57 protein-coding genes and 1 tRNA gene (1 of these 58 running past the window's edge) are annotated in these 57,671 nt (G+C 31.5%); 6 read left to right on the top strand and 52 right to left on the bottom strand.

Translation table 11 applies throughout. From position 1 onward, the window contains the following. Positions 1-388 precede the first annotated feature (388 nt). The 42 genes from NZ841_04680 to rapZ form a co-directional block, all read right to left on the bottom strand. A complete protein-coding gene (locus tag NZ841_04680; GenBank protein MCS7202051.1) occupies positions 389-856 on the bottom strand; it encodes a hypothetical protein in 468 nt (155 codons plus the stop codon). 54 nt (positions 857-910) lie between these two features. Continuing rightward, positions 911-1,294 carry a prepilin-type N-terminal cleavage/methylation domain-containing protein gene (locus tag NZ841_04685; GenBank protein ID MCS7202052.1) on the bottom strand — a complete coding sequence of 128 codons (384 nt, stop codon included), beginning with the start codon at positions 1,292-1,294 and terminating at the stop codon, positions 911-913. 228 nt (positions 1,295-1,522) lie between these two features. Beyond that, positions 1,523-2,728, bottom strand: a complete 1,206-nt coding sequence (locus NZ841_04690) for a type II secretion system F family protein (protein MCS7202053.1) — start codon at positions 2,726-2,728, stop codon at positions 1,523-1,525. Between the two features lie 2 nt (positions 2,729-2,730). After that, a complete protein-coding gene (locus NZ841_04695; protein MCS7202054.1) occupies positions 2,731-4,419 on the bottom strand; it encodes an ATPase, T2SS/T4P/T4SS family in 1,689 nt (562 codons plus the stop codon). Next, a complete protein-coding gene (gatB, locus tag NZ841_04700) occupies positions 4,416-5,867 on the bottom strand; it encodes an Asp-tRNA(Asn)/Glu-tRNA(Gln) amidotransferase subunit GatB (protein ID MCS7202055.1) in 1,452 nt (483 codons plus the stop codon). Before gatB ends, NZ841_04695 begins: the two co-directional genes overlap by 4 nt. Then, positions 5,867-7,315, bottom strand: coding sequence for an Asp-tRNA(Asn)/Glu-tRNA(Gln) amidotransferase subunit GatA (gatA, locus tag NZ841_04705; protein ID MCS7202056.1), 1,449 nt, complete (start codon positions 7,313-7,315; stop codon positions 5,867-5,869). Before gatA ends, gatB begins: the two co-directional genes overlap by 1 nt. Positions 7,316-7,324: 9 nt before the next feature. Continuing rightward, the gene (gatC, locus tag NZ841_04710) at positions 7,325-7,621 is read right to left on the bottom strand and encodes an Asp-tRNA(Asn)/Glu-tRNA(Gln) amidotransferase subunit GatC (protein MCS7202057.1); all 297 of its coding nucleotides are present in this window, start codon (positions 7,619-7,621) and stop codon (positions 7,325-7,327) included. Position 7,622: 1 nt separating this feature from the next. After that, positions 7,623-8,606 (bottom strand): ABC transporter ATP-binding protein, encoded by a 984-nt coding sequence (locus NZ841_04715; GenBank protein ID MCS7202058.1) that lies wholly within the window; start codon positions 8,604-8,606, stop codon positions 7,623-7,625. A 2-nt stretch (positions 8,607-8,608) separates the two neighbouring features. Continuing rightward, complete coding sequence (locus tag NZ841_04720; GenBank protein MCS7202059.1) at positions 8,609-9,592, bottom strand: ABC transporter ATP-binding protein; 984 nt, start codon at positions 9,590-9,592, stop codon at positions 8,609-8,611. A 71-nt stretch (positions 9,593-9,663) separates the two neighbouring features. After that, positions 9,664-9,751: transfer RNA gene (locus NZ841_04725), tRNA-Leu, on the bottom strand. A gap of 39 nt (positions 9,752-9,790) precedes the next feature. Next, entirely contained in the window at positions 9,791-10,831 is a 1,041-nt protein-coding gene (recA, locus tag NZ841_04730; GenBank protein ID MCS7202060.1) for a recombinase RecA, read from the bottom strand. Between the two features lie 61 nt (positions 10,832-10,892). After that, positions 10,893-11,501, bottom strand: a complete 609-nt coding sequence (plsY, locus tag NZ841_04735; protein ID MCS7202061.1) for a glycerol-3-phosphate 1-O-acyltransferase PlsY — start codon at positions 11,499-11,501, stop codon at positions 10,893-10,895. Beyond that, positions 11,501-12,838 carry a ribosome biogenesis GTPase Der gene (gene der, locus NZ841_04740; protein MCS7202062.1) on the bottom strand — a complete coding sequence of 446 codons (1,338 nt, stop codon included), beginning with the start codon at positions 12,836-12,838 and terminating at the stop codon, positions 11,501-11,503. Before der ends, plsY begins: the two co-directional genes overlap by 1 nt. Further along, on the bottom strand, positions 12,808-13,659 hold the full coding sequence (ispH, locus tag NZ841_04745) for a 4-hydroxy-3-methylbut-2-enyl diphosphate reductase (protein ID MCS7202063.1): 852 nt from the start codon (positions 13,657-13,659) through the stop codon (positions 12,808-12,810). Before ispH ends, der begins: the two co-directional genes overlap by 31 nt. Then, positions 13,656-14,279: a 1-acyl-sn-glycerol-3-phosphate acyltransferase gene (locus NZ841_04750; protein ID MCS7202064.1), complete on the bottom strand. Its 624-nt coding sequence runs from the start codon at positions 14,277-14,279 to the stop codon at positions 13,656-13,658. Before NZ841_04750 ends, ispH begins: the two co-directional genes overlap by 4 nt. Further along, positions 14,263-14,913, bottom strand: coding sequence for a 1-acyl-sn-glycerol-3-phosphate acyltransferase (locus tag NZ841_04755; GenBank protein ID MCS7202065.1), 651 nt, complete (start codon positions 14,911-14,913; stop codon positions 14,263-14,265). The genes NZ841_04750 and NZ841_04755 overlap by 17 nt, the downstream gene beginning before the upstream one ends. Beyond that, on the bottom strand, positions 14,894-15,820 hold the full coding sequence (locus tag NZ841_04760) for an ABC transporter permease (GenBank protein ID MCS7202066.1): 927 nt from the start codon (positions 15,818-15,820) through the stop codon (positions 14,894-14,896). Before NZ841_04760 ends, NZ841_04755 begins: the two co-directional genes overlap by 20 nt. Then, entirely contained in the window at positions 15,821-16,912 is a 1,092-nt protein-coding gene (locus NZ841_04765) for an ABC transporter permease (protein MCS7202067.1), read from the bottom strand. It lies immediately after the preceding gene. Next, positions 16,909-18,441 (bottom strand): ABC transporter ATP-binding protein, encoded by a 1,533-nt coding sequence (locus NZ841_04770; protein ID MCS7202068.1) that lies wholly within the window; start codon positions 18,439-18,441, stop codon positions 16,909-16,911. Before NZ841_04770 ends, NZ841_04765 begins: the two co-directional genes overlap by 4 nt. Before the next feature lie 67 nt (positions 18,442-18,508). Then, positions 18,509-19,537, bottom strand: coding sequence for a BMP family ABC transporter substrate-binding protein (locus NZ841_04775; GenBank protein ID MCS7202069.1), 1,029 nt, complete (start codon positions 19,535-19,537; stop codon positions 18,509-18,511). A gap of 50 nt (positions 19,538-19,587) precedes the next feature. Next, on the bottom strand, positions 19,588-21,537 hold the full coding sequence (locus NZ841_04780) for a DNA translocase FtsK (GenBank protein MCS7202070.1): 1,950 nt from the start codon (positions 21,535-21,537) through the stop codon (positions 19,588-19,590). Between the two features lies 1 nt (position 21,538). Further along, on the bottom strand, positions 21,539-23,197 hold the full coding sequence (locus NZ841_04785) for a ribonuclease J (GenBank protein MCS7202071.1): 1,659 nt from the start codon (positions 23,195-23,197) through the stop codon (positions 21,539-21,541). Beyond that, complete coding sequence (gene dapA, locus NZ841_04790) at positions 23,190-24,083, bottom strand: 4-hydroxy-tetrahydrodipicolinate synthase (protein MCS7202072.1); 894 nt, start codon at positions 24,081-24,083, stop codon at positions 23,190-23,192. Before dapA ends, NZ841_04785 begins: the two co-directional genes overlap by 8 nt. Position 24,084: 1 nt before the next feature. Continuing rightward, positions 24,085-24,897, bottom strand: a complete 813-nt coding sequence (gene dapB, locus NZ841_04795) for a 4-hydroxy-tetrahydrodipicolinate reductase (protein ID MCS7202073.1) — start codon at positions 24,895-24,897, stop codon at positions 24,085-24,087. Then, complete coding sequence (locus NZ841_04800) at positions 24,894-26,153, bottom strand: insulinase family protein (GenBank protein MCS7202074.1); 1,260 nt, start codon at positions 26,151-26,153, stop codon at positions 24,894-24,896. The genes dapB and NZ841_04800 overlap by 4 nt, the downstream gene beginning before the upstream one ends. Then, the gene (locus tag NZ841_04805) at positions 26,153-28,234 is read right to left on the bottom strand and encodes a polyribonucleotide nucleotidyltransferase (GenBank protein ID MCS7202075.1); all 2,082 of its coding nucleotides are present in this window, start codon (positions 28,232-28,234) and stop codon (positions 26,153-26,155) included. The genes NZ841_04800 and NZ841_04805 overlap by 1 nt, the downstream gene beginning before the upstream one ends. Positions 28,235-28,236: 2 nt before the next feature. Further along, on the bottom strand, positions 28,237-28,506 hold the full coding sequence (gene rpsO, locus NZ841_04810) for a 30S ribosomal protein S15 (GenBank protein ID MCS7202076.1): 270 nt from the start codon (positions 28,504-28,506) through the stop codon (positions 28,237-28,239). 131 nt (positions 28,507-28,637) lie between these two features. Then, the gene (locus tag NZ841_04815; protein MCS7202077.1) at positions 28,638-29,084 is read right to left on the bottom strand and encodes an ATPase; all 447 of its coding nucleotides are present in this window, start codon (positions 29,082-29,084) and stop codon (positions 28,638-28,640) included. Further along, entirely contained in the window at positions 29,074-29,568 is a 495-nt protein-coding gene (gene coaD / locus NZ841_04820; GenBank protein MCS7202078.1) for a pantetheine-phosphate adenylyltransferase, read from the bottom strand. Before coaD ends, NZ841_04815 begins: the two co-directional genes overlap by 11 nt. Continuing rightward, positions 29,561-30,133: a 16S rRNA (guanine(966)-N(2))-methyltransferase RsmD gene (rsmD, locus tag NZ841_04825; GenBank protein MCS7202079.1), complete on the bottom strand. Its 573-nt coding sequence runs from the start codon at positions 30,131-30,133 to the stop codon at positions 29,561-29,563. Before rsmD ends, coaD begins: the two co-directional genes overlap by 8 nt. Further along, positions 30,123-32,459 (bottom strand): ATP-dependent DNA helicase RecG, encoded by a 2,337-nt coding sequence (gene recG / locus NZ841_04830; GenBank protein MCS7202080.1) that lies wholly within the window; start codon positions 32,457-32,459, stop codon positions 30,123-30,125. The genes rsmD and recG overlap by 11 nt, the downstream gene beginning before the upstream one ends. Further along, positions 32,456-34,087, bottom strand: a complete 1,632-nt coding sequence (locus tag NZ841_04835) for a DAK2 domain-containing protein (protein ID MCS7202081.1) — start codon at positions 34,085-34,087, stop codon at positions 32,456-32,458. The genes recG and NZ841_04835 overlap by 4 nt, the downstream gene beginning before the upstream one ends. A gap of 2 nt (positions 34,088-34,089) precedes the next feature. After that, a complete protein-coding gene (locus tag NZ841_04840; GenBank protein MCS7202082.1) occupies positions 34,090-34,518 on the bottom strand; it encodes an Asp23/Gls24 family envelope stress response protein in 429 nt (142 codons plus the stop codon). Further along, entirely contained in the window at positions 34,490-35,371 is an 882-nt protein-coding gene (locus NZ841_04845; GenBank protein ID MCS7202083.1) for an ABC transporter permease, read from the bottom strand. Before NZ841_04845 ends, NZ841_04840 begins: the two co-directional genes overlap by 29 nt. Positions 35,372-35,383: 12 nt before the next feature. Beyond that, complete coding sequence (locus tag NZ841_04850) at positions 35,384-36,313, bottom strand: ABC transporter permease (protein ID MCS7202084.1); 930 nt, start codon at positions 36,311-36,313, stop codon at positions 35,384-35,386. Between the two features lie 70 nt (positions 36,314-36,383). Further along, the gene (locus NZ841_04855) at positions 36,384-37,949 is read right to left on the bottom strand and encodes an ABC transporter substrate-binding protein (GenBank protein MCS7202085.1); all 1,566 of its coding nucleotides are present in this window, start codon (positions 37,947-37,949) and stop codon (positions 36,384-36,386) included. 58 nt (positions 37,950-38,007) lie between these two features. Then, the gene (gene secG / locus NZ841_04860) at positions 38,008-38,226 is read right to left on the bottom strand and encodes a preprotein translocase subunit SecG (protein ID MCS7202086.1); all 219 of its coding nucleotides are present in this window, start codon (positions 38,224-38,226) and stop codon (positions 38,008-38,010) included. 25 nt (positions 38,227-38,251) lie between these two features. Beyond that, positions 38,252-39,001, bottom strand: coding sequence for a triose-phosphate isomerase (gene tpiA / locus NZ841_04865; protein MCS7202087.1), 750 nt, complete (start codon positions 38,999-39,001; stop codon positions 38,252-38,254). Between the two features lie 15 nt (positions 39,002-39,016). Continuing rightward, positions 39,017-39,373: a roadblock/LC7 domain-containing protein gene (locus tag NZ841_04870; GenBank protein ID MCS7202088.1), complete on the bottom strand. Its 357-nt coding sequence runs from the start codon at positions 39,371-39,373 to the stop codon at positions 39,017-39,019. 24 nt (positions 39,374-39,397) lie between these two features. Then, positions 39,398-40,591: a phosphoglycerate kinase gene (locus NZ841_04875; protein MCS7202089.1), complete on the bottom strand. Its 1,194-nt coding sequence runs from the start codon at positions 40,589-40,591 to the stop codon at positions 39,398-39,400. 59 nt (positions 40,592-40,650) lie between these two features. Beyond that, entirely contained in the window at positions 40,651-41,607 is a 957-nt protein-coding gene (locus tag NZ841_04880) for a YvcK family protein (GenBank protein ID MCS7202090.1), read from the bottom strand. Position 41,608: 1 nt separating this feature from the next. Further along, positions 41,609-42,493: an RNase adapter RapZ gene (gene rapZ, locus NZ841_04885; protein MCS7202091.1), complete on the bottom strand. Its 885-nt coding sequence runs from the start codon at positions 42,491-42,493 to the stop codon at positions 41,609-41,611. 58 nt (positions 42,494-42,551) lie between these two features. Between rapZ and NZ841_04890 the strand changes: the two genes are divergently transcribed. Further along, positions 42,552-44,483 carry a penicillin-binding protein 1A gene (locus tag NZ841_04890; protein MCS7202092.1) on the top strand — a complete coding sequence of 644 codons (1,932 nt, stop codon included), beginning with the start codon at positions 42,552-42,554 and terminating at the stop codon, positions 44,481-44,483. On the opposite strand, the gene hisIE is transcribed toward NZ841_04890, so the two are convergent. Genes hisIE through NZ841_04935 form a run of 9 tightly spaced genes read right to left on the bottom strand, consistent with a single transcriptional unit; the run spans position 44,461 to position 51,654 of the window. Then, a complete protein-coding gene (gene hisIE / locus NZ841_04895; GenBank protein MCS7202093.1) occupies positions 44,461-45,105 on the bottom strand; it encodes a bifunctional phosphoribosyl-AMP cyclohydrolase/phosphoribosyl-ATP diphosphatase HisIE in 645 nt (214 codons plus the stop codon). The two genes, NZ841_04890 and hisIE, sit on opposite strands and share 23 nt — an antisense overlap. Continuing rightward, entirely contained in the window at positions 45,098-45,856 is a 759-nt protein-coding gene (gene hisF / locus NZ841_04900) for an imidazole glycerol phosphate synthase subunit HisF (protein MCS7202094.1), read from the bottom strand. Before hisF ends, hisIE begins: the two co-directional genes overlap by 8 nt. After that, positions 45,850-46,578: a HisA/HisF-related TIM barrel protein gene (locus NZ841_04905; protein MCS7202095.1), complete on the bottom strand. Its 729-nt coding sequence runs from the start codon at positions 46,576-46,578 to the stop codon at positions 45,850-45,852. The genes hisF and NZ841_04905 overlap by 7 nt, the downstream gene beginning before the upstream one ends. Then, complete coding sequence (gene hisH / locus NZ841_04910; GenBank protein MCS7202096.1) at positions 46,556-47,173, bottom strand: imidazole glycerol phosphate synthase subunit HisH; 618 nt, start codon at positions 47,171-47,173, stop codon at positions 46,556-46,558. Before hisH ends, NZ841_04905 begins: the two co-directional genes overlap by 23 nt. Then, positions 47,170-47,730, bottom strand: a complete 561-nt coding sequence (hisB, locus tag NZ841_04915) for an imidazoleglycerol-phosphate dehydratase HisB (protein ID MCS7202097.1) — start codon at positions 47,728-47,730, stop codon at positions 47,170-47,172. Before hisB ends, hisH begins: the two co-directional genes overlap by 4 nt. After that, entirely contained in the window at positions 47,711-48,775 is a 1,065-nt protein-coding gene (hisC, locus tag NZ841_04920; GenBank protein ID MCS7202098.1) for a histidinol-phosphate transaminase, read from the bottom strand. The genes hisB and hisC overlap by 20 nt, the downstream gene beginning before the upstream one ends. A gap of 2 nt (positions 48,776-48,777) precedes the next feature. After that, positions 48,778-50,043, bottom strand: a complete 1,266-nt coding sequence (gene hisD, locus NZ841_04925; GenBank protein ID MCS7202099.1) for a histidinol dehydrogenase — start codon at positions 50,041-50,043, stop codon at positions 48,778-48,780. Further along, positions 50,021-50,668: an ATP phosphoribosyltransferase gene (gene hisG, locus NZ841_04930; protein ID MCS7202100.1), complete on the bottom strand. Its 648-nt coding sequence runs from the start codon at positions 50,666-50,668 to the stop codon at positions 50,021-50,023. The genes hisD and hisG overlap by 23 nt, the downstream gene beginning before the upstream one ends. Then, positions 50,665-51,654 (bottom strand): ATP phosphoribosyltransferase regulatory subunit, encoded by a 990-nt coding sequence (locus NZ841_04935; protein MCS7202101.1) that lies wholly within the window; start codon positions 51,652-51,654, stop codon positions 50,665-50,667. Before NZ841_04935 ends, hisG begins: the two co-directional genes overlap by 4 nt. A gap of 142 nt (positions 51,655-51,796) precedes the next feature. Here NZ841_04935 and rsmG point away from each other — a divergent pair, with 142 nt between their 5' ends. From rsmG to NZ841_04950, 3 genes are all read left to right on the top strand, one after another. Next, positions 51,797-52,507, top strand: coding sequence for a 16S rRNA (guanine(527)-N(7))-methyltransferase RsmG (gene rsmG / locus NZ841_04940; GenBank protein MCS7202102.1), 711 nt, complete (start codon positions 51,797-51,799; stop codon positions 52,505-52,507). Positions 52,508-52,543: 36 nt separating this feature from the next. Beyond that, a complete protein-coding gene (locus NZ841_04945; protein MCS7202103.1) occupies positions 52,544-53,662 on the top strand; it encodes a GNAT family N-acetyltransferase in 1,119 nt (372 codons plus the stop codon). Between the two features lie 73 nt (positions 53,663-53,735). Then, a complete protein-coding gene (locus tag NZ841_04950; protein ID MCS7202104.1) occupies positions 53,736-54,050 on the top strand; it encodes a metalloregulator ArsR/SmtB family transcription factor in 315 nt (104 codons plus the stop codon). 57 nt (positions 54,051-54,107) lie between these two features. Here NZ841_04950 and NZ841_04955 read toward each other — a convergent pair whose 3' ends face one another. Continuing rightward, the gene (locus tag NZ841_04955; GenBank protein MCS7202105.1) at positions 54,108-55,412 is read right to left on the bottom strand and encodes a hypothetical protein; all 1,305 of its coding nucleotides are present in this window, start codon (positions 55,410-55,412) and stop codon (positions 54,108-54,110) included. Positions 55,413-55,600: 188 nt separating this feature from the next. Here NZ841_04955 and NZ841_04960 point away from each other — a divergent pair, with 188 nt between their 5' ends. Beyond that, positions 55,601-56,002 (top strand): Hsp20/alpha crystallin family protein, encoded by a 402-nt coding sequence (locus NZ841_04960; protein MCS7202106.1) that lies wholly within the window; start codon positions 55,601-55,603, stop codon positions 56,000-56,002. 20 nt (positions 56,003-56,022) lie between these two features. Next, on the top strand, positions 56,023-57,671 hold the 5' portion of the coding sequence (gene lon / locus NZ841_04965; protein MCS7202107.1) for an endopeptidase La. The gene runs 736 nt beyond the window's last position; the window shows 1,649 of its 2,385 coding nt (coding positions 1-1,649); it begins with the start codon at positions 56,023-56,025; its stop codon lies off the right edge, out of view.

The following is a 57,671-nucleotide window of genomic DNA, read 5'->3' on the forward strand; positions in this document are numbered from 1 at the left end:
TATTGCTACAAGAAGTTCAATATATGAAAAACCATTCCTCATGATAATATTTTAGCAAACTTTTAAATATAAAGCAAAAACTTTTTGTTGATTTTTACATAACATTATGTCAATAAATTCTTAGAATTTAATAGATATAGAAGATTCTAAAAATCTTTCTGTTTAAATTCCACTTTCTCATTTTTTTTAATTTTACTGTTCTTTAGGACAAAATTCTTGATATATCTTATTTTCTTTAAATAGTTTCTCTATAAGCTTTTTCTTAGTTGTTCAAATTAAAAACTAAACTTTTCAAGAAAATCACATAAATCTTCAACTGATAGATTTCTTGGAATTTTAGATATTATATTTCTTTCAATTCTTTTAAATTTAATCCTGCTAAATATATTTAATCAAACTTAACTTTCCCATTTTTATAGAATTTCACTGTTCTTTTTGAAAGATAGGTAGAGATAATAATTTCTCCTTCAGGATAGATTTTTCCATTTTCAAAATAAAAAGTATAAGTTTTTGTAGGGCTTTCAGCTTTTATTCCTGAAGGAAGAAGTTGGGGAAGAAGATAAGCTTTCTTTGTATTCTCCCCATAAATCCAGTAGTAAAGGATGGATTTTGTTTTTGGAGAGTAAAAAAAATTATAGACTATTTTTTCATTTTTAATTATGGAAAGTTCAAGAGCATATTTACTGTTTATTATGATGTCCTGGGAAATTATAAAGGCTTGTATTCTAAGCCAAATAAGAATATCAAAAAATAGATATAGGGAAACAATAAGAACTATCAATAAAATTGAATAAATTACTAATCTATCTTTTGAAAAACCTTTAATAAAATTTTTTAAGTTTTTTATATTATGCATTAATATACTTAAATAAGCAAAGCCCCGAGAGTTATTCTCGGGGCTTATAGAATCTTATGGTGCTGTATAAGTTAAAGTATAGGCTCTTGCTGAGCCAACATATACTAGAATGTGAGCATTACCCTCTGTCCAAGTAGATGGTGCAGAGCCTTGCGAGGTGTAGGTTTGATTGTTATATGGACATACTGGTGTTTCTGAAAAATATGTTTGATCACCTAAGAAACCAACAAAAGATGCAGTGGTAGTTGGATATGTATTATTTTTATTTCTGTAAAATTCTAAGCTTGTTCTTATTATAGCAATATTTGTTTTTTGAGCATTTCTCTTGGCATCTGCAACAGCATCAAAATACCTTGGAAGAGCTATTGCTACAAGAATCCCTAAAATTGCTATAACTACTAATAGTTCCAATAGCGAAAATCCTTTGCTATTCTTCACTTAATTCACCTCCTTTCTTAATTAAAATAATTCTATTTTTCTTTTGAATTATATCATAAAAATTATATTTTACAAAGGATTTTAATTTCATTTAAAAATTTTTTTCATAATTTTATTTTTCCTTTTCTTCTATCACAAGAATATCCGTAGAAATAATTAAATCTAAACCACTTAAGCCATGAACTTCATTCTTTTTTACAAACTGCTGAACTGTAAAGCATGCCTAATTTATCTCCTAAACAATCTTACCATATTAAACATAGGAAGATACATGGAAAGAGCTATAAAAAAAACAATTCCTGCAAGTCCCAAGGTAATCATAGGCTCAATTATGGATGTTAATCTTTTTGTCTGATTATCAAGTTCCCTTTGATAAAATTTTGAGAACTCATCTAACATTTCATCAACCCTTCCACTTCTTTCTCCAACTCCAATCATTCTCACAAGCATAGGGGGAAATATTTTTTCCTCTCTCATAAGTTCTGAAAGAGATCTTCCTTCCATAATCCCCCTATATATCCTTTGAATACCTTCTCTAAAATATAAATTTCCTACAACATCCTGAAGAACTTCCAAAGAATTAGTAACTAAAATCCCACTAGAAAGAAGAGTACTAAAGGTACTAGCAAATCTTATTAAGATAATTTGTCTCCAAATTCTTCCAATTTGAGGGATATTTAGTTTTATTTCATCCCACCATCTTCTTATTTTTGGATTTTTAAGAAGAATTCTTATTAAAATAAAAGAAAAAACGAAAAAAAGGAATATTAATAGAATATAATCTTTTATAAAATTACTAATAGCAATTAAGACTCTTGTAGGAAGGGGAAGAGGAACGTTAGTTCTTCCATAAATTCTTTGGAAGACAGGTACCACAAAGGCCAAAAGGAAAATTACTACAGCAATTGCAGCAATTATTACTATTGTAGGATAAGCCATAGCGGATTTTATTTTTTCTCTTAGTTCATGTTGGGAATCAAAGTATTTTGCAAGTCTGTCAAGCATAATATCTAAACTTCCTGTTATTTCTCCTGTCTTTACAAGATTTATATAAATATTAGGAAAGACATGAGGAAATCTACTTAATGCGTTAGATAGACTTTCTCCTTCATCTATACTTCTCCTTACTTCTCTTAAAACTTCTTTAAAGTATTGATTATTAGTTTGCTGAGCTAAAGTATTCAGAGCATCGGTTAATAAAATTCCTGATCTTAAAAGGGTTGCAAATTGAGATGTAAATATTACCAACTCTGGTAATGGGACTTTCTTCTTTAATGTTAATTGTTTTAAAAAAGTAGATTCCTTTCTTAATGAGACTACATATAATCTTTGTCTTCTTATTAATCTTCTTGCATCCCTTTCTGTTTCTGCCTCTATTATTCCTTTTAATACTCTTCCTTGAGAATCCTTTGCAATATATTCAAAACGAGGCAAAATTAATCACCTTCCCAGTGAATCACTCTTCTTGCCTCTTCAAAAGTGGTTATTCCAGATAAAACTTTTTCTCTCGCATTATAGAATAAAGTTCTCATCCCCTCTTCTTCTGCCTTTTCTTTTATTTCATCAAGGGATGCCTTATTTATTATCAAATCTCTTATACTTCTAGTAACCCTTAAAATTTCAAAAACTCCCGTTCTTCCTAAAAATCCAGTATAATTACAGAGAATACATCCCCTTCCTCTATAAAGTTTTAGAGGATCGTTTAGAATTGTTGTTAATCTTAATTCTTGAATTTCTTCTTTTTCCGCAATGTATTCTTCTTTACAGGATAAACAAATGGTCCTTACTAATCTTTGAGCAACAACTCCAAGAAGAGAAGATGCAATTAAAAAGGGTTCTACTCCCATCTGTAATAAACGGGCAATAGCAGATACAGCATCATTAGCATGAAAAGTAGAAAGAACTAGATGTCCCGTTAATGCTGCTTCTATGGATGTATTTAAAGTTTCCGTATCTCTAATTTCTCCAACCATTATAATATTTGGATCCAATCTTAAGATACTTCTTAATCCCATTGCAAAATCTATATTTATTCTTGGCTGAACCTGTATCTGATTTATCCCAGGAATTTCATATTCCACAGGATCTTCTAAAGTAATTATATTCACTTGAGGCTGATTTAAAACATTTAATGCAGCATATAAAGTTGTAGTTTTTCCACTTCCTGTAGGACCTGTAACTAAAATAAGGCCAAAAGGTTTTCTTATAAGACTTTCAAAAATAGATAAATCTTGAGAAGACATTCCCAATCGATCCAATTCTATTAAAACTTTTGTTTTATCTAAAAGCCTAATTACAACCATTTCTCCATGAGATGCACCAATACTTGCTACTCTTAAATCAAAAATTCTGTTTTCATATCTATAAGATGTTCTTCCATCTTGAGGTCTTCTTTTCTCAGCAATATCCATTCCTGCCATAACTTTTATTCTACTCACTACTGCATCCTGAAGCTCCTTAGGAATACTCATTATATCAAATAGTATCCCATCTATTCGATATCTCACTCTCATATCTTTCTCTTGGGGATCTAAATGAATATCACTAGCATTTCTTAATATTGCTTCATTTATAATAGAAGAAACCAGTCTTACTACTGGTGCTTCTTCTACTTCTATCACAGGAGGTGCTTCTACAACTATCTCTACTGGCCTTCTTGACTGATAATTTTGGATTACTTCCTTTGTGGTTTTATCTAAGGAAAATACTTGAGATAAAGCCTGATTAAATTCTTTTTCTGTTATCAAAAATAACTTTAAAGGTGATCTTACTATTCTTCTTATTTCATTAACCACTGCAGAATCCAAGGGAGGAACAATAGCAACATGAACTATTCCCCCTTCTCTTCTTAGCGGTAAAAATCTAAATCTTCTTAGTATTCCTTCTGGAAAATTTGAAATAAATCTTTCATCAATCTTCATTTCTGAAAGAGGAATATAGGGAACTTCACTCTGTAATTCTAAAACCCTTCCAATATCCTCAGGCTTTACGTATCCCCTTTCAATTAAAATTTGTCCCAAACGAGCTCCTGTTTTTTTCTGCTCTTCAAGAGCTTTTTCTAACTGCTCTCTTGTTATCAATCCCAATTCTAAAAGATATTCCCCAATGGGTTTTTTATCTTTCATAATTTTTTACTCAATTCTTCCTCTAAAAGATTCTTAACCAAATCTAAACTTGCCCTTCCCTTTGTCTCCTTCATCACCTGTCCTACTAAAAAGTTTATCACATTTTTCTTTCCCTTTACATAATCAAAGACTGCCTTTTCATTTTCATCTATAACCTTTTTTACTACCTCTTTTAGAAAATCTAAATCGCTTACCGTTTTTAGTCCCTCTTTCTCAACTATTTCTTCAGGAGATTCTTTTGTATCTAAGTATTTTCTTAAGATTTCTTTTCCTACGGGTCTTGTGATTTCATTTCTATCTACCATCTCTATGATTTTAACAAACTCTTTTGGCTCAATCTTTAAATCTCTAAAACTCAATTTTTGCTCATTTAGGTAACTCATAAGTTCCACAGTTATCCAATTACTCAAATTTTTGGCATTATTGTATAATCTATAACATTCATCAAAAAATTCACAAAGTTCCCTCTCTGAAGTAATAATCTCTGCTTCTATAGATGATAAAGCAAAGGTATTTTGTAGATATAATTTTCTTTGAAGAGGTAAAAGAGGTATAGTTTTTCTAATTTCCTCTAAAGTTTCTTTGGGAATTATTAGTGGAGGAATGTCTGGTTCTGGAAAGTATCTATAGTCTTCTGCTTCTTCTTTACCTCTTAAGGTTACCGTTATTTGCTTTTTCTCATCCCAATGTCTTGTTTCTTGAATTACTTCTTTTCCTTCCTTTAAAAGGTTAATTTGTCTTTCAATTTCGTACTCCAAAGCTTTTTCTAAAGAGTAAAAAGAGTTTACATTCTTAATTTCTGTTCTTGTTCCTAAGATTCCATTTTCAGTCATTATAGATATATTAGCATCACATCTTAAGGAACCTTTCTCCATGTCTCCACTACTTACTTCTAAATATCTTAATATTTTCCTTAATTCTTGGAGAAATAACCTTGCTTCTTTTGCAGAGTGAATATCGGGTTCCGTCACTATCTCCATTAATGGAATACCACATCTATTTAAATCTACAAGGCTATATTCTGCCTCTGCTAATCTATCTCCTTCTCCCACATGAAGCAATTTCCCTGTATCTTCCTCTAAATGAATTCTCTTTAATCTAACCCTTTTTATTTCTGAATCTACCTCAAATTCTACATATCCACCTCTTGCTAAAGGAAGATCATACTGAGAAATTTGATATCCCTTTGGAAGATCGGGATAAAAATAATTTTTTCTATCGAATTTAGAAAAAGGAGATATTTCACAATTTAAAGCAAGAGCAGTTTTAATAAGAAGTTCTATAGCTTTTTTATTAGGTACAGGAAGAACCCCAGGCATTCCCATACAAATAGGACAAACAAGAGTATTTGGAGGAGCATTCTCATGATCAGTACTACAGGAACAAAACATTTTTGACTTCGTCAAAAGCTGAGCATGAACTTCTAAACCAATAACAGGAATATACATCATATTCTCTCCATACTGGGATATTTTTCTGAAAAATCCATTAATTTTTGAAAGGCATAAGATATCTGTAAAAGTTTATCTTCAGAAAAGAAAGGTCCAATAAATTGAAGTCCAATAGGTAAATTATCTTTAAATCCCGCAGGAATAGAAATAGCAGGAATCCCTGCAAGATTCACAGGTATAGTTAAAATATCTGTAAGATACATCTGTAAAGGATCAGTTATTTTTTCTCCTAATTTAAATGGAGGGATAGGACTTGTAGGCGAAACTATTAAATCTACTTTTTTAAAAGCGGATTCAAAATCCTGACGAATAAGAGTTCTCACTTTTGCAGCTTTTAGATAATAGGCATCATAGTATCCTGCAGATAGAGCATAAGTTCCCAAGATTATCCTTCTCTTTACCTCATTCCCAAAACCTTCCCCCCTTGAAACTTTATAAAGAGAAATTAAGTCTTTTTGATCTCTGTTTCTATATCCGTAATGAATTCCGTCATATCTTGCCAAATTTGAACTTGCTTCTGATGTAGCAATCAGATAATATGTAGGTAATGCATATTCTACGGTGGGGAGAGAAATCTCAATTAATTCTACACCTAAATCCTTTAATACTTCTAATGCTGAATCTAAAACTTCTAAAACACTCTTTTCTACTCCTTTGCCCCACATTTCCTTGGGAATACCAATTTTCCATCCTTTAACCTTTTTTCCCAGAGAATCCAAATAATTGGGAGGAGAATAGGGAGAAGATGTGGAATCCTTGGGATCATATCCTGCTATTGCCTGAAGAATTATTGCCAGATCTTCAACCTTTCTTGCGAAAGGCCCAATTTGATCTAAAGATGATGCAAAGGCAACCAGTCCATATCTTGAAACTAATCCATAGGTGGGCTTTAACCCTAAAACACCAGTAAAACTTGCTGGCTGTCTTATAGAACCTCCTGTATCAGAACCAAGAGACAAAGGAGATTCACCTGTTGCCACAACAACAGCGGAACCACCAGAAGATCCTCCAGGAACTCTTTCTAAATCCCACGGATTTTTTGTGGGTCCAAAGGCAGAATTCTCAGTAGAAGATCCCATAGCAAATTCATCAAGATTTGTTTTTCCAATTATTATCGCTCCCTTTTCTTTTAGCTTTTTTACTACTTCAGCATCATATGGAGGAATAAAATTAGCTAATATTTTTGACGCACAAGTAGTAAGAAGATCTTTAGTTAATATGTTATCCTTTATTGCTACTGGAATACCATATAAAATTAAATCTTCACTAAATTTTAAACTTTCAACCCTTTTTATTTCTCTCTCGATATAGTCTAAATTAATAGTAATAAAGGCATGAACATGAGGTTCCCATTTTTCAATAACTTTCAAATATTTTTCTACAACTTCTCTAACAGTTATTTCTTTCCTCAAGTATAAATTATGAATCTCCTTTATAATTCCCATTTCTTAACCTCAAATATTTTTTACAATTTTGGGAACCTTAAAACAGTTATTTTCAACTTCTGGAGCGTTTTTAAGAATTAACTCTTGTTCCATACTTTCCTTTACTACATCATCTCTCCATACATTATTAAGAGGAAGAACATGAGCCATGGGTTCCACATTTGAAGTGTCCAATTCCTGCAATTTTTGGAAATAATTTAATATCTCCTCAAGCTGTTTTGAATAAAGCTCTTCTTCCTCTTCTGTTAAATTTAATCTTGCAAGATGGGCTGTTTTTTTAAGTTGTTGAATAAAATCTCTAATCATTTTAGTATAGGTGACAAGCAGTAAAATGTTTCATTTTTACTTCCTTTAACTGAGGCTCAACCTTTGAACATATATCCATGACATAAGGGCATCGAGGATGAAACCTACATCCTGATGGAGGATTCACAGGACTTGGTACATCCCCAAGAAGAATTACTTTTTTTCTTTTTTCTGCTATTTCAGGATCTGGAATGGGAACGGCAGAAAGTAAAGCTTGAGTATATGGATGAAGAGGAGAATTATAAAGTTCTTCATTTTGTGCAATTTCCACAAGTTTTCCAAGATACATGACTAAAACTCTATCACATATGTGTCTAATAACGCTTAAGTCATGAGAGATAAAAAGATATGTTAATCCAAGTTCCTTTTGAAGATCTTGCATAAGATTAATTATCTGAGCTCTTACAGAGACATCTAATGCAGAAGTAGGTTCATCAGCAACAATAAATTTTGGATTTAATGCAAGAGCTCTTGCAATTCCAATTCTTTGTCTTTGTCCGCCGCTAAATTCATGGGGATAACGATTAGCATGGTAAGATGCAAGTCCTACTAATTCTAATAATTCCTGAATTCTTTTTTGTTTTTCTTTATTATTATTTACAGCTTTATGAACTTCTAATGGTTCACTAATAATTTCACTTACAGTCATTCTGGGATTTAAGGCGGAATAGGGATCTTGAAAAATAATCTGCATATCTCTTCTTACCTTCCTTAACTCATTTTGAGAAAGCTTTGTTATATCCTTTCCCTCAAAAATAATTTCACCCTCTGTAGGTTCAATAAGTCTTATAATAACTCGTGCTACTGTAGATTTTCCACATCCAGATTCCCCAACTAAACCTACAGTTTCCCCTCTTTTTATATTAAAAGATATATCATCTACTGCTTTTACATCTCCCACATGTCTTGAAAAAACTACTCCTCTTTTTATAGGAAAATATTTTTTTAGATTTCTAACTTCCAATAAATTTCCATTATTGTTCATTTCTACCTCCTGACCTTTTCTGCATGAATGCATCTTACAAGATGTCCTTCTTCGATTTCAATCAATTCTGGAATTTGCTCTAAGCATTCCTTCGTCCTGTAACTACATCTTTCAGCATAATAACAATAATTTGGTAAAGTAATCAAATCAGGAAGCTGTCCCTCAATAGCATTTAATCTTTCTTTTCTAACATCTAACCGAGGAACAGATTCTAGTAATCCAATAGTATAAGGATGGGCAGGATGTTTAAAGATTGTTCTAAGGTCAGCATATTCTACAACCTTTCCTGCATACATAACTAATACATCATCACAATATTCTGCAACAATTCCCATATCATGAGTAATTAATATTGTAGACATCTGAAATTCTTTTCTCAATTGCTTTATTAATTCTAAAATCTGAGCTTGAATAGTAACATCTAACGCTGTTGTAGGTTCATCTGCAATTAAAATCGAAGGATTACAAGATAAAGCCATAGCAATCATTACTCTTTGCCTCATTCCTCCACTAAACTGGTGAGGATAGTCATTTATCCTTTTGTCTGCCTCAGGAATTCTAACCAATTCTAACATTTCTATAGCTTTCTTTTTTGCACTCTTTTTATCTAATCCCTGATGGAGAGTAATCGCTTCTATAATTTGATCCCCAATAGTAAAAACAGGATTTAAAGAAGTCATAGGATCTTGAAAAATCATAGATATTTTATTTCCTCGAATCTGACGCATTTCTTCTTCAGATTTTTTTAAGAGGTCTTCTCCATTAAATAATACTTCTCCACTGATGATTTTTCCCGGGGATTGAACTAATCTCATAATTGAAAGAGCAGTAACACTCTTTCCACACCCTGATTCTCCTAAAATTCCTAAAGACTTTCCAGGAAATAATTTAAAACTTACTCCATCTACTGCTTTTACTATACCCTCATCAGTGAAAAAATAGGTTGATAAATTTTTAACTTCCAATAAAACTTCTTCCCTTATCAATTATTATAAGACCTCCTTAATGAATAAAATAAAGGTTGAGGTTATCTCCTCAACCTAATTTTAATTTTTACTGGTGCCGAGGCCGGGATTTGAACCCGGACGGGTTTGCACCCATAGCACCCTCAATGCTACGTGTCTGCCTAATTCCACCACCTCGGCTCCTTTTTATCTTTGATTATAAATTCTATCTCATAATTGTCAAGATTTTGTTGTGGTCTTTTTAGAAGATTTTTCTTCTACTATTGAAGGTTCCTCTATTCCCCAGACTTTTCTAATTTCCTTTTCTATCTCATCTGCAATTTCCGGATGATCCCTTAAGTAAGTTTTTGCATTTTCACGTCCCTGTAATCTTATATCTTTATATATATACCAAGTTCCACTCTTCTCAATAATCTTTGTTTCTATACCTGCATCTAAAATACAACCTTCCCTTGAAATTCCCTCTCCATAGATCAAATCGAATTCTCCTTCTTTAAAGGGAGGAGCAACTTTATTTTTAACAACTTTTACCTTTACTCGAGTTCCTGTAACTTCACTTCCTTCCTTCATTGACTCTGCCTTTCTCACTTCAATTCTAACTGATGCATAAAACTTTAATGCTCTTCCTCCAGGGGTTGTCTCAGGGTTTCCAAAGAATGTCCCTACTTTTTCTCTAAGCTGATTAATAAATATCGCTACTGTTTTTGATTTACTAATAACTCCTGTAAGTTTTCTTAATGCCTGAGACATTAAACGAGCTTGCAATCCAATAAAGGCGTCTCCCATTTCTCCTTCTAGCTCTGCACGAGGCACCAATGCAGCAACAGAGTCTATAACAATTACATCTACTGCCCCACTTCTTACAAGAATCTCTGCAATTTCTAAAGCTTGCTCCCCTGTATCAGGTTGAGAGATAAGAAGATTTTCCAGGTTTACTCCCAGTTTTTTCGCATAATTAGGATCCAATGCATGCTCTGCATCTATAAAGGCAGCAACTCCACCCCTTTTTTGTGCAGATGCAATAATTTGCAAGGCAACTGTTGTTTTTCCCGAACCTTCGGGCCCATAAAGTTCAATAATTCTTCCTCTAGGAACTCCTCCAACTCCTAAAGCATAATCCAAAGTAAGAATTCCTGTAGGAATTACCTCTACCTGGAAGCGTTCTGTGCTTCCCAAACGCATTATGGAACCTTTCCCAAACTCTTTTTCTATTTGAGATATGGCAGCCTCTAAACTCTTTTCCTTATCAATTTCCTTCATTTTTTTTACTCCTTTTATAAACAGTTTCTGAAATAAGTTTAACAACAAAAGAACAATTCTGTCAATTTTTACTCTTATTAAACCATTCTATCTTGTTTTCTTTTCCTTTTATTAATCTTTTTATATTAGGTATATGGCGAAAGATAATGAATAAGCCTACAAGAATTGAACCTATCAGATATTCTTTAGGTGGTCTTTCCAAATAATATAGAATAAAAGGAAAAATTATTGAGCAAGTTATAGAAGCTACAGATTTATATTTTGTCAAAAAAGCAATCAATATTCCAAGAGGAAGAATAAGAGAGGTTGCCTTTGGAAAAAGATAAAGAAGAATTCCAAAACTCACCCCTACACTTCTTCCTCCTTTAAAATTAGCAAATAAGGGATAGGAATGACCGATTATGGCAAATCCTGCAGAAAGAAGAGTAAATAAATAATCCTTGGGAACAATTCTTTGAGTAAGAAAAATTGTTAAAACTCCTTTTCCTACATCCATTACTCCAGTAATAATTGCAGGACCCCATCCTAAAGTTCTTAATACGTTCGTTGCGCCAAGATTTCCACTCCCATAATTTCGGACGTCAATCCCTTTCCATAATTTTCCCACAATTAAAGCACTGGGAATGGAACCTAGAAGATAGCCTAAAAAAAGAATAATTACCTTTTCCATTATGTTCTACCTCTTACTTCAAATATTAAAGGTGTCCCTATAAAAGAGAAATAATCTCGAAATTCATTCTCAAGAAAGTTTATAACATTTGATTTAACAAGTTCAGGATAATTTACAAAGAGAATAAATCTAGGGGGAGCTATATCTACCTGAGTTATATAGAAAAACTTAAGAAGTTTACCCTTTTTGCTAAAATTGACTTTTTCTACAATTTCTCTTAAAGCTTGGTTTAACTGCGATGTGGGAATTCTAATATTTCTTATGGAATATAGTTTCTCAACCCATGGAATGATTTTTTTTACATTATAATTTTTTATAGCGGATGTAAAAATATATGGAAAATAATCAAAAGGTTCCAATTGAATTTTTAAAGTTTTTTCTAATTCTCTTCTTGCATTTAAAGAAGGAATAAGATCAGTTTTGTTGAAAATAATAAGACATGACTTACCTTTCTCTTCAATATAATGTAAAATCCTTTTTTCTTGTTCCCTTATTCCAATAGAAAGATCTATTACCATTAAAACTACATCAACTTTTTTTACTGTTTGTAGTGCCTTTCTTACTGATAATTCTTCTAATCCCTCTTCAACCCTCGACGGTCTCCTTAATCCAGGAGTATCTACAATTATATATTTTCTACCATTATATTCCCAAAGAATATCTATAGCATCTCTTGTAGTTCCCGGAATTTCACTAACAATATTTCTATATTTACCAATAAGAGCATTAAGAAGAGATGATTTTCCACTATTTGGTCTTCCCACAAAAGCAAATTTTATAACCTTTTCTTGCTCCTCTTTAATTTTAGAATAGGGAAGATATTCTAAAATTTTTGAAATTAATTCATCTAAATTATCTTTATGAAGAGCGGATATAGGAAGAATATTCTCAAATCCAAGAGATGTATATACTGCTAGATACTCTTCTCTATCAATTCTTCCTTCCATTTTATTTACCACTAAAATCACTGTCTTACTTGCTTTTCTCAAAATATCTGCAAATTCTAAATCTAAGCTTGTTAATTCTTCTCTTCCATCTACAACAAAAATTAGAAGATCACTAGTATTAATCACTTCTAAAATTCTCTCTTGAAGTATATTACTTAAGGAATCTGATAGCCCCCATCCAGCAGTATCTATTATATAAAAAAATTTTCCCTCATATTCACAAAGATGAACTAAAGGATCTCTTGTAACTCCTGGAATATCTGCAGTAATGGCCTTATTTTCTCCTGAAATTCTATTAAAAAGAGTCGACTTTCCAACGTTTGGTCTTCCCAAGATGCTTACTACAGGAATGTCTTCTCTTAAATATAATAAATCTCTAAAGGAAACCATTCTCTCAACCTTTCTACAACATCATTTATAAAAGAATCAGGAGTTGAAGTTCCACTTATTATACCTATTTTATCTTCCTCTTTAAACCAATTTTTCTCCAATTCTTCAATATTTTCTATATGATAAGCTCTTTTATATTTTTTAGCTATTTGAAATAATCGCTTTGTATTTGCGCTATTTTTCCCTCCCAAAACTAAAATAGTATCTAAATCCTTTGAAAGATAATCTAATTTTCTCTGTCTTTCTTCTACTTCAGGACATATAGTATTAAATATTCTTATTTCTTTTCCTTTATCTAAAATTTTATCTATTATTTTTTTCACGTCTTCCCAATTTTGAGTAGTTTGGGAAACAACTCCAATTCTGGGAAATTTTTCTATCTTATCTAAATCTTCAATTTTTTGGATTACAACTCCTTTTCCATTAGTATAACTTAGAATACCTTTAACCTCTGGATGATTTTCTTCTCCTATAATAATTACCTTATATCCATTTTTTGTTAAAAATTCTGAAAGAATTTGAACTCTTTTTACTAAAGAACATGTGGCATCAAAAATTTCATTCCCTAAATTTTTATATTCTTCAAGTTCTTCCTTTGGCAATCCATGAGCTCTAATTATCAAAACTTTATTTCTCGGCTTTTCTCTTGAATCCCACATCTTTATATTTTTAAAAGCCAGCTCTTCTATTACTCTTGGATTATGAACTAAAGTTCCTAGGGTAAAAACTTCTTCCTTTTCACCCCTTATTTTCATAGCTAAATTTATAGATTTTCTGACACCAGAACAAAAACCTATAGGAGTTATTAAAAATATTTTCATTTTATTAATGTTGATATTGACTCTTTCATTTTTTGATTTATTTTTACAATATCTTCCTTTGTTGGCTTTAAAATCTTAGGAACTTCTATAGGCTTTCCTATTTTAACTATAACCTTGTAATTGAATTTTGGAAATTTTCTCCCTCTACCCCATATTTTATCAGTTCCAATAATTCCTATAGGCACAATTTTAAGACCATACTGAAGAGCTAAAGTTGCTGCACCAGCCTTAAAAGATAGTAAACCCTTATCAGGATTTATATTTCTTGTTCCCTCTGGAAAAATTACTAATATATTTTTTTTCTCAATTAACTCCTTTATCTTTTTCCAAGATTCCTTTTTGAATTCCTTTCTATTAACATTAACTGCTCCCAGCCATTCTAAGAAGGGTCTTGCAATGGAGAATTTAAAGATTTCTTCTTTAGCCAGATAATAAAGTCTAAAATCATAAATAGCTCCAATTAAAATAGGATCTAGAAGACTTAAATGATTTGCAGTAATAAGATAAGGAGGATTAGGAAGATTCTCTATTCCATATACTTTATATCCCCAAATAATTTTTAATAGGATCCGGACAATATATGCAAGGAATTTATAAAAAAACTTAGATATTTTTTTCATCATATTCTCGTAGATTTTTTATATGTTCCATAATTAAACTAGTAAATTTTTCTTCATTCTCTTTTGTTTTTTCAAACTCATAATATACAGGATTTCCAAAAATAACTTTTAACTTCCCTTTTAAACGGGGAACTTTTTTCTCAGGAGGCCATATTTTATATGCCCCAATAATAGCAGTAGGTATAACAGGAACATTTCTACGGGAAGCAAAATATCCAACTCCTCTTCTTGGACCTTTTGTTTTATTTGAAAATTTTCTTGTTCCTTCAGGAAATATCACTAGAACATTTCCTTCATCTAAAGCTTTAAATACTTTTAATATTGCAGACTTCTCTGGATGTTCTCTTGTCACAGGAATTCCTCCTAAAAATTTTGCTATTCTTCCCCATATAGGATAATCAAATCTTTCAATCTTCCCAAGAGCTTTAACTAAGCGTGGAACTACTGATGCTACTGCTAAAATATCTAAGCTACTCTCATGATTCGGAGCAATAATGACAGGCCCCTTTTTGGGAATATTTTCTAATCCCTTTACTTCAAGTTTATAAAGACTCCTTAGAAGAATTCTAAAAAGTAAAGCTAATTCTTTATATATTATAGCTTGAAAAATATTGTTATAGTTCCTCCTTTTCATAAGGAATACCGTCAGCTGCTGGAGCAGTTGCTTTTCCAACAACACCCGCAAGAATTAACATAGTAAGAATGTAAGGAATCATTTGAATAAACTGAGTAGGAATTCCTACTCCTTCCAATCGCATTCTTATTGCCTCTGCTAAACCAAAGAGAAGGCATGCCCCTAAAGATCCAAATGGAGTCCATTTACCAAAAATCATTGCGGCTAAAGCAATAAATCCTCTTCCTACTGTCATGGTTTCCACAAAAACTCTTGCATGTTCCAAAGATAAAAATGCTCCTCCTACTCCTCCAAGAAATCCACTTATAAGGACTGCAATATATCTATATAGATACACATTTATTCCCAAAGTATCTGCAGCATGAGGATTTTCCCCTACCGATCTTAACCTTAAACCAAATACTGTTTTAAACAATATAAAATGAGAAAAAATGACAGTAAAGAACATTATAATAATTAGAGGAGAAAGATTTAAAAAAAGTTTACCAATACCAGGAATTGAAGATAAACCTGGAATAGACCAGGGAGCTAATCCTTCTAAGTGGGGGGAGGATCCCGCTGCTTTAAAAATTAAACGAGATAAGAAAGTAGTACCTCCTGTTGCTAGCATATTTAAAGCAACACCGCTTACAATTTGATTAACTTTAAAGTTAATAGAGACGATTGCATGAATCAAAGAAAGAAAGGTTCCAAATATTCCTGCCATAAAAATGGCAAACCAAGGATTTTTAAAAAAGTAGACAAATACTGCTGCAAAAAAAGCACCTACAAGCATTATTCCTTCTAAAGCAATATTCACAACTCCACTTCTTTCTGAATATACTCCCCCCAGAGAAGCAAAAGCTAAAGGTGTTGCCATTCTTATTGCAGAAGCTATAGTCTCCCAAGAAAAGAGAGCAGAAATCATTTAAAATTTCCTCCTTCTCATAATCATCCTTGTAAATATTTCATTTCCTACTGCAACAGTAATAATAATTAACGCTTGTAATATTGATATAATTTCCCTTGGTATATGAGTAAATACATCCATACCAATTGCCATTCTATATAAAGCTCCAAAGAGTAAAGAAGCAAAAAGAATCCCAACAGGATGATTCTTTCCTAATAATGCTACAGCAATACCAGTAAATCCCAGTCCATGAGAAAAATTATCAAGAAATCTATGTCTATATCCTAAAACATCATTAATACTTGCCAATCCAGCTAACGCTCCAGAAAGAAACATTGTTTTTATTATAGTTCTTTGTATGTTTATTCCACCATTTTCTGCTGCCAAGGAATTACTTCCTACTGCTCTAATTTCGTATCCAATTTTGGTCCTCCATAAAAGATAATAAACCAGAATAAGCATAAAAAGACTAATAAATAAAGAAGCATTAACAGGATTGCTTTCGGGAATATTTATTCCAAATTTTTGAAAGAAGCCTCCTAAACGAGGTAAAGTCGCAGACGGAGGAAGTTCTGCGGTCTGAGGTAGAGGATAAACCACTCCAGTCTCTCTTACTACGTTTACTACTAGGTAATTTGTTAAGGCATACGCAATCCAATTCATCATAATAGTATTTATAACTTCATGAACTCCTAGTTTAGCCTTTAAAAAACCAGGAATTCCTGCCCATATCATTCCTCCTACCATCGCGGATAATAAAACAATAGGAAAATGAATAATCCAAGGCATTTTAGGTAACGAAAGACCAACTACAGCGGAAAGTAATCCTCCCACTAATAACTGACCTTCTACTCCGATATTAAACAATCCACCCTTAAAGGCAACTGCAACAGCCAAACCTGCTAAAATTAAAGAAGTGGAATTAAATAGAACATATCCCCATCCTATGGGATTTCCTAAAGCAAAACCTATCACTTGAGCATATATTTCAATAGGATTGTATCCAAGAGATAAAATTACAAATCCTCCTAATATTAAAGCTAAAAGGACTGAAAATAAAGGACTTAATATATTCCATAATAGACCTTTCATAAAAGAATCTTCTTTCAAACTAAAGCCTCCTTTTCTAAATCTTGTTTTTTAATTCCCATCATATAATATCCTAATTCTTTTTCATCAATATCCTTGTTGTAAAAGGAACCAACTATTTTCCCATTATACATAACTAAAATTCTATCACTTAAATTTAAAATCTCATCTAAATCTGCAGAAACGAGAAGAACCGCCTTTCCTTCATCTCTTAGTTTAACTAAAAGTTTATAAATAAACTCCGTAGCTCCAATATCTAATCCTCGTGTAGGCTGAGAAGCTATAAGAAGATATGGAGAAATACTAATCTCTCTTCCTGCAACTATTTTTTGTTGATTCCCCCCAGAAAGATTTCTTACTGGAATTTTAACATTTGGAGTTCTTACATCATACTCCTTCACTAAATTTTCTGCATTATTAAAAATTGCCTTATAATCAAGGAATAATCCCCTTGAAAAATTTGGTAAGTAATGAAGCCCTAATATAGCATTTTCTGCTAAAGAAAAATCAAGAATAAGTCCTCTTTTATGTCTATCTTCGGGTATATGTCCCAATAAAGCTCTTCGTTTTAAAACTGATTCCTTAGAAACATCTTTTCCTTTTATATAGATTTTTCCTTTTTCAATAGGTAATAACCCTACCAACGCCTCAACTAATTCCGATTGTCCATTTCCTTCTACTCCAGCAATTCCTACAATCTCTCCTTCCCTTATATTAAAACTTACATCTTTAACCGCTATTAAACCTCTCCTGTTTTTTACTGTGAGATTTTCTACCTTCAAGACTTCCTCTCCCGGTTTATAAGAACCTTTCTCTACTTGCAAAAATACTTCTCTTCCTACCATGAGTTGTGCTAATTCTTGCTTATTAGTCTCTTTTGTATTTAGGGTTTTAACTACCTTTCCTCTTCTCATAACAGTTACTCTATGAGATATAGCTAAAACTTCATTCAGTTTATGAGAGATAAAAATTATAGTTTTCCCTTGTGCATTTAATTTTTTTAATATATTAAAAAGCTCCTCAACCTCTTGGGGAGCTAAAACTGAGGTAGGTTCATCAAGAATTAAAATATCAGCTCCTCTATATAAAAGTTTCAATATTTCAACTCTCTGAGCTTGACCTACAGAAAGACTCTCTACTTTTGCATTAGGATCTATATTAAATCCTATACTTTCCGATAAGTTCTTTACCTTTAAAACTGCTCTATCGTAATCCAAAGATAATTTTTTCTTCGGCTCTGATCCAAGAATAATATTTTCCACCACAGTAAAAGGTGGAATTAGCATAAAATGCTGATGAACCATACCAATTCCTAGGGAAATAGCAACTTTAGGTTCCGTAATATGTACTTCTTTTCCCCTTATAAATATCTTTCCTTTATCAGGACGATATAATCCATAAAGAATTTTCATCAAAGTAGATTTTCCTGCACCATTTTCTCCAACAATTGCATGAATCTCTCCTTCTTTGATGGAAAGATTAATACTATCATTTGCTATAACCCCAGGAAATTTTTTTACAATTCCCTCTAATTTAATAATTTCATTCACTTCCTAATCCTCCAGTCTTTCAAAAAACTCCCCCTGCCGCATATTTAGACAGGGGGAGTTTTTCGTTTTATTTCTTTAGATATTTTGCCTTAAATTCTTCAAAAGTCTTATCATCATAGGGAACAATAATTTCTTTATTTATTATCTTCTTCTTTAAAACATCTACATGATTTTTAACCTTAAGAGGAATTAAGTTTTTTGTATATTCACTATATTCATAATCGACTCCACCATTAGCTAATCCAAAATATCTAGGACCTCCCTTAAATTTTCCTTCAACTACATCCTTTACTGTGAGATATATAGCCTCATCAACCCTCTTTAGCATACTTGTAATAATTCGCCCAGGAGCAATCCAAGCTTGAGGAGAATCTACACCAATAGCATATTTTCCTGTCTCTTTAGCTGCCTCAAAAACTCCTTCTCCTGATGCTCCTGAAGCGTGATATATAATATCTGCGCCTTGTTTATATTGAGCTAAAGCTAATTCTTTTCCTTTTACTGGATCTTTAAATGCTTCCCCTGTTACTCCTATGTAATTAATTAATACCTTTACTTTAGGATTTACATACATAGCACCTGCTTTATATCCTACCTCAAATTTATGAATCAAAGGAATATCCATTCCCCCTACAAATCCTACAATGTTTGTTTTAGTCATTAATCCAGCAATAGCTCCTACTAAAAAGGAACCCTCATGTTCGTTGAATAGAAGCGAAGAAACATTTGGAAATCCTTCCACATATCCATCTACTATTGCAAATTTTACCTTTGGAAATTCTGTCGCAACTTTGATTATAGCATCAGTGAATAAGAATCCTACACCAACTACTAAATCGTAATTCTGCTCTGCCAAAGTTCTTAATAGCTCTTCTCTATTTGCTCCTCCAGGACCTGGCTCCATATCCTTTCCTTCAACCTTAAGAAGTTTTATAGCTTTTTGAAGTCCTGCGTAGGCAGCATCATTGAAGGACTTATCTCCTCTTCCACCTACATCATAAACAATACCAATTCTAAATTTTTTTTGAGCTGTAATTGGACTTAAAGAAAAGATGAGAATTAGAAGAACTAAAGATAAAATAAATCCCTTTTTCATAACAATACCTCCTCGATATATTAATTTTTTAAAAAAAAGATAACTAAACATCATTGTTTAAACTCTTTATCACCTCCTTTTATAACTTTTTTAGGCTTTCCTTCCCCTTGAGATGTTACATATCCTTTTTCTTCTAGAATATCGAGTATACGCGCTGCTCTATTATATCCTATTCTAAATCTCCTTTGAATATAGGAGGTAGAAATAATTTTTCTTCCTTCTAGAAGATTAACCACTTGAGGAAGCAATGGATCTTCTGTAAAGGCTTCTTTTTCTTCTTTATCTTCTTTTTTAATTTCTAGAGAAATAGAAGATTCAACATCAGAAAAAGTTTCATAAAGATAATTAACAACTTTTTTAATATCTTTCTCTTCAACAAATGGAGCTTGTAATCTTAGTGGTGAGGTACTCATTATAGGTAGATAAAGCATATCCCCCTTTCCGAGAAGTTTTTCTGCACCATTATCATCTAAAATAATTCTTGAATCAACTTGAGAGGAAACAGCAAAGGCAATCCTCGAGGGAATATTTGCTTTAATAAGGCCTGTTATCACATCAACAGAAGGACGCTGAGTTGCAACAACTAAATGGATTCCAGCAGCTCTTGCTTTTTGTGCTAGTCTACATATCATATCTTCGACTTCTTTTGGTGCTACCATCATAAGATCATTTAATTCATCAATAATAATAATAATATATGGAAGATTCTCCTTTATTATATTTAGTTCTCTATTTTTATACTCGTCTATATTTCTTACTTCTTCCTCTGCAAATATTTTATATCTTCTTTCCATTTCATTTATTGCCCACTTTAATACAGAGGATGCTTCGTGATATTCAGTTATTACAGGATACCAAAGATATTTTTTATAAAGTTTGTTATACAGAGAAAGTTCTACTCTTTTTGGATCTATCATTAAAAATTTAAGATTTGTAGGATTATGTTTGTAAAGAAGACTTAATATAAGGGTATTAATAAACATACTCTTACCAGAACCTGTAGTTCCTGCAATAAGAAGATGAAGCATATCTGCTAAATTACCCACCTGAGGTTTTCCTGCTAAATCCTTACCCAAAGCAATAGGAAGAGAATAAGAGGTATTCTGAAAATTCTTACTCTCTAATATTTCTCTTAAATATACCCTTGTAGGTTTCTTTCTTGGAACCTCAATTCCAATTAAGGATTTTCCTGGAACAGGAGTTTCAAATCTTATACTGGGGACTGCTAAAGCAAGAGCTAAATCATTGGCTAAACCTAATATTTTATTTACTCTTATTCCAGGTGCTAAAGACACATCAAATCTTATTACCGAAGGACCTATATGATATTCTTCAACCTTTGTGTCTATTTTAAAATTCTTAAAAGTACTTTCTATTTTTTCTGCGATCCTTTCTAAATCTTCTTCTTCATTTACAGAAGTGCCAAAAGATAACAAGTCTAATGGTGGTGGAAAGACTCTAGGAATTGAAATATTAATCTCTTCTACTTCCATTTTCGATTCTCTTATATTCTTTATTTCCTCTTTAATTTTTTCAATTCTTTTTACTTTTTTTGTTTTATTTCCTTCTTTTTTTCTAGAGATATTTATTTTAAAGAGAGGTAAATAGTATATGGAGAGAAGAAAACATATTAAAGCAAGGAATAAAGAACCTGCTATTCCTAGGAAATTATAAAGCACTCTTTTTAAATTAATCCCAAATTTACCACCTAAATCTTGTAGTCCACTGACGAATAGAATTAAAGAAAAAATAATTAATAAGCTAAAAGAAAGGAGAATATAAGCAAGAATATCATTTTTTTTGAATTCTCCTTTTAAAAGAGTATATATAATAAACCCTTGAAGAATTAAAAAGAGAAAATTATATATACCAAAAAAATCTTCCAAAAAATTTACAAGAAATCTTCCAAGAGTACCTGCCCCATGAGGCATAAGCCAAGAAAAAATTAAAAATAAATTTAAGAATATTAAAATAAGGCCTATAACAACCCTTCTTGGCATTTTATATTTCCCATAATATAGGTATTAAAAAAGGTCTTCTTCTTATTTCCTGAAAGAAAAAATCTTCTAATGTTTCTTTTAATAAATTTTTCTTATCAATTTTATTTTTGGAATTATTAATTTTAGCCATTTCTTGAAAAAGATTTCTTATTCTTTTTTTTGCTTTTTCAAAAAGTTCTTCCGCTTCTTTTTCAAAAACAAATCCCCTTGAAATTATTTCTGGACCCTCTAAGATCAAGCCTGTAGCTTGATCTATCAATACTCCAATAACTACGACACCATCCTCGGATAATCTTCTTCTTTCTTTTAGAACAATATTTCCCACATCTCCGATTCCTAAACCATCTACATAAATATTCCCAGCATCAATTTTATCTACAACTCTCATTCCAGAATTATCCACTTCTAATACATGACCGTTTTCTAGAACTTTTATGTTTTCGTTAGAGTATCCCAAAGTCTGTGCTAATTTCTTAAATAAAACTAAGTGCCTATATTCTCCATGATATGGAATCAAATATTTTGGCCTTAAGAGATTTATAAGCATTTTTATTTCTTCCTGAGCTGCATGTCCAGAAACATGAACTCCTGCATTTTCTCCGTATATTACTTCTACCCCTTTTCTAAAAAGTTGATTTACTAAACGAAATACCATAACTTCATTTCCTGGAATAGGAGTTGTAGCTAAAACTACAGTATCATCAGGATTCAATGCCAATTGTTTATAAGAATAATTGGTAAGTAAAACTAATGCAGAATAAGGTTCTCCTTGACTTCCCGTGGATAAAACTAGCACCCTTTCCTTAGGAAGAGAGTTAACATCTTTTATATTTATTAATATTCCATCTGGAATATTAAGATATCCAAGTTTATTTGCTACTTCTATATTACTTACTAAACTTTTACCTGCAATAGCAATTTTCCTGTGATATTTTATTGCAACATTTATAGCTTGTTGAATCCTATGAAAATTTGAAGCAAAAGTTACTAAAAATATCCTACCTTTAGCAGTACTGAAAATACTCTCAAAAGTAGATCTTATAGTACTTTCAGAAGGAGTTATACCCTTTTGCTCAATATTTGTAGTATCACAGATTAAAGCTAAAACTCCTCTTTCTCCAAATTCCGCCAACTTTCTAAAATCTGTTGTATTTCCGTCTATGGGACTTTGATCAAATTTAAAGTCGCCACTGAGTATTATCAAACCTAAAGAGGTCTCAATAGCAAAACCTACAGAATCTGGAATACTATGAGTTTGCCTAAAAGCTTCAATGGAGAAAGAACCTATAGTAAATCTCTCTCCAGGCGTAATCTTAATTAATTTCTTTTCTATATTAAATTCTTCTAGTTTCTTTTCTACAAGTCCAAGAGTTAAAGGAGTTCCATATATGGGAACATCTAAATCTTTTAAGATAAAAGGTAATGCTCCTATGTGATCTTCATGTCCATGGGTCAATAATATTCCTTTAACTTTATTTTTATTAGAAAGAATATAGGAGATGTCTGGAATAACAAAATCTACTCCAAACATCTCCTCATTGGGAAACATTAGTCCTGCGTCGAATATTAATATCTCATCTTCATATTGAAAAAGAATCATGTTTTTTCCAATTTCACCACATCCACCTAAAGGAATAATTCTCAACTTACCACTACTCATTTACACTAAATCCAAACTCCTTTAATCTTTTTATTAACTCTTGCCTATTTTTATCATCTATAGGAGATAAGGGTAATCTACAATTTCCCACATTATAACCCAATAACTTTAATGCTTCCTTAAGAGGAATGGGATTTGTAGTTAAAAATAATGCTCTAAAAATTGGGAAAAGCTTTAGATGAATCTCTGTCGCTTTTTCTATTTTTCCTTCAAAATATGAATCTATCATAGCTTTTATTTCCCTTCCAACTATGTGGGAAGCCACACTTACTACTCCATCTCCTCCAATACTTAGTAAAGGCAAAGTCATTGAATCATCTCCACTATAAAGTAAAAAAGGACGAGGAAGAAGTCTTCTTATTTCTGACATTTGATTAAGATCTCCACTGGCTTCTTTAACTCCTACAATATTCTTAAAATCTTTAGCAAGTTTATATAATGTATCGGGAAGAATATTTACTGCAGTTCTCGAAGGAATATTATATACAATTATTGGCAAAGATGTAGATTCCGCAATAGCACCAAAATGTTTATAAAGACCATCTTGAGGAGGTCTATTATAATATGGTGCTGTAGCAAGAATCCCATCGACTCCAATTTTTTCTGCTTCTTTTGTCAATTCAATAGATTCTTTTGTACAATAATTTGTAGTTCCCGCAATTATCTTTACTCTTCCCTTTGCAACATGCTTAACCCTCTCAAAAAGTTGCAATTTTTCTTCAGAAGATAGAGTAGGCGACTCACCTGTAGTTCCAGAAACTACAATACTATCAGAACCATCTTCAATTAATTTTTCTACTATCCTATCTACTTCTTTCCAATTGATTTCACCATTATCATCAAAAGGAGTCACCATTGCAGTTATTAATCTACCAAAATGTGTCATCTTACTCCTCCTCCTTTTCTAAAATTGTTTCTAACCCATAAAAAAAGCCAGTTCTCTTATATATTTCTCTAATTCCCAAGAGAACTCCTGGTATATAGCAATCTCTACTTATAGCATCGTGTCTAATAGTAAGAATCTGTCCTATTCCCCCAAAGATTATTTCTTGATGAGCCACTAATCCTGGTAAACGAATACTGTGAATATTTATACTATTTATTTTTCCACCCCTTGAGCCAGGAAGTTTTTCCACTTTCGTAGGATCAAAATGGATAAGATTTCTTTTTTTCATCTCTTCTGCCAAAATTTCTGCAGTAGCTATCGCAGTGCCAGAAGGAGCATCTATCTTTTCATTATGATGTAGTTCAATAATCTCTACGTCGGGAAAATATTTTACTAATTTTTTTGCTATTTGAATCATTAAAACTGCACCTAAAGCAAAATTGGGAGCAATTAATGTTGCAGATTTTTTTTCTTCTGTTTTTCTTTTAATATCCTCTATCATATCCTTTGATAAGCCTGTAGTACCTAAAATTACTTTTTTATTTAAATTTAAAGAAAAAATGGCATTTTTATAAGCAGATTCTGGATTTGTGAAATCTACGATAAGATCAAAAGGAAGTTCAGAACATTCCTCTATACTTCCTTTGACCGAGAGAGAGATATTTTCAAGATTAATCACCTTTCCATAGTCCATTCCTACTCCTTTAGGATCTACAGCTCCAGTTAATTCCATATCTTCAGAAGAAGCTATTGCTTTTCCTATCACTCTACCCATTTTTCCTAAGGCTCCACAAAGAACAACTTTTATACTCATAATAAATCACCTCTAGTTATTAATTTTTTAATTTTAGAATTCACTGGGCCCACTAAAGAGAGCGAAAAGGGTTTATTGAAAATATACTCTATGGTATTATGGACATCCTCTAAACTTACTCTTCTTATTTTTCTTATTGTCTCATAAGGAGAAATAATTTCTCCATAAATAGATAAAGAATCAAAATAATAAAAGAGTCTAAATCGGGGATTCTCTATTTGCATTAAAAAGTTATAAATACTCTGCTTTTTGGCTGTATCTAACTCTTCCTTTGTAATTCCTTCCTTCTTTATTTTTTCAATCTGATCTACAAGAGTGATAAGGGTTTTCTCAAAAAATCTTGGTGTTGTTGCAGTATATATTGCAAAAAGACTTGTATCTTTAAAACTTATACCTTGAGTTTCTACATTATAGACCAAACCATTCTTTTCTCGTAATTCTTGAAAAAGACGAGAACTTATTCCGCCTCCTAATATCAATGACAAAAGATAAAGAGAAAACTTTCTCTCATCTTGAGGTTTATAGCTTTCTGTTCCTAAAAAAAATTGAATTTGTTCAAAATTTTCTTCTTTTATCAATTTATTAGGTTTAAAGATGGGAGATGATAATTCTTCATAATAGGTATTTTCTACTTCTTTATAGAAGTTTTTTTCAACCATATCACATATTGTTTTAAAGGATAAATCACCACTCACAAGTATAGTCATGTTGTTTAAATTATATAATCTCTTATAAAAGTCCATTACTTTTTCTAGATTAAAACTTTCAATAGACTCTTCCGTACCTAAAATTTCTCGTGCAATAGGATGTCCATCCCAGGAGGATTTAAGAAAAAGATCTAAAGCAATTTCTTCAGGAGAGTCCCAATACATCTTTACTTCTTCCTTTACAACCTTTTTTTCTATCTCTAAATCTTCCGCCGTGAACTCTGGATTCAAAATTATTTCTGATAAAAGATTTAGACCCCTAGATAAATGAGCTTTTAAAATTTTTAATATGAAATAAGTACCTTCACGAGTTGTAAAAGCATCTAATTCTCCTCCCAATCTATCTATTTCCAGAGCAATATTTTTGTTTTTTCTATAATTATTCTTAAAAAGAAGGTGCTCTACTAAATGAGCTAAACCATGTTCATTTTGTTTTTCGTATCTTGAGCCTGAGTTAACAGCAATTATAATATCAACACTTTTTCTATATGGGGTAGTCTCAAATACTAATTTTAAGTTATTATCTAAAATTAAAATCTGTGGGTTCATCAAATATCGCGACGAGTTAAACTAATTCTTCCTTGAGAATCTATGGAGTCTACTTTAATTAAAATCTCATCTCCAAGATTTATTTCTTCTCTAACCTGTCTTTTACCTTTATTTATAGTTTTGAACTTTGAGATATGTAAAAGTCCTATCTTTCCAGGTAATATTTCCACAAAGGCACCATAATCTGTAACTCTTACTACTTTACCAAGAAATACCTCTCCTTCTTTAATATCTCTTGTGTACTCGTAAATTAGTTGGGAAGCCCTCTCTGCAGACTCCATATTAGGAGCAGATATAATTACTAAACCTTCAGGTTTTATACTAATTTCAGTTTTTGTCTCCTCAATGATTCTTTTTATATTTTTACCACTTGGTCCAATTAAATCACCAATTTTTGAGGGATTAATTTCTACAACTTTAATTCGAGGAGCATAAGGAGAAATCTCTGGTCTTGGGGCAGGAATAATTCTATCCATAATCTCTAATATTTTAAGACGTGCAGATCTTGCTTGGTAAATTGCTTTTTTAAGCATATCATAAGTAAGTCCATCTACTTTAATATCCAACTGAACTGCAGTTATTCCCTTTTTCGTACCTGCAATTTTAAAGTCCATACCTCCTAGAGCATCTTCCAAACCTTGTATATCTGTCAAAATTTCAAATTTTTCTCCATCTTTAATTAACCCCATAGCAACTCCTGCTACGGAAGATCTTATGGGTACACCAGCGTCCATTAAAGCTAAGCTACTACCACAAACACTTGCCATGGAGGTAGAACCATTAGACGATAAAACTTCGGAAACTAATCTTATTGTATAGGGAAACTCCTCTTCTTTTGGGATTAAAGGTAATAAAGCCCTTTCTGCTAACGCACCATGACCTATCTCTCTTCTTCCTGGTCCTCTTAAAGGTTTAATTTCCCCTACAGAGAAAGGGGGAAAATTATAATGATGCATATATCTTTTAGGAGGGCTTTCAATAACGCTTTCAATTATTTGTTCTTCTCCAGCACCAAGAGTTGCTACTGTAAGAACTTGAGTCTCACCTCTTTGGAATAATGCAGAACCATGAACCCGTGGAAGAACTCCCACACTACAACTTATAGGTCTTAATTCATCTAGGCTTCTACCATCTACTCTCCTTTTTTCTTTTAAAATTAAATCTTTTATAAATTCCTTTGCGATTTCATTTATAATTTCATCAACTTGAATTATTTTATTCCCATATATAGGTTCAAAAAATTTAGCAACTTTATTTTTTAAATCTTCTAATGCCTTTTGCCTTTCTGATTTACTTATAGTTAAAATCGCATTTCTAATTTCCTCTTCTGAGATATAATTTAATACATCTCTTTTTAAATTTTCATCGATTTTATAAGGAACATAAGGAAAAGGTTGAGGTTTAATTGCTTTTAAGATTTCTTCCTGTAACTCAATAGTATCTTGAAGGGCATAATGTCCTCTAATTACCCCTTCTATAAATACATCTTCTGGAACTTCAACTCCGTCTCCCTCTAACATAAATATCTTATCTCTTGTTCCCGCAACAACTAAATCTAATAATAAATTCGAAGCTTTTTCTGCTTTAGGATTTATTATCCAATTCTCTCCATCCCACCCTACCCTAACAGCTCCTAAGGGACCATTAAAAGGTAAACCAGCTAACATAATAGCACATGAAGCACCAATAATTCCTGGAATATCAGGATAATTCTCTTGGTCTACCGCTAAGACAGTAACAATTATCTGAACTTCATTTCTAAAATCCTTAGAGAAAAGAGGTCTTAAGGGTCTATCAATAAGTCTCGCCATTAAAATTTCATTTTCTGAAGGTTTTCCTTCTCTCTTTAAAAATCCACCTGGAATTTTACCAGCTGCATATAATTTCTCAACATATTCTACAGTCAACGGGAAAAAGTCAACATCTTCCTTAAAATCCTCAGAAGAGACAACAGTAACTAAAAGAACAGTTTCTCCATATTGTATTAAAAGAGAACCCGTTGCTTGCCACGCAACTTTTCCTATTTCGATTATTAGGTCTCTACCTGCAATTTCTTTTTTAAAGGTATAAGTTTCTGCCATATTTATTTTCTTAATCCTAATTCCTGAATCAATTTTTTATATCTTTCCATATCTTTCTCTTGAAGATATCTTAATAACTTTCTTCTTTTACCTATCATTTTTAAAAGTCCAACCCTTGAATGAAAATCTTTCTTATGTATCTTTAAATGTTCAGTAAGTTTTTTTATTCTCTCTGTTAATAAAGCAATTTGAACCTCAGGAGATCCTGAATCTTTTTCATTAATCCTAAATTTTTCAATTATTTCTCTTTTTTCTTCCTTTGTTAGAGCCATTTTTACCTCCTTATTCTTTTTCAAAAAATCGCCTATAGCAATGGTAACCCATCACTATAGGTTAGTTACTATTTTAGCACATTTCTTAATTTAATACCAGTATTTATGTAAAAAGAAAAACAAAAAGCTTTTTACATTTTTAACTCATTTTTACATTTATTAATTATTTCCAACTCTCTTTTCAATACCTCTTCTACTTTATTTAGTAAAACTAAGATATAGTCTTCTGCTTCCTTTTTAATTTCATTTGCCTCTTTTTTTGCTTCCTCAATTATTGTCTCCGCTTCCTTTTGGGCTTTTAAGGTAATATTACTTTCTCTCAGAAGATTCTCAGCTTTTTCTTTTGCAATTTTTATAACACTTTGAGCTTCTTCTTCGGCTTCTTTTAAGATTTCTTCTTTTCTTCTAATTATTCTTTTTGCCTCCGCTAATTCTTCGGGAAGAGTTCTATCCAAATCTTCTATTAAAGAAACTAACTTATTATAATCTATTACTACTTTTTCAAGCACAGGAATTATGAGACCTTTCTTAATAATACTTCTTATTTCTTCGATAATTTCAAAAGATCTATTTAGCATTATTACCTCGAAATTTCAAATAGAGTTTTTTAGCAACCATATCAGGAACCAAATCCTTAACACATCCACCAAACTTTGCAATTTCTTTAACCATGCTTGAGCTTAGATAAGCATATTTTGAATCTGTAACAAGAAATATAGTTTCACAATCGGGATATAATTTTTTATTTGCTAAGGCTTGTTGAAATTCATATTCAAAATCAGAGACAGCTCTTAAACCTCTTATTATAACCTTTGCTTCTACTTTTTTAAGATAGTCCACAAGAAGCCCATCAAAATGATCAACATAGACATTGCCTATATCCTTAACACTTTCTCTTAGCATTTCTAGTCTCTCTTCAAGGGTAAAAAGGGGAACTTTAGCTATATTTTGAGCTACAGCAACAATTAGTTCATCGCAAATATTTGCAACCCTTTTTATAATATCCAAGTGTCCATTAGTTACTGGGTCAAAGCTTCCTGGATAAACTGCTCTTCTAAACATTTTCATTTTTCCTCATGTAATAACTAAAAAAAGTCTCCCCAAAATTTTTTATATCATACAATTCTAAAACTTTAAAACTATTTTGCAGTTTTATTTTTTTGTGATGTTCAACAATAACTATTCCCTTCTCTTTTATCCATAATTTTTCTTCTAATAAATTTAATATCTCATTTATTTTTTTTCCATAGGAATATGGTGGATCCATAAATATAATATCAAATTTCTCGTGGAAATTTCTTTTCAGAAAAGAGAAAACATCCTGAAAAAAAATTTCAATTTTTTCCTTCACCCCTAAAATTTTTACATTATTTTTTAGCATTATTACGGCAGGTAAATAGTTTTCAACAAAAACAACTTTTTTTGCTCCCAAGCTTAAAGCCTCAAATCCTATTATACCTGAGCCTGAAAAGAGATCTAAAAAATAAGAGTTAATGATTTTATCTCCCAAGGAATTAAATAAAGAAGTTCTTGCCTGTTCCATGGTAGGTCTATATTTTTTTCCTCTTAAGGCTTTTATTTTTTTTCCCTCAAAGATTCCTCTAAGAATTCTTATTTCAGATGACAAGAGCTTTCTCCTTTTTTTCTTTTATAAGCCATTTTCTTATAAGACTATTTTCTTCCTTCTCCAAGTTAGCATCATCCTTTAAAATCTCAAAAGCTTCCTTTCTTGCAATTTCAAGAATTCTCAGATCTCTTGTAAGATCAGTCAAATGAAGATCAGGAAGCCCATGTTGTCTTGTACCGAAAAATTCTCCAGGTCCACGAATTTCTAGGTCTTTATTTGCAATTATAAAACCATCATTAGTGCTTACAAATACTTCTAATCTCTTTTTTGCCTCTTCTCCCTTAAGATCTGCTATTAGAAAACAGACAGAAGCAACTTCACCTCTTCCTATTCTTCCGCGTAATTGATGTAGTTGGGCTAATCCAAAGCGATGAGCGTCTTCGATTACCATAACTGATGCATTGGGTACATCAATACCTACTTCTATTACGGTAGTTGCCACCAAGATTTGGATTTTACCGTTTCTAAAATCCTCCATTATTTTTGCTCTCTCCTCTTTTGGAACCAAACCATGGATCAATCCAATATTAAAGTTAGGAAAAAACTTTTTTAATTTTTCATATAACTTAGTAGCAGATTCTGCCTCTAATTTTTCAGATTCTTCAATAAGAGGACACACAACATAAGCTTGTTTTCCTGACAATATTTCTTTCTGTACTAAAGAATAAACCTCTCTTCTTCTAGAAGTGGGATAAAGATAGGTACTAACAGGCTTTCTTCCAGGAGGCAAAGCATCTATTATGGAAACATCAAGCTCTCCATAGATTGTTATTGCTAAAGTTCTTGGAATAGGAGTTGCAGTCATAACTAAAAGATGAGGGTTCTCTCCTTTTTTCCATAGATTTGATCTTTGAACAACTCCAAATTTATGTTGTTCATCAATAATTACTAAACCTAAATTCTTAAACTTAACCCCCTCTTGAATCAAAGCATGAGTGCCAATTACTACAGATAAATTTCCAATTTTCAAATCTTCTAATATACTTAATTTTTCCTTCTTAGAAAGACTTCCAATCAGAAGACCAATCCTAACACCAAGAGGTTCAAAAAGAGGTCTTAATCTAGAATAGTGTTGTTCTGCTAATATTTCTGTGGGAACCATAAAAGCAGACTGATATCCATTTTCTACTGCCAATAGGACTGCCATTGCAGCTATAATGGTTTTTCCAGACCCAACATCTCCTTGTAATAATCTATGCATAGGTTTTCCCGACGAAAGATCTAATTTGATTTCATTCCAAACTTTTTCTTGGGCCGATGTTAATTTAAAAGGAAGTTTTTCAAGAAAAGTATTTAATAAGGAACTTTCCGTATTAAATACAGGCGCAGAAAGGGATTCAATCTCTCTCTTTTTTTGAGCCAAGGTTAATTGCATAAATAATAATTCTTCAAATACCAATCTTTTGGTGGCACTTCCCATTGAGAGAAATGTAGTAGGAAAATGCTTCTCTAATATGCTTATAGGTTTATCCATAAGATTGTATTTTTGTTTAATTTTTTCTGGAAGAGTATCTTCAATGAAAATCGAGTATTGATTAACAACGTCGTAAATTATTTGTCTCATAACCTTTTGAGATAATCCTTGGGTCAAAGAATAAATAGGAACAATCCTCCCCACATGTAACGTTTCTTCTTTATCCTCCTCTAAAATCTCATACTCTGGATTTTCTATCTCAAAATTTCTAAGAACTTTTTTGACTTCCCCTGAGATTAAGACTTCGGTACCTATAGGCAAATTCTGTTTTATAAATTTTTGATTGTACCAAATTGCATACATATATGATGTCCCATCAGTAACTTTTGCTCTCAATATTGGAATCCTTTTATATGGTGTTTTGCTTTCTTCATATTCAAGAATTTTTACTTTCAAAGTAACTTTTTCTCCAGGAGTTAATTGGGCAATCTTTTTAAGCTTAGATCTATCATCATAATCTCGAGGAAAATAATAAATTAAATCTTTTAAATTATTGATTCCAAGTCTATTAAGTAATTTTGCTCTCTTGGGTCCTATTCCTTTTATGTACTGAATAGATTTACTCCAAAATTCATCGTCAGAGTATATTTCTAGTGCAATACTTATAATCGTATAAATATCTGAAATTATTTTTTTCCTCTCTTCTAAGGTTTTTCCTGTGTAATTCGAAATTAAATCTAAAACTTTAGTAGACCAAAATCCCTTCCAGAGAGGGAATTCCTTCATCGCAACCTCTAAAGTCTTTTCTAATCCATATTTTGTACTTCTATTTGAATAATTTAACTCTATCTCCCTCTCTAGGATTTCTTTTAATCCTTTAAGGATTTTTATATTTCTTGTTTCGAGGATCATTCTAAACCAAGATAATAATAATAATAGGGTTGACCTCCATAGATTAATTCTATGCTAAGAGAAGAATACTTCTGAGAAATCAAATTATATAATTCTTGAGCTTCTTCCTTACTAATATCCTGCCCATAATAAATAGTTAAAACTTCTCCATTTTCTTTTAAGAGTTTCTCTACCAAGTTTATGGCTACCTCATTTATGTCCTTACCTACATAAGCAATCTCATCATTAATTAATCCTAAAATATCCCCCTCAGAAATCTCAAAGCCATTTATAGAAGTATTCCTTATAGCTCGTGTTATTTCACCAACTCTTATGCTATCCTTTCCCTTTTCAAATTTTTTCTTCATCTGTTCCCAAGAATCCTTTGGATTATATTCAACTAATGCTCTAATACCCTCTAAAACATGTTTCGTAGGAATTATAATTACCTTATCCTTGTATAGGTTTTCTACTTGTTGTGCTGCAAGAATAACATTTTTATTATTAGGAAAGAGAAAAACCTTATCAGCATTAATTTTCTCTACAGCATTCTTAATAGCCTCTACACTAGGGTTTAAAGTTTGTCCTCCATTTATAATAAAATCTACAGAAAAGCTATTAAATATTTGATTTAAGCCCTCCCCCCAAGATACAACCACAAATCCTACATCTTTCTTCGGAGATAAGGCTTTAGGCATAGGTTCTATTTCTTTTCTTAATCTTTCTTCATGTTGTTCCGCCATATTATCTATCTTTATTTGAGACAAACTCCCTAATTCTAATGCTCTATCTAAGATTTTTCCAGGATTATTAGTATGAATATGAACCTTTAACATTCCCCTTGTTTCTGCTGTAACAATACTATCTCCTTGAGAATAGAGCCAATTTTTAAATTCTGAGAAATCTGTATTTTCTTGAGAAAGTATTATAAACTCAGTACAATACTGATAAGTAATAACATGTTTCTCTATTACTTCTAAATCGGGTTTTTCTCTTAGAATAACTCTTTCCTCTTTTAATTCTATTTTTTTACCCATAAGTCCATTTAAAAAACCTTCCCAAAAATAGACTAAACCTTGTCCTCCCGCGTCAACAACTTGAGCTTCTTTAAGTATAGGTAAAAGATTGGGAGTATCAGCCAAAGCTTTCTTAGCTCTATCAAGCATTCTTTTTGTTATAACTAATATATCCTTGGTTTCCTTTAGAGCTAGAGTTGCTTCCTTTACTCCTTCTCTAAGTACTGTAAGAATAGTTCCCTCTGTAGGATTTAAAACTGCCCTGTATGCAACTCTTGTTGCTTCTTGCCATGCTTTTACCCAGGTATCTGCATCAATTTTATCTTTATTTTTAATATATTCTGCAAAACCTCTAATAATTTGAGAAAGTATTACCCCTGAATTTCCTCTTGCTCCCATAAGAGAGCCTTTTATTGATGCTTCCGCTACATTTTTAATATTCTTTACTTTTTGTTTTTTAATTTCTGCCAAAGTAGATTGCAGTGTATATAACATATTTGTCCCTGTATCACCATCAGGCACAGGAAAAACATTTAAAAGATCTATTTCTTCTTTATGGATCTGCAATTGATATACAGCTTGTTCAAAAAGATTTTCTAATAATTCTCCGTTTAACTCTTGAACCTTTTGCAAAATTAAACTTCCTCCCAATTAAAGGATTCTTTCTTTTCTTCCATCAGACGAATACCCCAAATATTTACATTTATTTCCTTTACTGTAAGTCCTGTGGTTTTCTCTAAATTCCATTTTACTCGTTCCATAACATTATGGGCAACTTCAGGAATTCTTACTCCATAAGCAACAATAATATAAAGTTCTATTATCAATCCATCTTCCGCAATACGTACTTGAACTCCTCTTCCTAGTTCTTCTCTATGTAGAAGTTCTGAAATTCCATCTGCTATATTTCTTGCTGCCATACCAATAACTCCATAGCTCTGAAGAGCAGATAAGCTTGCTAAGGTTGCGATAGCATTTTCAGAAATTTCTACCCAACCTATTCCTGTAAAGTACTTCTGATAGGATTTTTCGTGTTTAAATATAAAGTCTTGGATCCAAGGCATCTCTTAATCCATCCCCTAATAAATTAAAACCAAATACTATAATCATAATCACAATCCCAGGAAATACAGGATACCACCAAGCACTTCGCATATATGCTAACCCCGCTTGAACCATAGATCCCCAGCTAGGAGTTGGAGCTTGAACTCCTAAGCCTAAAAAACTTAAACCTGCTTCTAACATTATCATTCCACCCATACCAAGGGTTGCTTCAATAATTATTGGAGAAAGAGCATTAGGAAGAATATGTCTAAATAAAATCCTCCATGTACCAGCTCCTATTGCTCGAGCACTGGCAACAAAATCTCTTTCCCTTAAACTCAATACCTGTCCTCTTACTATACGAGCGACCCCTGCCCAACCAATAATAGCAACAGCAAGGTATAAATTTTGAATCCCTGGCCCAAAAACTGCAACCACAGCAATTACAAATAAAAGGAAAGGAAAAGCAAAGAGTATTTCTACAATTCTCATAATTACATCGTCAACCCAACCTCCATAAAATCCAGCTAAAAGTCCAAGAACTGTTCCAAGAGAAATAGAAATAACTTGCGCAAAAAAACCAATCTGTAGAGAAACTCTTGCTCCAAATATAATCCTGCTTAAAATATCCCTCCCAAACTCATCAGTTCCTAATAGATGCTCTCTACTTGGGGGTAACAAATGTTTTGAGAGATCAACTTTTAAAGGATCATAAGGAGCAATATAGTCTGCAAATATCGCAATTATAACAATTATAATAACTATACTAAGTCCCACAAGGGCAAGCTTATTTTTTGCGAGTCTTTTCCATGCTATCTTCCATAGACTCCGTGGTTTTCTTATACTTTGTTGTAAAGCAATTTCTTTGGCCAAGATCCTTACCTCCTATTCATATCTAATTCTTGGATCAATGAAAGCGTAGGAGATATCAACCAGTAAATTTGCTATTATATAAATAAAGGCTATAAAGATAACAGTTCCTTGGATCACTGGTAAATCTCTATCAAGAATTCCTTGAACTGTTAATCTTCCTAATCCTGGCCATGCAAATATAGTTTCTGTAAGAACCGCACCTGTAAGAAGATCTCCGATAACCATTCCTGCATAAGTCACTACTGGTATAAGAGCATTCCTTAAGGCATGCTTGAAAATAACTATTTTTTCAGGTACTCCTTTAGCTCTAGCAGTAATTATATACTCTTGTCTTATTACTTCTAACATAGAGGATCTCGAAAGACGAGCAAAATATGCAGCTGGTCTTGTCCCAAGGGCAATAGCAGGTAAAATTACAGCTTTTAATCCATATTCTGACACATATCCACCTAAGGGAAACCATCCTAATTTAAATCCAAATATCAATAAAAGTATAATTCCTATCCAATAAACAGGAGCAGACACTCCAAGAAGTGCTATTACCATTGCAGAGTAATCAAAAATTGAATATTGTTTGACAGCAGAAATTACTCCTGCAGAAACTCCAATTCCTACTGCAATTATAAAAGAAAATAATGCCAATATAGCAGTAGCCTTTAATCTTTCCAATATTGATTCTAACACAGGTATATTAGTTTTAAAGGATCTACCAAAATCAAGTCTAACTATTCTTCCTAGAAATCTTATATACTGTATATACCAGGGTTGATCTAAACCCCACGATTTTCTAATTTGGACCAAAACTTCAGGATCTGCTCTTTGTCCCGCAATTAAACGAGCAGGATCCCCTGGAGCTATATAAAATAGAGCGAAAGTAATAAGCGATACTCCTATAAATACAGGGATTGATTGGATTAATCTTCTAATAAAATATCTATACAACTTCTTTTATCTCCTCCTTACTAAAAATTTAGGGAGGCAAGGTTATGAACCCTACCTCCCTTTTTAACTATTATCTTTTTGATAGCCAAACTACTCTATATCTCACCCCAGAAAGACCTGTTAATGGATCCACATATAATCCATGTACCCAAGGTTGATGAATAGGCTGAGATACATAATAGAATATAGGAATTATAGGTAAATCTTCTAAAATTAATCTTTCCGCTTCATTATAGTATTTTACTCTTACATTCCAGTTTGTTATTTTTCTTGCTTTATCTGTTAATTCATCGACTTTTGGATTTTTATAGAAAGTATGATTTCCTGCTTCACCAAAATTCTGGGAATTAAATAATACCCATAAAAAGTTATCAGGATCAATGTAGTCTGCAACCCATCCTAATCTAAATATAGAAAGCTCACCCTTATCCAATAAATCAAGATATACTGCCCAATCATAATTCTGAAGTTTAGCTTTAATTCCAATTTCTGCTAAATTAGCTTGAATTGCTTCCATAATTCTTTGATGAGCTCTACTTGTATTATAGAATATCGTTAACTCAGGAAGCCCCCTTCCTCCAGGGTATCCTGCCTTTTCAAGAAGTTTTTTGGCTTCTTCTACATTATAACTTAAATTTTCTTTTGCCCAATTATATATTCCCCTACTAAACCCAGGCATGTTAGGTGGAAGAATTGTGTAGGCAACTTCCGCTCTATTCCTTCTAATAACTCTCACAATTTCTTCTTTATTTATAGCTCTCGCAATTGCCCATCTCAAATATTTATTATCAAGAGGCTTTTTCTTTAGGTTAAATCCTAAATAATAAATTCCAAGAATAGGTTTACTAATAATATATGGTTTATATTTTGGATCATTAATAACTCTATCCCACTCAGTATCAGGAATACCAGTTATATCTAATAATCCCTTTTCAAAATTTAAGAAATCTACCTGCTCATCGGGAATAATTGACCATTCAATAGCATCAGTATAGGGTCTTCCTCTAAAATATTTAAGATTTGCTTTTAATCTTATTTTTACGTCGTGTTTCCACTCTTCAAACATATAGGCGCCAGTTCCAACAGGATTTGTAGCAAAATCTTTACCTAATTTTTCAACAACCTCTTTAGGAACTACCCAGAAACAAGAATAAGTCAATGTAGAAAGAAAAGGAGCAAAGGGCTCTTTGAGGGTAATTTCTAAAATGTACTTACTTTTTGCTTTTACATCTTTAATGGGTTCTGCAAAATTTGCACGAGGAGATGCAGTTTTAGGATCCATAATCCTTTTTATAGAATATACAAAATCTTCTGCGGTTACCTTTCTCCCATTATGGAAATAAACATCATCTCTTAAATAGAAGGTATAAGTTAAGCCATCTTTTGAAATACTCCAACTCTTTGCAATAACAGGAACAATTCTACCTTCCGAATCATACTCTACTAAACCATCAAAAATTTGTCTTGCTACTTCGTCAGATGCAGTATCAGTAATCATTGCAGGGTCTAAAGTTGGAGGATCATTAATTAAACTCCTTCTTAAAACCCCACCATATTGGGGAGCTTGAGCTAAAGAGATTCCAGATAATAAAGTGATTAACAAAACCAATAAAGGAACAATTACAAAACGCTTCATTAAATTTACCTCCTCAAAATTTAGTTTAGAAAAATAAATTTTAAGCTTCATTTCCCATTCAAATTAAAAATAATAGGGTAGAAGTTAACATGAAAAGTATCGCCAAAACAATCGTTATCTGTTTTAATGTTTTTTCCATTCTTCTTTTTGCCTTAAAAAATACAGATTGGCCACCACCAATAAAGCCTAATCCTTCTCCAACCTCAGATTGAAAAAGTATCACCAAAATTAAACCTACAGATATTAAAAAATGAAAAATCAAAAGAACTGTATACATGTCTCCTCTCTCCTTATTACTAAAATTATACTTTAACTATTTCCCAGAAGGTTTGAGGATTTAAACTTGCACCTCCTACTAATGCTCCATCAATTTCAGGTTGAGATAAGAATTCAGAAATATTTTTGGGATTTACACTTCCTCCATATTGAATTCTAACTTTTTGTGCAATATCCTTTGAATAATTTTCGCTAATTATTTTTCTAATTAAACAAGCAACCTCATTAGCATCTTCACCCTTCGCAGAATGTCCTGTTCCAATAGCCCAAACAGGCTCATAAGCAATAACAAGTTTCTCAACCATATCTTTATTCAAACCTTCTAGCGCTTTATTTATTTGTTTTATAATAACATCTTCTGTTTTACCTCTTTCTCTTTCTTCCCATTTCTCTCCAACACATAAAATAGGAGTAAGACCATTTTCAAAAGCAGATTTTAATTTTTTATTTACTAATTCATCAGTTTCACAAAAATATTGTCTCCTTTCAGAATGTCCAACAATCACATATTCACATCCTAAATCCTTCAACATAATAGGAGAAACTTCTCCAGTATAGGCTCCTTCTTTTTCCCAAAAAAGATTTTGTGCACCTAATTTATATGGGGTATTTTTTATAAATTCCCTTACTAAAAAAAGAGATGTAAAGGGAGGACATATTACTACTTCTTTCTCAGTGTAATTATTTGACAGAGATAAAAACTCTTTAAAAAAAATTTCAGAATCTTTCGTAGTTTTATACATTTTCCAATTTGCAGCAATAATTTTTTTTCTCAATTTTTTTCTTCCTCCTTATAAAATCCTCATTAATTTATATGCGCCTTTTTTTAGACTATTTCTAATTTTACCTAAATTTGCTTCTCGTGCTGATACTACTACTAAAACCGCAGGTTTTCCCTCTAGAGGCATTAAGAAGATCGCTCCTTCTTCATAAATAATAAGAATTTCCCTCGTATTCCCCTTTACTAACGTTTGTCCAATCATTGATGCTACCTTTAAGCCTCCAGATGCAACTCCTGCAACCTCTTCAGTATCTGTAGAATCTTTCGTAACTCCATCAATAGTTAATCCATCTTCGCTTACCAAAACTGAAGCTTGAATTCCCTCTGTTTTAATAATTTCCTCTAAAATCTCTTTAATATCCGCCAAATCTTCCCCCCATAAATTTTTATATTATTTCTTTTCTAAAAGAACTGCTATACCTGGCAATACCTTCCCTTCTAAGAATTCAAGAGACGCTCCCCCACCAGTAGATATATGAGTAAATTTGTCTTCTAAGCCAAATTTCGATACTGCAGAGGCAGTATCCCCACCACCTACAATACTAACACAATTTTTATTATTAGCTATAGCCTTCGCTATCTCCCTTGTTCCATCAGCAAATTTATCTATTTCAAAAATTCCCATAGGTCCATTCCATATTATTGTTTTTCCTTTTTCTATTTCTTTAACAAATTTTTCTATAGATTTTGGTCCAATATCTACACCTATATCATCAGGATCGAATTCACCTTTATTTTTAACCTTTGTTTCTGCTGTTTCAGATATTTCTTTAACAACTGTGGCATCATCAGGTAAAAGTAGTTTTATACCTTTTTCTTCTGCAGTCTTTATAAATTTTTTAGCTATTTCTACTTTATCCTCCTCTAAGATAGATTTTCCAATTTCAAATCCCTGAGCTTTCCAAAAAGTAAACATCATACCTCCGCCAATAATAAGAGTATCTACCTTTTCTAGAAGATTTTCGATAACTCCTATTTTATCAGATACTTTTGCTCCACCAAGAATACAAATAAAAGGTCTTTCAGGACTTTCTAAAGCTTTTCCCATAATTTCTATTTCTTTCTTTACTAAAAGACCTGCATAAGCAGGTAAATATTGAGCAACTCCTGCAGTTGATGCATGAGCTCTATGGACTGTTCCAAAGGCATCACTAACATAAATATCTCCAAGTTTTGCTAATTTTTTTGCAAACTCGGGATCATTAGCTTCCTCTTCTTTATGAAACCTCAAATTTTCAAGAAGAATAACTTCTCCTGATTTCATATTTTCCACTTCTTTTTCTACATCTTCCCCAATACAATCATTCAACTTTTTAACAGGTCTTCCTAAAAGTTCACTTAATCTTTTCGCTACAGGATCTAACCTTAAATCATCCTGGACACCCTTTGGTCTTCCAAGATGAGACATTAAAATTACTTTTGCTTGTTTTTCTATTAGATATTGAATTGTTGGTAAAGCTTCCTTTATTCTTCTATCATCAGTAATAACTCCATTTTTCATTGGGACATTAAAATCGACCCGAACTAAAACTCTTTTATTCTTCAAGTCTTCTTCTTTCAAATCCAAAATACTTAATTTAGGCATCTTTCCTCCTCCTTTCTTTAAATATTATAGAATTACATATTTTTTTGTCAAACTTAAAATTATTTAACAAACTTAGTTAATATAAACTTTGCTAGTTTATCCGCGTCATGCCTAACTAAATCAGTTTCACTGATAAAATTTCCAGATAAGACTTTTACATTGAAATTTTTTAAATTATCTAGATCAACTTTAACAATATCTGCTCCCGATTTTCTATATTTCTCTAAAAGTTCTTTTTTGGGAACCTTTGTATTTACGATTACATAATCAACAGGAACAAAACCTAGATGCTCCACTATAGCAGATAAATGATTTGACGCAGAAAAACCAGAAGTCTCATAAGGTTGAGTCATAACATTACAAATATATATTCTGGGTATTTTTAAATTCCTAATAGTATTTTTAATTTCATCTATTAATAAATTAGGAAGAATACTTGTGAAAAGACTTCCCGGTCCAATGATTATTAAATCAGAATTTTCAAGAGCTTCTACTGCTTCTGGAGTTGCAGTTATAGGAGAAGAAGATACAAGAGATAATCTTTTAATTCTTCCTTCTTTATATGAAGAAATTGCTGTTTCTCCAATAACCTCCACTCCATTATCAAAAATTGCTTTCAATTTAACTTTACATAATGTGGAAGGAAAAACTTGTCCCTTAATTGCCAAAACTTTACTTGCTTCTTTAATTCCCAAAAGGAAATCTCCAAGAATCGATGACATGGCAACTAAAAAAATATTTCCAAAGGAATGGCCTTTAAGATCTCCATTATTAAAACGATATTGAAATAATTTTGTCATTAATGCTTCTTCATCCGCTAGTGCTACCAGGCAATTTCTTATATCTCCAGGAGGTAATACATCTAGATCTTTGCTTAACCTTCCAGAACTTCCCCCATCGTCACTTACTGTTACAATAGCATTTAATCTCAGAGGATATTTCTTCAAACCCCTAAGAATAGTAGATAAACCAGTTCCACCACCAATAACAGTAACAACAGGAGATTTCCTTTTCATATCACAAAGTATCTCTTAAAATATCTCTATGAAAAACCTTTACAGGATAATTGGAAGAAAGATATTCTGCTAATAGTTCCGCAATTACTACTGCTCTATGTCTTCCCCCCGTACATCCAATGGAAATATTTAAATGGGTTTTTCCTTCTTCCTGATATAAAGGAATTAAAAAATTTAAGAAATCTTTTACATGTTTCAAGAATTCATGAGTTTCTTTTTGATTTAATAAATACTCCCTAACTTTAGGAGAATCTCCCGATAAAAATCTCAATTCCTTCTCATAGTAGGGATTTGGTAAAAACCTTACATCAAAAATAAGATGAGAATCTAAAGGAATTCCGTATTTAAACCCAAAGGAATATATTGTAATAAAAAGATGTCCCTTGGAAATATAATTTAAGCCTTCAATATAGTTTAAAATTTTCTCTTTTAATGACTTTGGTGTTAAATTACTAGTATCTAAAATATAAGTTGCTAAACTCCTTATTTCTTCAAGCCTTTGTCTTTCTAGTTTGATACTTTCTAGTATTCCTATTCCTTCTTTTGCAAGAGGATGTCTTCTCCTTGTTTCATTATATCTTCTTACCAAAGTCTCCTCATCTGCTTCTAAAAATAAAAGCATGTATTTAATATGATACTTTTGAAGACTCTCAAATACATCCTTAAAATTTTGTAAAAACTCTTCGCTTCTAATATCGGTAACTAAAGCAATTTTTGAGATTTTTCCATCAGTATTTATACATAGTTCTATTAAAGTTGGAATAAGATTAGGAGGAAGATTATCCACACAAAAGAAACCAATATCTTCTAAAATATGTAAAGCTTGTGATTTCCCTGCTCCAGATAAACCTGTTATAATTATAAGTTGAAAATCATTTTCTTTCATGGAATTTATTATACAATAAAAATAAGATAAAATAAAAGATGGTATTTTGGAGGAATAAATGAGAAAAAGGTTCATAAATGAAATTCCTTTAACAAAAAAGGAAGGGAAAACAAAAAAAATTTTTAAGGGTCTTTTTTTTACTATAACCATACTTGTGCTTTTAAGCATAGCGATTGCTATTTCTTATGTGGCTATAGTAATTAAAGATGCTCCTCCCATTGATAAATGGATGGAATTAAGGCCCAATGAAACCACTTTTATATATAGCAGTGACAATAAAATTTTAGGAAAGTTATATAAGGAAAACAGAATAATAGTTCCCCTTTATAAAATCTCTCCATACTTACAAAAAGCAGTAGTAGTCTCAGAAGATGAAAACTTTTACAATCATTCTGGAATAAGTATAAGAGGAATTATTAGAGCTATATGGAATGATCTTCTAGCAATAAAAGATCCTAATAGAACAATTCAAGGAGGAAGTACTATAACTCAGCAAGTAGCAAGATTACTTTTTCTTTCTCTAGAAAGAACTATAAAAAGAAAAATTCAAGAGATTTATATTGCCCTTAAACTGGAAAAATATTATACAAAACAAGAAATATTAGAGATGTATCTTAATCTAGTATATTGGGGAAATGGAGCCTATGGAGCAGAAGCAGCAGCTCAAATTTATTTTGGGAAGTCTGCAAAAGACTTAAATTTAGAAGAAAGTGCCCTATTAGCAGGTATTCTTCCAGCTCCAGAAATCTATAATCCATATAAAAATCCAGAACGAGCTAAACTGATGAGAAATATTGTTTTAGAAAGGCTATATAATGAAGGCTATATAAGTGAAAAGGAATTTAAAAAAGCCTATAATTCTCCCTTAAAAATTCTTCCTCCAAAAAGATCAAGTTACCTTGCTCCATATTTTTTTGATTATGTAGTAAAAGAACTAATCAAAAGATTTGGAAAAGATACGGTCTATCAGGGAGGACTAAAAGTGTATACAACCCTGGATTTAAATTTACAAAAAATAGCTGAAGACTCTTTAAGAAAAATTATCCAGAAATATGGAAAGGAATATAATGTTTCTCAAGGAGCATTGATCGCTATTGAGCCTTCTACTGGTTATATAAAAGCATGGGTTGGTGGATTAGACTACTCTAAAAGTCAATTTGATAGAGTTAGTCAAGCAATGAGACAACCAGGTTCCTCTTTTAAGCCCTTTGTCTATCTCACGGCTTTACAGAGAGGTTTTAAATCGTCAGATCTTTTGGAAGAAAAAGAACTTTCATATAAATTTAATAATAAGATTTGGAAACCTAAAAATTACGATGATAAATTACATGGAACTGTTTCCTTGGAAGAAGCCCTTAAATATTCATATAATATCGCGACTATCTCCCTTTTAGAAGAAGTAGGAGTAGGCGAGGTTATAAGAAATGCCCGAAGAATGGGCATAGAAAGCGAGCTTGAACCGAGTTTAGCCTTAGCCTTAGGAACCTCAGTGGTTACTCTCTTAGAACTCACTCGTGCTTATACAGTTCTCGCAAATGGAGGATTTCGAATAGTTCCAATTTCTATATTAAGAGTTGAAGATGGTAAAGGAAATATTCTTTTAAACAATGAACCCCAACTAGTTCCTGTTTTAGATAGAGATGTTGTAGCTTCTTTAGTAAAAATAATGAAAAAAGTAATAACAGAGGGAACAGGTAGAAGAGCAAATATTGGAAGACCATGTGCAGGAAAAACTGGAACAACTGATGATTATAGAGATGCTTGGTTTCTTGGTTTTACTCCTGAGTTATGCGTAGGAGTCTGGGTAGGAAATGACGATTACTCGAAAACAAAGAATGTTGTAGGAGGCTTTATCCCCGCAATGATCTGGAAAGAATTTATGTCCAATGCTTTGAAAGACAAACCAATTAAAGATTTTGACTTTCTTTATTCCTCATCAGAAGGAACTCAAACCTCAACTGTTGAAACTACAGAGACTTTAACTCCATAGATCTTTTATGTCTTCTAACCATTTCTTCAATTATATCTCTAAAGGATAAATCTCTAGAAATCAAAGCAACCAAAAGATGATACATAAGATCAGAAATTTCGTATGTTAAGCTTTCTTTATCATCTTTCATACCAGATATTATTACTTCTATAGATTCTTCTCCTACTTTTTGCATTATTTTCTCTAAACCCTCTTTAAAAAGTTTTGTAGTATAAGAATTTTCAGGAAGAGTTTCTTTTCTTTCCTTAATCAACTCTTCTAAATAAAATAAGAAGTTTTCAGGTAAATTATTTACACTTCTATAAAAACAGGAATAATTACCTGTATGACAAGCACTGCCCTTTTGTTCCACAATAAGTAAAATAGCATCACCATCACAGTCAATTTTTATATCTAAAACCCTTTGAATATTTCCTGATGTTTCTCCTTTATGCCATAACTCTTTTCTGCTTCTACTCCAATACCAAGCTTCTTTTGTCTCAAGAGTTTTTTTCAAGGCAAACTCATTCATATATGCCAACATTAAAACTCTTCCAGTTTTATAATCCTGAACAATTACGGGAATAAGTCCATTTTCATCAAATTTAATATTCTTTAATAATTCTAATAAATTCTTATTCATCCCTCACAATAATACCTTTACCTGCTAAATAATTTTTAACTTCTCTAATAGTATAATTTCCGTAATGAAAAATTGATGCAGCAAGAACTGCATCTACACCTATCTCAAAAGCTTTATATAAATCTTCAAGAGTTCCTGCACCTCCTGATGCAATTACAGGAATATTTGTTAATGCTACTGCAGTTTCTAAAAGTTCCAAATCATATCCCTTTTTATGTCCATCTGCATCTATGCTTGTGAGAAGAATTTCTCCCGCTCCTCTTTTTTCAACTTCAACTATCCAATCTTTAAAATCAATTCCTGTTGCTTCTTTTCCACTTTTTATATAAACTTCCCATTTACTATGAGCTACTTTCTTAGCATCTATAGCAATAACTAAACATTGACTTCCAAATTCCATTGCTACTTTATTTATTAATAATGGATCCTTTACAGCAGAAGTATTTATAGAAACCTTGTCCGCTCCTGCTCTTAACAACTCCCTCACATCTTCTATAGTTCTAATTCCTCCACCAACAGTAAGAGGAATAAAAAGTTCTCTCGCAACTTCTCTTACTAATTTTAAAAAAGTTTTCCTACTTTCCAAAGTTGCGGTTATATCTAAAAGAACTAACTCATCCGCTCCATCTTTCTCATATTTTCTTGCAAAATCCACTGCTAATCCTATGGTCTCAAGATTTTCAAAACTCCTCCCCTTTACTACGTATTCTCCTATAGTATCTAGACAGGGAATAATTCTTTTAGCTAACATAGTAGAATTCTTTCTGCCTCCTTAAAATCTATTCTTCCCTCTAAAAGTGCTCTCCCTATAATTACACCTTTTATCCTGTTATTATATTTAATATTTAATTCCTTGAGCTTTATTAAGTCTTCTAGAGAACTAATACCACCAGCAATCCATAAATAAAAACTCGTATTTTCTAAAATAAAGGAAATTAGATCTTTATCTATACCCTTTAATGTTCCATCTCTAGAGATATCAGTAAAAATAATTTCTTTAAAATCCAAATGCTCCAACTTTACTTTAATTTCCTCCCAAGGAATTTCTTCTTTCCATCCTTTTATTGATATCTTCCTATTTTTCCAATCTATGCTAGGAATAATTTTCTCCTGAAATTTTTCCTTTAAATTCTTAAGAAAGCTTAAATCTTCTTTTAAGAAACTACTTATAATAACCCTCCATGCTCCAAAGGATAAAATTTTTTGAATTTTTTCAATAGAACGAATACCTCCTCCTACTTCTATAGGAATTGGTGTATTTTTTATGATTCTTTCTATAAGATCCACGTTAGTTTCTTCACCTCGGATTGCTCCTTCTAAGTCCACAAGATGAAGTGCCTTTGCCCCCTTTTTATACCAAAAAAGAGCTAAATCACAAGGATTATCAATTTGAAGAATAATACTTTTTTCTTCTCCTCTTTCCATCCTAACAACTTTTCTCTGAAATAAATCAATTGCAGGAAGAATAATCATAAATATAATCTAAAAAATTTTTTAATAACTTTAATCCCCAAAAACTACTTTTTTCAGGATGAAATTGAACACCAAAAATTGAATCTTTTTCGATTACAGAAGGAAATTTTTCATCATAAAAAGTTTCTCCAACTACTATATCTTTTTCTATTACATCTACATAATAAGAATGGACAAAATAAAAAAAGGAATTATCCTTAATTCCCTTAAAGAGAATAGAATCCTTTCTTATTTTTACCTGATTCCAACCTAAATGAGGCAATTTCTTACTTTTCAATTTTAAAACCTTTCCTGAAAAGAGATTGAGCCCTTTCTTTCCAATAGCTTCTTCACTTTCCTCAAAAAGAATTTGCATTCCTAAACATATTCCTAAATAAGGTTTAACTTTAATCAATTGTTTTAATATATTAATTTTATTACCTTCTCTCAAGGAATTTATAGCTTGAGAAAAACTACCCTGTCCAGGAAATATTAGTGCTCTTCCCTTCTCCCAATCCCTTGGATTTGAAGATACTGTAGCTTTAACCTTCAAAAAATCTAAAGCTTTTAAAATACTAAAAAGATTTCCTCCTCCATAATCGATAATTACTATCATAATATCTTTCCTTTAGTTGATGGTATTCTTTCTTCCATTCTTGTTGCTTCTTTTAAAGCTAAACCTAAAGCTTTAAATATTGCTTCTTGAATATGATGTAAATTTTCTCCTGAGACTATATTTACATGTAAAGTAATTTTTGATTCATTTACAAAAGCCCTTAAAAATTCCTTTATTAGATCATTACCTTCTTTTCTAATCTCATCTTTCCATCCTAAATAAGGCCTTCCACTAATATCAATAGCTATTAAAATTAAAGCGTCATCCATAGGAAGAATCTGATGAGAAAATCTTTTAAAATTGGAGTTAGCCAATGCATTTTTCAAAGCCATCCCAAGAGTCAAACCTAAATCTTCTATAAGGTGATGGTGATCAACTTCTAGATCTCCCTTTGCATTTATTTCTAAATTAAAAGAAGAATAGAAGATAAGAGTTTCAAGAAGATGCTTCCAATAAGGGATAGGAAATTCACCCTCTATTTTTCCATCACCATCTAAATCTAAAATTAACTTTATCTTTGTTTCCTTTGTTTCTCTTTCAATTTCTGCCTTTCTCATTTATCACCTCGTATATACATTCTAAGAATTGTCTATTCTCATCTTCATTTCCCACGGTAATTCTTAAAGTATTTTCTAGAAGCATTTCTTTACTAAAATCTCTTACTGCAATTCCCTTCTGGTTTAAACGTCTTTCTAGGTCTTCTTTCAATATACTTCTTATCAAAAAGAAGTTAGTAAAAGAAGGATATACTTTTAAATCTGAAATCTTTTTTAGTTCATTATATAAGTGTTCCCTTTGAGACTTGATAATTTCAATTCTTTTCTTCAGTAATTCCCAGTATTTTAAAACAATTTCTCCTGCAATTTGAGAAAAAAGATTTAAATTATAAGGAAGTCTATAATTTTCTAAATATTCTATTATCTCAGGATTTGCCATCAGGTATCCCAATCTTATTCCTGCACAAGAAAAAGCTTTGGAAAAGGTTCTTAAGATTAAAAGATTTGGGAAATTTTTTAAAAATTCTAAAAAAGTTATCTCAGAGAATTCATAATAAGCTTCGTCTATGATTATAAAACCCTGAAATTCTCTTAATTTTTCTAAATCATCAAAACTTAGTAGTAAATTCCCCGTAGGATTATTTGGATTACAAAAAACTACTAATTTTATATCCTTATCAATATAATTCTCAAAGATTTTCCATGGAAAACTAAAGTCTTCTTTATTTAGTGTGATACATATTAAATCCGCATCCTTTTGTAGAAATATCTTAGAATAAAGAGGAAACGTAGGTTGAGGTAATATTACCTTATCCTTTGGCTTTAAAAGGGCATTCGCAATTATATTTATTATTTCTCCAGAGCCATTTCCCAAAAGAAAATATTCCTCTTCCATTCCTATAAACTCAGCTAAAGCTTTCTTTAAACTTCGAGCTTTACTATCTGGATATCTATTCCAAGAAAAACTCATTAATCTTTCAAGAACTTCCTTTTTAATTTCATAAGGTAAATCATAAGGGTTTTCGTTTCTTGCAAGACATATAGGTAATTCTTTAACTTCTACCTTATATCCTTTATATTCCTTATTTATAATATTCCTCCACATCTTTAGTCTCCATAATTTTTTAAACTCTTTTCGTGCATAAAGAAGCCTTCCTCTTTTGCTATAACACTACCATAATCAAAGATATCTTTAATATCTTCTTCACTTAATTTTACAAAACTTATTCTCTTTAAAAAAGTATTTACACATAAACCAGAAGAAAATACAGCTCTTCTTCCTGTGGGAAGAATATGACTAGGACCTGCAATGAAATCACCAAAAATTGAAGAATGATTAATAAAAATAGCACCAGCATTCTTGATAAAAGGAAGATACTTTTCTGCATCTTTACTTATTATCTCCAAATGTTCTGGCGCTATATCATTTATTACATCTAACGCTTCTTCTTCTTTTGCCAAAATAATAAAACTATTTTTTAGGGAATTTTCAATATATTCTTTACGGGGAGAATCTCTCAACTCCTTTTTTATCTCATCTAAGATAAATGGTATTTTGTCCTCCTTCTCTAATATTAACCATCCTCTATCATTTTGAGAATGTTCTAGCTGAGCTAGAAAATCACAAATAATTTTTTTAATATTAAAATTTTCATCTTTAACCCAAAGAGCAATCTCACTAGGACCATTTATTCCATCTATTCCTACTTCTCCAAAAACCAATTTTTTTGCCATGGCAACATAAATATTTCCCGGTCCTATAATTAGATCTACCTTGGGAATAGACTCTGTTCCATAGGCAAAAGCAAAAATAGCGTGAGCTCCACCTATAGTAAAAATTTCATCTATATCTAAAATTTTCAAGGTGTATAAAAAGCTTTCATTAAATCTTTCTCTTGGAGGAGTTGTTATATAAATTTTCTCTACACCTGCAATTCTTGCAGGAATAACTGACATTACTATTGATGAAGGATAATCTGCTTTTCCTCCTGGAATATATATTCCAACTTTTTCTATAGGTCTCAAAATTTGACCTAATATACTTCCTTTAGGATTCATATAAAACCAGGAATTCAAACTTTCTCTTCTGTAATAATCTTCAACTCTCTTAATCATCTCATTTATAGATTTTTTGAACTCTTCTTTAACCTTTATTTCCTCTATTTTAATCTTCTCTAAATCTAATTTAAACCCTTTTTCACTTAAATCTATTCCATCAAATCTTTTTGTTAACTCAATGAGAGCCTTATCTTTTTTTTCTTTAACCTCTTTCAATATCTCTCTTACTTCCTTTTCAATTTCCTCTTCCCATTCCATTCTTGCTTTTTCTATATTAATTTTTTTAAATTCTTCATAATCTATTACTCTTATCATCTTTTTCCTCCAAGGTTTCTATCTGTTTCAAAAATTCCAATATTTCATTTCTCCTCCATACAAAACTAACATCGTTGGCTATTAAACAAGCATAGGATTCAAAAAGAACCTCTTTTATAACTAAGCCATTTTCTTTTAGAGTATTTCCAGTCTCAACTAGATCTATAATACAAGATGAAATTTTTGCAAAAGGGGCAAGTTCAACAGAACCATTTAATTTTATAACTTTAAAATTTATTCCTTTCCATCTCTTCTTTAAATATTTCTCTGCAATATTTGGGTATTTTGTAGATACATAAACTACCTCATCCTTCAAAAGCTCCCAATGGGGATAACTTGCAATAACCATTTTACAATTTCCAAAATTCAATTTTTTTAAAATTGTTATTTTATTTGTTTTTTCTTCTATAATATCTCTACCCACAATTCCAAGATCTGTAATTTTCTCTTCCACATACGTAGGAATATCAAGAGGTTTAACCAAGAAAACCTCAAACTTATCTCCTTGTAATATCAATTTACGAAACACTTGAGAAGGTTCAGGTAAATTTTTATCAAAATTCTTTAGAAACCTTAAACTTTCAATAAGCAATCTTCCTGTAGGGACTGCAATTTTTAAATTCATGTTAGAAAAATAATCTCTCCTTTTAATTTTTCAATTTCTATATTTTCAATATAAGGAATAAATACTACTTTATTACATTTTTCTCTTTCTTCTCTTAAAATTTCATAATATTCAATATATTTTTCTTTATCTCCTATAAATATTTTCTCATTATCCTCAATATTCTTTAAAATAGATGACAATTTCTCCTCTACAAAAGCAAAACCAATTCCATAGATTTTTTCACCCTTCCTATTATATTGGATATAGCTTCCTCCTCCCCCTAATGGAGTTTTCAATTCTTTTAAATAGACTTGGAAGATTAAACCTTTATAATAATCGAAAGGTCTAAATAACATAGGTGAAATAACTATTTTATCTTTCTCTATCCCAATTTTTTCAAGCTTCTTCTTAAAATTATGTAGTTTTTCTATTAGAGTTTTTAATTCTAGATTTTCAATATCCCTATTAGGATAAAAGATAAAATTCTTTACATCTTTAACTATATTTTCGTTTTCTAAAGAGATCTCTCTAATTAAATTTACATAATCTTTTTTTATTAGATATTTTTTACATCTGTCAATTTTCTCTCCATCTAAATCTTTCCAAATATAATCCCATATTTCTGTTGAGTTTATTTCTATAATGAATTCTTTTATATTCAATTTTGATAAAACATCAAAAATTATTAACAATCCTTCAATATCTCTCCATTCATCTTGAATACTAATAAGTTCCCATCCTATTTGAAAGTTTTCTATTATTTCTCCATTATCTACTGTAAAAATTGGACCCATATAATATACCCGAGTAGGAATATTATCACAATTTATATTTTGAATAACCAAAGAAGTAATCTCAGGTCTTAATGCACAAATTCTTCCTTTTCTATCTATAATTTTTACAATATTATCTCCTTCCCAAAGAGAAAAGTCTCCTAGTATTGGAACTTTAATCTCCCAATATCCCCATTTCTCTAAAGTATTTCTTATTATTTTCTCTATCATTTTTAATTCTTCTTTAGTTCTTTAAAGTATTAACAAGCTAAATTATATATGATTTAATTTTTTTGTCAAGTTTTTCCTTGACAATAATTTTCTATTTTTTTAGACTGAATAAAAAATGGAGAAAGAAGAATTTTCTAAGTTTTTGAGAAAAAAATTAGAAATTTTGGGGATTTATTCTTCACCGTTACAGGAAGAATTATTCTATAAATATTTAGAAAATTTAATGCTATGGAATAGAAAAATAAACTTAACATCTATCGAGAAAGAAGAGGAGATAATCTTAAAGCATTTTATTGATTCTCTATCATGCAGCTTAGCTTTGAAAGACGAAGAAATTGAAAGAGTAATTGATGTGGGAACGGGAGCAGGATTTCCAGGAATTCCCTTGAAAATAATTTTTCCCTCTTGGAAGCTAACTCTTTTAGAATCCCAGAAAAAAAAGGTAGAATTTCTTAAAGAATTGATAAATAATTTAGAATTGAAAGATGTTGAAATTGTATGGGATAGAGCAGAAAATCTTGCAAAAAAAGAAAATTATAGAGAAAGCTATGATTTAGTTTTAGCAAGAGGGGTAGCAAAACCCAATATAGTTTTAGAATATACCATACCTTTTGTAAAACTAAATAAGATTTTTTTAGCACAAACAGGAGACAAGAATTTTATTGAATGGGAAAAATCAGTTAAGATTTCAGAAATCCTAGGAGCAAAATGGGAAAAGGTAATAAGCTTTAAATTAGACGATTTGAATAGAATGCTTATTGTATTTAGAAAAATTAAAAAAACTCCTGAAAATTATCCTCGAAAACCTGGAATACCTGAAAAAAGACCTTTAGATCCAAAACGCATGATATAATCTTACAAATAAATTTAAAAAAGGAGACTGAAAAAAATGGAAATTGTAGAGGTCAAAAGCAAAAAGCAAAAAAATGATTTTATTATGTTTCCTTTCAAATTATATAAAAATGATCCTTTATGGGTTCCTCCTTTGATTAGCGAAATGAAAAAAATTATTGAAGGACCAGGAAGCCTTCTCTTTCAAAGTGGACCTCATACCTTTTTATTAGCCTACGAGGGAAAAGAAGTAGTTGGGAGATTAGCTGTCGGAATTGACGAAAAGTTAAATAAACTCAGAAATAAACAAGACGGATATATAACCCTTTTTGAATGTATTAATGATCAAAATGTTGCTTTTAAATTGCTGGACAAGGCTATATTGTGGCTAAAAGACAGAAAAATAAAATACGTATCAGCTTTTGTCTCACCAACAAATGGGGATGACTTTAGAGGAATGCTTATAGAAAATTTTCAAGATCCACCTTTAATTTATACAACCTATAATCCTCCATATTATGTGGATCTTTTTGAAAATTATGGATTTAAAAGAGATCATGTGTTTTTAGCCTTTAAATATAATCTGAAATCTCTTCCCTTAGATAATGCTATAAAGCTCATAGAGTATGCGAAGAAAAAGTATGGATTTGTAACAAGACCTGCGGACTATTCAAAGATTGAGAGAGAAGCAAAGGCTTTGCAATATATCATTGAAAGAGCAGAGATTCCAATAGAATATGATTACTTAATTCCTCCCACAGAAGAAGAAATGATTTCTTTAGCAAAAGAGTTAAAAAACTTTATACCCCCTAACTTTGTTCAAATGGCATGGATAAAGGATGAGCCAGTAGGATTTGCAGTAGCTATTCCTGACTATAATCAAGTTCTTAAGAGACTGAATGGAAAATTATTTCCTTTTGGTTTATTAAAATTCCTATGGTACAAAAGAAAAATAAATAGAGCAAGAGTTTTCTTAGCCTTTGTATTACCAGAACATCAATCAAAAGGAATTCCCGCTGCATTATTTGTGGAATTGTTAAAATATGCAAGAAGTTTAGGTTATGACTTTGCAGAGGGATCTACAATAAATATTAATAACTTAAAAATGTGTAAAGAAGCAGAAAGTGCTGGAGGTATTCCTTATAAAAAATTTGCAATATATGGAAAAAATATTTAGACTTGACAAATACTTATTTTATCTTATACTGTATAGAGTTATTAAAAAATTAAAAAAAGAGGTGTAAGAGGATATGAATAAGGAGAAAAAATATTTAACGTCAGAAGAATGTGAAGGACTAGCTGATGTTTTCAAATCTCTTTCAAGTTCTGTAAGAGTTCACATTCTTTGTACTCTCTCTGATGGAGAGAAAAGTGCTGGAGAAATTGCAAAGGAAGTTAATGCATCCTTTGCAAATACTTCTCAAAATTTAAAAGATCTTTATAACTTAGGACTTTTGAAAAAGAGAAGAAGTGGACAGCATGTTTTTTATTCTCTTGCCAGTGATGATGTAATGGAATTATTAAAATTAGTTTATAAAATTCGCTATAGAACTCCAGTAAAATAATTCATTTTTGGAAGAGGGACCGGAGAAGGGGGTTAACCGGTCCCTCCTTTTTTGGTTTTAGAATTGGATGGAGCCAGAGAAAGAAGCCACTAAAGGCATTGTATTCTGTATTGTTTCCATAAAGGAACCTTCCGCTTGATATCCTAATCCTGCATCTACTCTTAAGAATAATAAGTTTATTCCTGCACCAACAGTGAAACATTTAGGTTGGAAATTAGTATCCAATATTGCACCGCCTCTTACTGTTAAGAATAGTAAAGGCTGTTCTATTCCAAGTTTATATAACGTAGGCTGGAAGTTTTTATCTAAATCTACATCAAAAGCAATCCTTGTGGAAAGAACAGGAAGTTTTAATAAAGCTCCCGCCTTGAGAGTTAGAGGGGGGATATCAAATTCAACTTCTATTTCTTCAGGAGAGAGAGAACCTGAGTCTACAGAAGAACTATAAGTATAATTAACACCAGTTAAATTTCCATAATTATCATATGTTGGAGAAAAGTATCCCATCTCTTCTTCCCAATAATACTCTCCACCGATCCATTTAGCATAAACATTCTGAGCGGATATTCCAAGGGCAAAATTATCTGAAAGTTTTAAATATGCTCCAAGATCTATTGCCCAATTTCTAATATTCCACATATTTTTTGTACGATCTAGATAATTATATGCGGTATATCCATAGTAGTCTCCCCCCTTAATATATCCCCCATATAATAATCCAGCACCATTTACCTGGGTTGCTATACCTTGGTGTTCTACCCCAAAAACATTTACTCTTAAATTTGCTCCAATATTTAGTTTCATATTTCCCAAATTAATAATAGGAAGACCCAAAGTTAATGCACCATTAAGATTTAGTGGAGCAAAAAACCATATATTTCCTTTTATAACAGTATGGGTAGGATCTGTAGTATTATAATTATAATTATAATTAGTAAATTTATAATATTCAACATTTAAATTAGCATCTCCCCAAACTGTAAGCCCCAGTCTTCCTATTCCTAAATTCGCATATCCTGTTAGGAAAGTATTTGCAGATAGGTCGTCATCAGGAGGTTCCTGTTGCCCAATTATATTTATATATTCCATTATTTTATTAAAGTTATTCCATTCCGTTTCATCTACTGGCCAAAAGCCAAAGCCAACTTTTAAAGAGAAGCTATTATATTCTCCCATTAATGCAGGGTTAAAAATTGCAGATGTGGGAGAATCACCAAGGGCAGTCATTGCTCCTGCCATACCCAGGGCTCTTGGATCCTTTGCAAGAGGAAAAAGTGACTCCCCAGTAACTTCCACAGCTAAGGTATAAACAGGAATCAGGAGGAAAATTAATGTAAGGAGAATTATTAATTTATTTCTCATTTTAAAAACCTCCTTTTAATTTTCTATACATTTTTATTTTATCAGAATTTTCTAATTTTTTCTTACGATTTTAATATAAACTTAAAAATTCTCTTTGTCTGTGATTTTTGTCACATATTTTTTGTGATTTTAGTCATATAAAATGATATAATCAAAAAGAAGAACTCTTAGAATTAATGGAGGCAGAGATGAAAAAGGATGAAATCTTTATGAAAGAAGATGAGTATTTCAGAAGTCAAATATTTAGATTAGTAGATTGTTTTTATAGGCATGGAAGTAAGGTTCCTTTTCAATGGGGTGCATGGATCCCTGCAGTTGATGTTTACGAAACTGAAGATAAAATAGTAGTTTTAGTAGATATTGCTGGGGTAAATAAAGAGAATATAGATTTAACTTTCCAAGAGAATAAACTTCTTATAAGAGGAACAAGACCTGTTAGATCCTATTCTAATCCTGAAATCTACTATCAGATGGAAATAAATTTTGGTCCCTTTGAAAGAGTAATACATCTTCCCTGTGCTGTTGATGCAGAAAAAGCAGAGGCAGTATATAAAGAGGGATTTTTAGAGATTTTACTTCCCAAAAAGTAAGAGGAAGGAGGAAAGATTAAATGGACGAGCAGGAATTAAAAGGTATTGAGAATATTCCAGAGATCCTGCCTATCCTTCCGTTGAGGGAGACAGTAGTTTATCCTCAAATGTTAATTCCTTTAGTGGTAGGAAGAGAAAAAAGTTTAAAGCTTATAGAAGATGCCATTTCAGGAAATAAACTTATTGGACTTTGTATGCAAAAATCTCCTATTGAAGAACCAACTTATGATGATATTCATAGAATTGGAACTGTTGGTATTATTGTAAGAATGTTAAGATTTCCTGACAATACTATAAGACTTTTTGTTCAGGGACTTCAAAGAATTAGAATTGAAGAGTTTATTCAAAGTGATCCATATTTTAAAGCAAAGATATCTGTGATAAGTGAATCCTATGAAAAAACTATTGAAATAGAAGGTGCAATGAGAAATCTTATTTCTCTATTCCAGAAGATGGCATCTTTAATTCCTCAATTTCCTGAAGAACTTTTAATTAATGCAATGAATATTCAGGATCCAGGAAGATTGGCAGACTTTATTGCCTTTAATATAAATATTAATGTAAATGAAAAACAGGAAATCTTAGAGACTATAGATATAAAAGAAAGACTTCAGAAATTAACCTATTTTTTAACTCGAGAAATTGAAATTCTTGAAATAGCTAATAAAATCCAAAATGATGTAAAGAATGAGATAGAAAAAAGTCAAAGAGAATACTTCTTAAGACAACAAATGAAAGCAATACAAAAGGAATTAGGAGAAATAGATCCAAGAGAGATGGAAGTAAATGAACTTCGACAAAAATTACAAGATGCAAAATTACCTCCTGAAGCCATGAAAGAAGCGGAAAGAGAATTGGAAAGACTAGCTCAAATGCCTCCTGCATCTGCAGAATATACTGTAACAAGAACATATTTGGACTGGATGATTTCTCTTCCTTGGAGTAAGAGTACTATTGATAACTTAGATATTCAAAAAGCTGCCCAGGTTCTAGACGAGGATCATTATGATTTAGAAAAAATAAAAGAAAGAATTCTAGAGTATTTAGCGGTTAGAAAAATGAAAGAAGACATGAAAGGTCCAATTCTCTGTTTTGTAGGACCACCTGGAGTTGGAAAGACTTCTCTTGGAAAATCAATTGCACGAGCTTTAGGAAGAAAGTTTGTAAGAATTTCGCTCGGAGGTATTAGAGATGAGGCAGAGATAAGGGGACATAGAAGAACCTATGTAGGAGCATTACCAGGAAGAATAATTCAGGGAATGAGAAAAGCAGAATCTAATAATCCAGTATTTATGTTAGATGAAATTGACAAGATAGGTACAGATTTTAGAGGAGATCCTGCTGCTGCTTTGTTAGAAGTTTTAGACCCAGAACAAAATAATAATTTCGTAGATAATTATCTTGGAGTTCCTTTTGATCTCTCCAAGGTGATGTTTATTGCAACAGCTAATGTTCTTTACACAATTCCTCCTGCCCTATTAGATAGAATGGAAGTTTTAGAACTTCCAGGATATACAGAATTAGAAAAAATCGGAATTGCTAAAGGATATTTGATTCCAAGACAATTAAAAGAGCACGGCTTGGATCAGGATAAATTAGAATTTGAAGAATCTGCAATTAAAAAGATAATAAGAGAATACACAAGAGAAGCAGGTGTAAGAAATTTAGA

The sequence above is a fragment of the Dictyoglomus sp. genome, assembly GCA_025060475.1.
GTDB lineage: Bacteria > Dictyoglomota > Dictyoglomia > Dictyoglomales > Dictyoglomaceae > NZ13-RE01.

What these genes read in the sequence shown, in the direction of transcription:
- hisC (MCS7202098.1), bottom strand. Translation starts at nt 48,775, where the DNA reads ATGTGGAGGAATATTATAAATAAGGAATATAAAGGATATAAGGTAGAA.
- NZ841_04880 (MCS7202090.1), bottom strand. Translation starts at nt 41,607, where the DNA reads ATGAAAAGGAAATCTCCTGTTGTTACTGTTATTGGTGGTGGAACTGGT.
- NZ841_04950 (MCS7202104.1), top strand. Translation starts at nt 53,736, where the DNA reads ATGAATAAGGAGAAAAAATATTTAACGTCAGAAGAATGTGAAGGACTA.
- NZ841_04755 (MCS7202065.1), bottom strand. Translation starts at nt 14,913, where the DNA reads ATGAAAAGGAGGAACTATAACAATATTTTTCAAGCTATAATATATAAA.
- hisH (MCS7202096.1), bottom strand. Translation starts at nt 47,173, where the DNA reads ATGATAGTAATTATCGATTATGGAGGAGGAAATCTTTTTAGTATTTTA.
- NZ841_04695 (MCS7202054.1), bottom strand. Translation starts at nt 4,419, where the DNA reads ATGAAAGATAAAAAACCCATTGGGGAATATCTTTTAGAATTGGGATTG.
- NZ841_04960 (MCS7202106.1), top strand. Translation starts at nt 55,601, where the DNA reads ATGAAAAAGGATGAAATCTTTATGAAAGAAGATGAGTATTTCAGAAGT.
- secG (MCS7202086.1), bottom strand. Translation starts at nt 38,226, where the DNA reads ATGTATACAGTTCTTTTGATTTTTCATTTTTTAATATCTGTAGGTTTA.
- recG (MCS7202080.1), bottom strand. Translation starts at nt 32,459, where the DNA reads ATGATCCTCGAAACAAGAAATATAAAAATCCTTAAAGGATTAAAAGAA.
- NZ841_04760 (MCS7202066.1), bottom strand. Translation starts at nt 15,820, where the DNA reads ATGATTTCTGCTCTCTTTTCTTGGGAGACTATAGCTTCTGCAATAAGA.
- NZ841_04905 (MCS7202095.1), bottom strand. Translation starts at nt 46,578, where the DNA reads ATGATTATTCTTCCTGCAATTGATTTATTTCAGAGAAAAGTTGTTAGG.
- NZ841_04935 (MCS7202101.1), bottom strand. Translation starts at nt 51,654, where the DNA reads ATGATAGAGAAAATAATAAGAAATACTTTAGAGAAATGGGGATATTGG.
- NZ841_04775 (MCS7202069.1), bottom strand. Translation starts at nt 19,537, where the DNA reads ATGAAAAAGGGATTTATTTTATCTTTAGTTCTTCTAATTCTCATCTTT.
- dapB (MCS7202073.1), bottom strand. Translation starts at nt 24,897, where the DNA reads ATGAGTATAAAAGTTGTTCTTTGTGGAGCCTTAGGAAAAATGGGTAGA.
- gatC (MCS7202057.1), bottom strand. Translation starts at nt 7,621, where the DNA reads ATGATTAGAGATTTTATTCAACAACTTAAAAAAACAGCCCATCTTGCA.
- gatB (MCS7202055.1), bottom strand. Translation starts at nt 5,867, where the DNA reads ATGTATATTCCTGTTATTGGTTTAGAAGTTCATGCTCAGCTTTTGACG.
- plsY (MCS7202061.1), bottom strand. Translation starts at nt 11,501, where the DNA reads ATGGAAAAGGTAATTATTCTTTTTTTAGGCTATCTTCTAGGTTCCATT.
- coaD (MCS7202078.1), bottom strand. Translation starts at nt 29,568, where the DNA reads ATGTTTAGAAGAGCAGTTTATCCAGGAAGCTTTGACCCAGTAACTAAT.
- rpsO (MCS7202076.1), bottom strand. Translation starts at nt 28,506, where the DNA reads ATGGCTCTAACAAAGGAAGAAAAAAGAGAAATAATTGAAAAATTTAGG.
- recA (MCS7202060.1), bottom strand. Translation starts at nt 10,831, where the DNA reads ATGAAGGAAATTGATAAGGAAAAGAGTTTAGAGGCTGCCATATCTCAA.
- hisB (MCS7202097.1), bottom strand. Translation starts at nt 47,730, where the DNA reads ATGAGAAAGGCAGAAATTGAAAGAGAAACAAAGGAAACAAAGATAAAG.
- hisIE (MCS7202093.1), bottom strand. Translation starts at nt 45,105, where the DNA reads ATGAATAAGAATTTATTAGAATTATTAAAGAATATTAAATTTGATGAA.
- NZ841_04785 (MCS7202071.1), bottom strand. Translation starts at nt 23,197, where the DNA reads ATGAGTAGTGGTAAGTTGAGAATTATTCCTTTAGGTGGATGTGGTGAA.
- ispH (MCS7202063.1), bottom strand. Translation starts at nt 13,659, where the DNA reads ATGAAAATATTTTTAATAACTCCTATAGGTTTTTGTTCTGGTGTCAGA.
- NZ841_04955 (MCS7202105.1), bottom strand. Translation starts at nt 55,412, where the DNA reads ATGAGAAATAAATTAATAATTCTCCTTACATTAATTTTCCTCCTGATT.
- NZ841_04815 (MCS7202077.1), bottom strand. Translation starts at nt 29,084, where the DNA reads ATGCTAAATAGATCTTTTGAAATTATCGAAGAAATAAGAAGTATTATT.
- rapZ (MCS7202091.1), bottom strand. Translation starts at nt 42,493, where the DNA reads ATGAAAGAAAATGATTTTCAACTTATAATTATAACAGGTTTATCTGGA.
- der (MCS7202062.1), bottom strand. Translation starts at nt 12,838, where the DNA reads ATGGTTTCCTTTAGAGATTTATTATATTTAAGAGAAGACATTCCTGTA.
- NZ841_04855 (MCS7202085.1), bottom strand. Translation starts at nt 37,949, where the DNA reads ATGAAGCGTTTTGTAATTGTTCCTTTATTGGTTTTGTTAATCACTTTA.
- NZ841_04890 (MCS7202092.1), top strand. Translation starts at nt 42,552, where the DNA reads ATGAGAAAAAGGTTCATAAATGAAATTCCTTTAACAAAAAAGGAAGGG.
- NZ841_04805 (MCS7202075.1), bottom strand. Translation starts at nt 28,234, where the DNA reads ATGGCAGAAACTTATACCTTTAAAAAAGAAATTGCAGGTAGAGACCTA.
- dapA (MCS7202072.1), bottom strand. Translation starts at nt 24,083, where the DNA reads ATGACACATTTTGGTAGATTAATAACTGCAATGGTGACTCCTTTTGAT.
- gatA (MCS7202056.1), bottom strand. Translation starts at nt 7,315, where the DNA reads ATGGGAATTATAAAGGAGATTCATAATTTATACTTGAGGAAAGAAATA.
- hisG (MCS7202100.1), bottom strand. Translation starts at nt 50,668, where the DNA reads ATGAATTTAAAAATTGCAGTCCCTACAGGAAGATTGCTTATTGAAAGT.
- NZ841_04875 (MCS7202089.1), bottom strand. Translation starts at nt 40,591, where the DNA reads ATGCCTAAATTAAGTATTTTGGATTTGAAAGAAGAAGACTTGAAGAAT.
- NZ841_04840 (MCS7202082.1), bottom strand. Translation starts at nt 34,518, where the DNA reads ATGCCTTGGATCCAAGACTTTATATTTAAACACGAAAAATCCTATCAG.
- NZ841_04800 (MCS7202074.1), bottom strand. Translation starts at nt 26,153, where the DNA reads ATGAACCCACAGATTTTAATTTTAGATAATAACTTAAAATTAGTATTT.
- NZ841_04945 (MCS7202103.1), top strand. Translation starts at nt 52,544, where the DNA reads ATGGAAATTGTAGAGGTCAAAAGCAAAAAGCAAAAAAATGATTTTATT.
- NZ841_04680 (MCS7202051.1), bottom strand. Translation starts at nt 856, where the DNA reads ATGCATAATATAAAAAACTTAAAAAATTTTATTAAAGGTTTTTCAAAA.
- NZ841_04715 (MCS7202058.1), bottom strand. Translation starts at nt 8,606, where the DNA reads ATGAACAATAATGGAAATTTATTGGAAGTTAGAAATCTAAAAAAATAT.
- NZ841_04780 (MCS7202070.1), bottom strand. Translation starts at nt 21,537, where the DNA reads ATGCCAAGAAGGGTTGTTATAGGCCTTATTTTAATATTCTTAAATTTA.
- hisF (MCS7202094.1), bottom strand. Translation starts at nt 45,856, where the DNA reads ATGTTAGCTAAAAGAATTATTCCCTGTCTAGATACTATAGGAGAATAC.
- NZ841_04750 (MCS7202064.1), bottom strand. Translation starts at nt 14,279, where the DNA reads ATGAAAAAAATATCTAAGTTTTTTTATAAATTCCTTGCATATATTGTC.
- hisD (MCS7202099.1), bottom strand. Translation starts at nt 50,043, where the DNA reads ATGATAAGAGTAATAGATTATGAAGAATTTAAAAAAATTAATATAGAA.